Consider the following 57,671-nt stretch of genomic DNA (forward strand, 5'->3'; position numbering starts at 1 on the left):
GGGAGTCGATTTCTTACTGACCTGTGGTGAAAACCTGATGGCTATTCCACGAACCACCTATGTGGAGGTGTGCTGATGTACGTTGCAGTCAAAGGTGGTGAGAAAGCTATTGCGGCAGCCCATCAATTGCTGGAACACCAGCGGCGGGGTAACACACAGATCCCGGCTGTCGATTGCGAACAGATCGAGCAGCAATTAGGTCTGGCGGTGGATCGCGTGATGACCGAAGGCGGTATTTATGATCGCGAACTGGCGGCATTGGCGATCAAACAGGCCAGTGGCGATCTGGTGGAAGCCATTTTCCTGCTGCGCGCTTATCGCACGACCCTACCTCGTCTGGCAATCAGCCAGCCGCTGGCAAGTGAAAATATGCGGCTAGAACGACGTATTTCAGCCATTTACAAAGATTTGCCGGGTGGACAAGTGCTCGGCCCAACCTACGATTACACCCATCGTCTGTTGGATTTCACCCTGTTGGCCTCCGGCGATACCCCCCATATCCGTAAAGGCAGAGAAACAGCACCGGACGTATTTTCACAAAATCCTTGCACTCATGTGTTTGATTTATTAGCACAAGAACAGTTAGCGAAAGTCGAGTGTGATAACGGTGCCCAGCCGGAAGATATCACCCGCAACCCGCCAGTTTACCCCTGCAACCGCTCGGCTCGGCTGCAACAACTGGTGCGCGGCGATGAGGGCTTTCTGCTAGCACTCGGTTATTCCACTCAGCGCGGTTATGGCCGCACACATCCCTTCGCCGCCGAAATCCGTACCGGCTACCTGACCATTTCCATCCAGCCCGAAGAGCTGGGTTTTGCTATCGATATTGGCGAGATCTTGCTCACTGAGTGCGAAATGGTGAATGGATTTGTTAGCCCGGAATCCGAGCCACCACATTTTACTCGCGGCTACGGGCTGGTCTTTGGGCGCGGTGAGCGCAAGGCAATGTCGATGGCATTGATGGATCGCGCACTGCAAAGTCGCGAATATGACGAAAACGTCACTAGCCCAGCGCAGGATGAAGAATTTGTTTTGGCGCATGCCGATAACGTCGAAGCCGCCGGTTTTGTTTCTCACCTTAAATTGCCCCATTACGTCGATTTTCAAGCTGAACTGGAGCTACTGAAACGTCTGCGCCGTGAACATTTGTCATCCCCCCTACAGTCATCCTCTCAAGCACAGGAGCCACATCATGACTGACGTTCTCACCGGCTACAATCTGGGTTACCTAGATGAGCAGACCAAACGAACGTTACGCCGCGCGCTACTTAAAGCTGTGGCGATCCCCGGTTATCAAGTCCCGTTTGGTGGACGTGAAATGCCGATGCCTTACGGTTGGGGCACTGGAGGCATTCAGCTAACGGCCTGTCTAATTGGCCGCTTTGATGTCTTGAAAGTGATTGACCAAGGGGCTGATGACACCACCAACGCGGTATCGATCCGCCGCTTTTTCCAGCGCGTCAGTGGAGTTGCTACCACGGAAAAAACCACCGATGCCACGTTGATCCAAACCCGGCATCGCATCCCTGAGACACCGTTAACTGAGGATCAGATCCTTATCTATCAAGTGCCGATCCCCGAACCACTGCGGTTTATTGAACCACGCGAAACCGAGACGCGAAAAATGCATGCGCTGGAAGAGTATGGCGTGATGCAGGTGAAACTGTATGAGGATATCGCGCGCTACGGCCATATCGCCACCACCTATGCCTATCCGGTAAAAGTGAATGATCGCTACGTAATGGACCCGTCGCCGATCCCAAAATTTGATAACCCCAAAATGCATATGATGCCCGCTCTACAACTGTTTGGCGCTGGCCGTGAAAAACGCCTTTATGCTCTGCCGCCCTTTACCAAAGTGGAAAGTCTGGATTTTGACGATCACCCATTTACCGTGCAGGAATGGAATGAACCCTGCACCCTGTGCGGCTCGCGTCACAGTTATCTTGATGAAGTGGTCATGGATGATAGGGGCAGCCGGATGTTTGTCTGCTCGGATACGGATTTTTGTCAGCAGCAATTAGCGCAGGGTGCCGCGCAAAATAACCTGACTCAGGAGGGAGCAATCCAATGATTACCGCACAAAAACAGGCCACTGCTCATCCACTGTTGTCTGTGGAAAGTCTCACCCACTTATACGCGCCGGGTAAAGGGTTCAGCGATGTCTCTTTCCAACTGTACCCCGGTGAAGTGTTGGGGGTTGTGGGTGAATCCGGTTCAGGGAAAACCACGCTACTGAAATCCATTTCGGCCCGTCTGGCCCCCCAGCAGGGGCAGATTATTTATCGCCCTGACACGCAGTCATCTGTTGATTTATATCAGATGGCCGAAAGCCAGCGCCGCCGCTTGCTCCGCACCGAGTGGGGAGTGGTTCATCAGCATCCACTCGATGGTCTGCGCCCACAGGTTTCGGCGGGTGGCAATATTGGTGAGCGCTTGATGGCTATCGGCCAGCGTCACTATGGCGAAATACGCCAACAAGCAGGCCGCTGGCTAGAAGACGTCGAAATTCCACTCTCCCGATTGGATGACCTGCCCACCACTTTCTCTGGCGGTATGCAACAGCGGCTGCAAATTGCCCGCAATCTGGTGACGCATCCCAAACTGGTATTTATGGATGAACCCACAGGTGGACTGGATGTCTCCGTGCAAGCTCGGCTATTGGATTTGCTGCGCAATCTGGTGGTGGAAATGCAGCTAGCCGTGGTGATTGTCACCCATGACTTAGGGGTTGCTCGCCTACTGGCAAACCGCCTGTTGGTGATGAAAGAAGGCCGGGTCATTGAAAGTGGCCTGACCGACCGGGTACTCGATGATCCGCATCATCCTTATACCCAGTTGTTGGTGTCATCGGTGCTGCAAAACTGATTTTCAGCTTTCGGCCCTAATCCGTAAGTCAGCTAACGAGAACTCACTATGAACCCCCTGCAACTCAAAGTTGAAAATCTCAGTAAAACCTTCGTGCTGCACCATCAGCACGGTATTCACCTACCGGTGCTACACCAAACCTCTCTGGAGGTCAGCAAAGGTGAATGTGTGGTGTTGCACGGTCATTCCGGCAGCGGTAAATCCACTCTGCTACGCTCTTTATATGCCAATTATTTACCCGACAGTGGCCATATCTGGGTCAACCATCAGGGAGAGTGGCTGGATATCGTCACCGCCGAAGCCCGACAAATTATGGCAGTGCGCCGTCATACTGTGGGCTGGGTCAGTCAGTTCTTGCGGGTGATCCCTCGGATCAGTGCGTTGAATGTGGTGATGCAGCCCTTGCTGGAACTGGGGATAGAACGAAGTTGGTGTCAGCAGCGCGCTCAGGATTTGTTGACGCGCCTTAATGTGCCGCCACGGTTGTGGGATCTGGCTCCGTCAACCTTCTCCGGCGGCGAACAACAGCGGGTGAATATCGCCCGCGGTTTCATCGTGGACTACCCCATTTTACTGCTTGATGAGCCAACCGCATCACTTGATAGCACCAATAGCGCGGCGGTGGTTGATCTGATTAATGAAGCCAAGCAGCGCGGAGCTGCTATCGTCGGGATTTTCCATGATGAAAATATACGCAACCTTGTCAGTGACCGCCTGCTGGTGATGACCCCACCACCTTCTCATGTCGGCACGGAGATCCCCGCATGATCCTCAATAACGTTAATCTTATTCTTGAAGAAAGCGTGGTCAACGGATCACTGGAAATCCAAAATGGCGTGATCCGTAGCTATAGCGATCGTCCCACTCAACTTTCTGCCGCGATTGATGGGCAAAATAGCTGGTTATTGCCAGGGCTTATCGAGCTGCATACCGACAATCTGGACAAATTTTTTACACCGCGCCCCAAGGTTGATTGGCCAGCCCACTCAGCAATGAGCAGTCACGATGCCTTGATGGTTGCCAGCGGGATCACGACGGTTTTGGATGCTGTCGCCGTCGGTGATGTGCGCGATGGTGGCCATCGGCTGGATAATCTGCAAAAAATGATTAATGCAGTGGTGGATAGCCAACGGGCGGGATTGAATCGGGCTGAGCATCGGATTCATCTGCGCTGTGAGTTACCTCATGACAGTACCCTTCCCTTATTTGAAAAACTAATGATGCAGCCGGAACTGTCATTGGTATCACTAATGGATCACTCACCGGGTCAGCGCCAATTCGCCTCACGGGAGAAATACCGCGAGTATTATCAGGGCAAATATCACCTTAATGATCAACAGATGGTGGAATTTGAAGAGGAACAAATCACTCTTTCCGCTCGCTGGTCAGGGCCAAATAGAGAAGCGATTGCCAGCCACTGTCGCCAGCAGGGAATCGCACTCGCTAGCCACGATGATGCCACCGCCGAACATGTGGCGGAGTCCCAAGCTCTGGGCAGTGTGATTGCGGAGTTCCCCACCACCGAAGTGGCGGCCAGAGCCTCACATCAACATGGATTACAGGTCTTGATGGGCGCGCCCAATATTGTTCGGGGCGGTTCTCATTCTGGTAATGTCGCCGCCCACCAGCTCGCATCACTGGGAGTATTGGATATTCTATCTTCTGATTATTACCCAGCCAGCCTGTTGGATGCGGTATTTCGTATCGCACACGATGAAACCAACAGCTTCACGTTGCCGCAGGCGGTCAATTTAGTCACGCGCAACCCTGCCAAGGCTTTGGGGCTAAGAGATCGCGGGGTCATTGCAGAAGGCAAACGAGCGGATTTGATATTGGCACGCGCTCATGCGGGTTTGCAGAGCCAACATGTTTACGTGCAAAACGTCTGGCGTCAGGGAATACAGGTGTTCTGATGGCGCGCTTAATCTATCTAATGGGGGCTTCCGGTGCAGGCAAGGATTGTCTGCTGTCCGCTCTGCGGGCAGCCATGCCCACCAATATGACGGTGGCGCACCGCTATATCACTCGCGAGGCCCATGCAGGCGCAGAAAACCATATCGCCTTGAGTGAGCAGGAATTTCTATTGCGGGCCAAACAGGGATTATTTGCCCTGTTTTGGCAGGCACATCAGCACCATTATGGGATAGGTATTGAGATAGATATCTGGCTGCAACACGGATTGGATGTGGTAGTGAATGGCTCCAGAGCTTATTTACCCGAAGCCGAACAGCGCTATCACCACCAATTATTGCCACTGTGCCTGACGGTTTCACCCACGATTTTGAGGCAACGGTTACAACAACGTGGGCGTGAAAATAGTGAGCAAATAAGTGAACGCTTACTGCGAGCGCAATATTATCAGCAACAACTGCCAGATAACTGTCTGCAACTTTGTAATGATGGTGAATTGCACCATACGCTAAAGCAGTTTCAGCAATTATTGGCAGAGACTATCCCTTTAAACAATGAAATAGGGAATCAAACATGGAACTCACATTGTTAGGTACTGGCTGCGCCCAACAAGTACCGGTGTTTGGTTGTGACTGTGTGGTTTGCGCAAAAGCCAGAGTACAACCGACTTTACGCCGTAAACCTTGTAGTGCCATGTTGCGTTATCAGGGGGAAACAACGTTGATTGATGCGGGGCTGCCAACACTGGAGAGCCAATTTACGGCGGGGGAAATTCAGCGTTTTTTGCTTACACATTACCACATGGATCATGTTCAGGGGTTATTTCCGTTGCGTTGGGGGTGTGGAAATGCGATCCCGGTTTATGGTCCGCCGGATCCAGACGGCTGCGATGATCTGTTTAAGCACCCGGGAATACTGGCTTTTCAGCCGCCCTTAAGCCCATTTAAATCGCACCAATTTGGCGATTTACGGGTGACGCCGATCCCCTTGAATCACTCCAAAATCACCTTTGGTTACTTGCTGCAAAGCCCAAACCGGACCATTGCTTATTTAACTGACACCCTCGGGCTGCCTGCTGACAGTGCGCTATTTTTGGCCAGTAAAGAGATTGATTTACTGGTCGTCGATTGTAGCCACCCGCCACAAACACCACCGCCACGCAATCATAATGACGTGATAATGGCACTCGCCATCAGTGAATTATTGAGGCCGAAAGTGACATGGCTGACACATATCAGCCACCAGTTGGATGCTTGGGCGCTCGACAACACACTCCCCGCAGAGGTGGTGATTGCCCAAGATAACCAGACAATATCCTTATTATGATGCGCGCTGCATCTGGGCGGAGGTCAAAATTTTAACCCCTTCTTGTGGTGGGGCAAAAGCCTCATCCAGCAGTGCCTGCGCCACATCTTTGGCCTTAATTAAACGCCATTTGTCTGGCAATAAAGCAAATAGGGGAGCACTGAGACTTTCCATTAAGCGTGGTGTTGTGCGCTTACCTGCCAACATGGAGGGGCGAGCAATAGTGAGTTGCGGCCAACCTTGGTTTTGTAAATCTCGCTCGGCTTCGCCTTTGGTGCGATTATAAAACATCCACGAGTGGGGATTGGCTCCCATCGCACTCACCAGTAAGAAATGCCGAGCGCCCAACCGTAAACCGGTTTCGCCCGCGACCAGCACCAGCCGATAATCGACCTGACGAAACGCCGCCTGACTACCCGCTTGCTTGCGCGTCGTCCCCAGACAGCAGAAGACCAAATCCACCGGTTCAACCAAGGTTTTCAGCAACTCGGCGATATTCTCACCTTGTGGATTCATCAGTTTGTTCATATTGGGCAATGGCTTACGCGTTGGTGCAATGATCGATGTCACTCTGGCATCCAAACGTAGCAAGCGCAGTAATTCGCCGCCCACCAAACCACTTGCTCCCAGCAATAATACCTTCGCCATCTGACCCCCTGATAAAAACACCTGCGCCACCACGGTATGGAGGCAATGATTAAATCAATTGCGATTGATAATACATACAAGAAACACTATGACATAACACCGAAAAACAGCCAGTTATAATCAGAGCCAAGAGACTATGCCCCAAAGTCATTGGCGTTATAGCTAGGCGGTAAGCGAGCTTATCCCGATGAGCCTATTCAAATAAGGTCAACAACAAGGTCAGTGATTCGGGTAAGTGAACGCGCCCAACACCCCTCCAGCTTCAAGGTCGAGGGGCATTCCAATGCAATTTTTTGCCAAAACCGAGGGTATTATTGGTCATCTTGATTTCCAGCAACGTCAACTGCCAGAGAGGGGCACAAGCCACTTTTGCAACGGGGAAGCGGCGGCAGTAACGTTGGCGGGCGGCATCTTCGGCTTCGCCCTGTAATGGGGCTATTTCACCGCGATATTGAATACCTTTGATCAAAGCCACGGTGCGTGGTGCCGTGGCAATAGTGCCGACAACCTGCGGATTAATCTGCATCAGTTCACCGTGGCGGGTATGTTTTTCTGTCATCAGATAAAGCGCCATTTGTGCTTCATCAAACACATAAAAACAGTTGGCGCACCACATATCCATACCGCTGCCAGCGCACAGCGTCAGTACATGTTGCCGGCGCAGGAAGCGGGTAATGAAGGCTAAGTCATCAGGGTTATTCAGGTCACGCATTATTCATATCACTCACTGGCTGAAAAGCAGCCTTGAGTGTACCTCAACTTCGTCTTTCTACTAGCTTTGCCACAATAGACGATCACGGGATGTCAGTGTTTCTGCCGGTAAAGTAGCGAGTGCCGCCTGATAGCGCTGGGCATCTTTTGGGTAACCTCTGGCGGCTTGCAATAACAGCCGCAGCGCACTGTCATAATCGATACCACGCAAATCACGGTAAGGCCATAATTCAGGTTCGGCAATAAAGGGCAGCAAATAGTCGATACCTTGTTGCACATTACGGCCATCCTGCACCCACTCCCAGCGATCAATTTCGACATGCTCACCATAGCGGCAAAGCAGCAAATGCGCCTCCAGATTAAACAGGGAATAATGGAACGGCACTGTTCGTTCCAGCTCCATCCACTGTTTACCGTCTTGAGCAATTTGCGCTGCCAGCCGCTGGGTTATTCCTTGCCGAATGATGGTGGAAACCAGCCCACGATCACCATAGAACATAGCGTTGGCTGCGCGCTGTACGTCATACCAAGTGCCGTGATTGTTGTGCCAGACATATTCAGAGTGGCCCACTTCACTGTGGAACATCCAGTGGTTAAAGTCGCGGAACCATTGCTGCAAAACCGCAGTATCCTCGGTATCCAGCAGTTTAGCCGGCAATATCAAACCGACGGTATCAATCACCATCCACATCAGGCGGGTATCAATTAACCCCGTGCCGCGACCAGAGACAATCCCGGGAATGGCCTGACCATAATTCAGGTGTGGATTCATGCGCGTTTTCGCATCTAAAAACCAGCAACGAATCTGTTCCGCCGCCACCTGCGCATACCGGCTGTTGCCGGTAAAATAGTAGGCTAACCCCAGTGTCAAACAGCGGTCACACATGCGCACAATACGCTGGGTGTCAGTATCGTCATTTTGACTCTGCGGATTAGTATGACCATCACGCCGAACATAAGGCAATCCGTTGGGTTTACGCGGATTTGGCCACCAGTAAGTACCAAAACTGTAATAATCATGAATGTCACCGCTGACGGGCAGCAGCGTCTTGTGTGTCACACTCTCCGGTGGCTGATCCCGTAGGGCATCTGCTTCACTTAATAACCGACGTAACGCCGGTTGCAAAGGTGAAAAAGGCTGCTGTAATACCGCCTTAGCTTTGATTAAGCAGTCAGTATCCAGCGTGTACAATTTCATCGGTGCCGCAGATGTTTTTATTGGTGTCATGGGCATGGCTTCCTTTATACAGCTTGGCAAGCAACCCGCTCGCCAGTTGCGGCATCGAAAATGTGGATACCAGCAAGTTTCGGTTGCAGATAGACCGTCTCGCCCTCGTTTACCGCCAGACGCTGCTTAAACACCGAGGTAAAACGTCCGCCGCCCGTGCTGCAAAATAGCTGCATATCCGAGCCCGTATTTTCAATGGCAGTAATGGTCGCTTTCAGCGCACTGGCGCTGTGAGTCTCGTCCACCACATTGACCTGCTCCGGGCGAATGGCGTACACCACACTTTGCCCTTGCGTCACTTGTAAACCAGCAGGCAGTGTCAGTAAGGAGCCATCTTCCAGCCGCAGTAGGAATTCCCCGCTCTGCTCCACAACGGTGCCTTTCAACTGATTGATCTCTGGTGATCCGATAAAACCGGCAACAAACAGATTGGCTGGGCGATCATAAAGATCTAATGGCGACCCCACTTGCTCAATTCGCCCTTCGCGTAGCACCACGATCATCTGCCCCATGGTCATTGCTTCTATCTGATCATGCGTCACATAAACTGAAGTGGTTTTCAGCCGCTGGTGCAATTCGCGGATCTCACCACGCACTTGAGTACGCAATTTGGCATCCAGATTTGACAATGGCTCATCGAATAAAAAGACCTGCGGATTACGCACAATGGCTCGCCCCATGGCAACACGTTGGCGCTGACCGCCGGAGAGATCTTTAGGTAGCCGCTCCAGCAGTGCCTGTAAGCCCAATAACTCGGCCGTGGTTTCCACTTTTTTACTGATGTCAGCTTTAGACATTTTGGCCATTTTCAGCGCAAAACCCATGTTCTCGCGCACGGTCATCTGCGGATAAAGAGCGTAGCTTTGGAACACCATGGCAATATCGCGCATCTTAGGTTCGACGTCGGTGACATCTTTATCATTAATTCCTACCGTGCCACCGGAGATCTCCTCCAGCCCTGCTATCATCCGCAATAAGGTGGATTTTCCGCAGCCACTAGGACCCACCAACACGCAAAACTCACCATCAGGAATTTCCAGTGATACGTCGCGGATCACATGGGTGTCACCGTAAGATTTACAGACATTTTTAAGTACAACCGATCCCATTTTGTTTCTCCCTAGCCTTTAACCGCGCCAGACATGATCCCGCGATTGAAATGTTTTTGCAGACCCAGATACACGATGATGCTTGGCAACATCGCCAGCAGAGTGATGGCAATAAAGATGTTTGGTGTGATGCTCTCGTCGGTACGTAAAGTGCCGAGGATCACCGGAATGGTATTCAGGCTGTCCTGATTCACCACGATCAATGGCAGCAGGTATTGGTCCCAAATCATAATGAAGCCGAAGGTCACGACCGTACCCAATGCCGGTTTAACCAGTGGCAGGATGACGTGGAAGAAAATTTGCCATTCACTGGCCCCATCAATACGTGCCGCCTCTTCCAGCTCTTTCGGGATAGCCGCCATAAATTCGGTCAGAACAAAGATTGAGAAAGCCCAGCCGACTATCGGCAAGATCATGCCCAAATAGCTGTTGTACAGCGAAGCATCGATCACTGGCAGTTGCCAGTTGATTATCATATAGAGAGGGATGGCGATCACTTCTTCCGGCAACATCATGGTCGAAAGAATGATCAAGCTTGTCAGAGAGACCCCAACAAACTTTTTACGGGCCAGCGCATAAGCGGCTAACGCACTGACTGACACCTGTAAAATCGTACCGAAGAACACCACGATGATGGAGTTCAGCAGGTATTGCCAGACGCCGATATCCATCCAGGCAAAGATAAAGTTCTCCCATGAGAACTGATTTGGCCAGGCCAGTAGCTCACCAGGTTTGACCGGCGCGCCGCTAAATGCGGTGGCGATGATGCCCCAATACGGACCAACAAAGACCACCAGCAGCAGGCCATAAATTATCCAGCGGCCGATACTGTTCCACGTTTTACTTTTCATTACCAGTCTCCGGCTCAGGTTAGTAACGGGCGATACGCTTTTTCAATGTGAGGTGACAAATCGTCAATACCACAGTGAAAGCGAATAACAGGAAGGAGACCGCTGACGCATAACCATAGTCAAACTGCTCAAAGCCCAGCTTGTAGATATGAGTCATGATCATCTCTGTTGCATTTGACGGACCGCCGCCTGTGGTGGCATAGACTTCAGCGAATACACGAAAACCACGGATAAACGACAACATCAGTACCACAGAAAGTGCAGGGATCATGCCCGGCAACGTGACGTAACGCAGGCGGTTCCACCAGTTGGCTCCATCCACATTCGAGGCGTCATATAAATCGCGGTTAATACCCGCTAACCCGGCAATAAAGATAACCATGTTGTAGGGTACGGCTTTCCAGATATGCAGCATCATCACCGTCCACAGCGCCTGATCGGTATCTGCCAGAAAACCCTGCGCTTCAATGCTGAACCACGACAGAATATGGTTCACAACACCGTTACTGGTTGGATTAAACAGAATCCGCCACATTTCAGCGACGATCGCCGCACTGGTTACCGCTGGTAGGAAGATCGCGGTACGGATAAAACGCAGATGCCGAGCTGGCCCTTCTAATAGCATGGCTAAAAAGAAGGAGATGAAAGCGGCCACCACCATGGTGACCACCACATATAACAGGGTGTTGAAAACGGCTGAATGCAGTGCTTCATCACCCATCGCGCGGGAAAAGTTATCAAACCCGACCCACTCATTTGGCTGGTTAAAGTTAACCTTGTAAAAACTCATCACCAACCCTTGTAACATCGGGATGAATTTAAACCAGGTGAAGATGACCAGTGCCGGGGCCAGAAACAGCCACGGGACCAGATTACGTTTTAGTCGGGGGGTTAGCGTTATCATGATTTACTCACTGCCCTAAGACATTCTGTTTAGCCAACTCATCATTCACTTTCTGATTCACTGCTTTTAATTCAGCAGGGATATCACTGTCACAGCTAGCTAAGATGCGGTTGAAGCCTTCAGCCGTCACTTGACGAATTGGCGTCCAGTTAGGTACTTGTGGAATATAGCGGCCATGTTCGGCATACAAATCAGCAAACATTGCCCAGCGAGGGTCGTTATAGACGGCTTTGGTATCAACTTGTTTATTAATCGATAACCGCACGACTGGCATATTGTTGCTGCCCATGCCCATGCCGATTTGCTGGCCTTCCGGAGAGATCATAAATTCAATGAATTTCTGAGCAGCTTCTTTCTGTTTGCTGCTTTTCATCATAAACACCGTCGTACCCTCAGCCAGTGTTGCCTGCCCTTTTGGCCCCGTCGGTGGTGGGATCACTTCGAAAGCGTCTTTACCGGGATCTTTATCAAATAAGGCGATGTGATAAGGGCCAGAGAAGAACATGCCACTTTGACCAGAGCGGAATGAAGGGATGGCATCAGCAGTGGTGGCGTTAATTGCCCCCGGCTGGACAGTTTTATCGCACACCATGCCACGCATGAAGCTCAGGGTTTCAGTGGCGGCTGGCTCTTCCAGTGAACCTTTAAACTTGCCCTCACCTGCCGGGCGAATGAAGTCGCCCCCAGCCTGCCAAAGATAGGAACTGATAAACCAACTGGCGTAACCACGGGTAGTTGAACCCGGCAGAATAAAGCCGTAGGTGTCATTCTTACCATTACCATCTGGATCATTAAAGGTAATAGCTTTCGCCATTTCACTGATATCTTGCCAGTTTTTAGGTTGCTCTAACCCCAGCTTCTCCCGCCAGTCTTTACGTATAAACAAGGCAAAAGTTTGTGCTGAGGTCGGTACACCATAATATTTGCCATCAATATATTGCGCACTCTTCCAGGCGGTTTCGAAGATATCTTCCCCACCAATAATGTTTTTCGGCTCAATCGGCTCAACAATACCCAGTTGAACGAACTGTCCAATAGCCACGGCATCGTTGAAAATCAAGTCCGGTAGTGCGTTACCCGCAGCAGCCCGCGCTAGACGCTGTTCAAAATCGGTTGTTGCATTGAAATATTCAATTTTGATACCGGTTTTTTTCTCAAAAGTGTCAGCTTCTTTTTTATAAATATTTTTAGAATCATTACTGGCGCGGATCCACACTTGCAAGGTTTCCGCCGCGTGAAGGGAAGGAATCCCCATGGCTAAATAAGTTAATAACAGCAAAGATTTTATTTTTACTTTTGACATTATCATTTTTGTCTTCATCTCAGCGTCCTCGTTGATATCTAATTTTTTTGAATTTACCCAGAGGTTTAAATAACAGAATAAAATCACGAAACACTCGATAACATTAGAACTCAGAGGAAAACAAAAAACTACACCATAAAAAATAAAACTTAATTCCATTTATAAATTTCTGCTTGAGATCACACTTGAAAAATAATACAAAAATCACAAAAAACAAAAATATTCATATAAAACAATAAGATTAAATATTCATTTTAAAAATTAAAAAAATGGTGTAATTATTTTAATTGGCTAAAAAACGTCTAAAATAGAGATTTAACTTGATGACAATCACAATTTAAATCATTTATTTACAGATAATTTATAAGATCGACTTGGATCACAAAAGTCCAAAAACTTTGCCCTAGAATTCAAATCCTCGTGAAATGGAACAGTGTTCTTTTTTATAAAAAGAGTACGAGAATAGTCAATAACCTTGTTTTTATTAGGTGAAAAATCTATTTGATAAAAAATGATAAATTAATTAAATGAATCAATTTACTTTATTTTTAATCATGTAAAACATAAAGAATAAGGAAAGTAATGATGAAAACTCTGGGTAAAAAAAACCTATTACTGGCTATTCTTCTAGGATCGTCGCCATTTATTTATGCGGCAGAAAGTCACCCATTGCTATTAAAAGTGGACGACATAAACTATAGCATTGATCAAGTTAAGCAAAATAATCCACTATATGAAAAATCCTATAAAAATCTGATAACTAAGGCTGATAAGGCACTAAAAAAACCACTCTATTCTGTAATGGATAAAAGCCTGTTGGCCGCCAGTGGTGATAAACATGACTATTACAGCTTCCCGCCTTATTGGTGGCCAGACCCAAGCAAGAAAGACGGTATGCCTTATTTGCGCAAAGATGGGGAAACAAATCCAGACGCCAATAGTGACGCCACTGATAAAAAACGCATGAACAGTTTCAGTGAGGATGTCTATTATCTGGCATTGGCTTACCGCTTTACTGGCAAGCCGGAGTATGCCGAAAAAGCACGAGACCAATTGGTCAACTGGTTCGTCAATCCCAATACCCGAATGAATCCGAATCTACAATATGCGCAAGCTATACCAGGAATCAATGAAGGCCGCGGTATTGGTTTGATTGATAGCCGGGCGCTTGTCGATGTTATTGACGCAGTTGAATTGATAAGACCGGCCAATGTGCTCACTGAAAATGACTATCAGGCAATCAAACTTTGGTACAAAGATTTTTATCAATGGATGACGACCAGCCAGAACGGCTTTGAAGAAGATAACTGGCACAATAATCATGGCACCTATTTTGATATGCAGGCCGCCTCTTTTGCGCTGTTCAGCGACCAAAAAGCTGCCGCGCAGAAACGTTTGGAAATCACTCAACTGCGCCGCATCCCATCGCATTTTGATATCCAAGGCCGCCAAAATGCAGAACTGGAACGCACTCGCCCGTGGCATTACAGCAATTTTCATCTGGAAGCCTACAACAAGCTGGGCCGTCTGGGAGAAGTAGCCGATAAAGATATCTGGAACTTTAGTCTGGACGAACACAGTCTGAAAAAAGGCTATCAATATGTAGCTGGTTTTATCAATACCGACCAAGCCTGGCCATATAAAGACTTAGATGGCGTGCAAGATAAAAAAGCGCTGGTCAATATGATGGCAGCCGCACGAGCCTACCCGGCAGACCCTGATTTCGAGCAGAAAGCACAATATCTGATAGCCAAATACCCTGATGCTGTTGAAATCCTGCTCTACCCAATAAAACAAAAATAAGCCAATACCCACAACTATTGGAGTTGCAGGCAGGCGGCTAGCGAACTCATCCCGATAAACTAACCCAACGAGTTGATTCGGATGATAAATCTGTTGAGAGCTGGTTTGAACGTGGCCTAGCGCAGCCTCGAAGAGGCAAGGCCCAAGGATGGGCCGAGTAATAGAACGCAGCTAACAATCCTGCGACTTCAAATATCAAGGGTATAGCCGAGGAAGCACCAGATATGAAGCAGTTTACAGACAGGCAGATGGTTGAAATCCGCCAGAGAGTTGTACAACATCCGGAGATTATTGCCACACTGATTGCGGATAATCAGGTGGTTTTGGGCTCGGAAACACGGGTCCCCGCGACCGGAATCGCCACTTGGAACCACTACTATTATTGCCCAGACCACGGTGTGCGGTTGGAGTGGGATCTTAATTCCCCTACCCAACACCGTTGCCCGGTGGACTCACAATTGTTTAGTGGCGAACCTTATGACGGTGCTTGGTGGCGGGCACTCAATGGCCTGAATGCCAAAGCCTGTAATCAGTTGGGCTTACTGTGGCAATTAACCGGTGAAATAACCTACTTCAATAAAGTACGGGATATTCTCATCAACTACGCCCACTACTACCCTGACTATCAGGTGCACGGCGGCATCCCATACAATGGGCCGGGTAAAGCCAATGCACAAACGTTGTGTGAAGCCAATTGCCTGCTCGATTTTGCACTGGGTTATGATTTTATCGCCGATGCACTCAGTCAGGAGCAGCGTGACTGCATTGCCGGGCGCTTATTACGTGAAGGCGCTGATTTTCTGATGCAGCACCGCACTCGTCAGTTACATAATCATGAAGTCAAAATCAGTAGCGCGATTGCCGTGATAGGTCTGATTCTGGCGGAAGAACACTATATTGAGTTTGCCGTTAATGACGATTACGGCCTGCGCTATCAGTTGGAGCATGGGCTATTCAATGAAGGATTGTGGTTTGAAGGCTCAGTGCATTATCACTTTTATGCGCTGCAAGGCTTTTGGTCATTTGAAAAACTGGCCGCGGGGAGCCGATATAGCCTACTGACCCTGCCATACTACCGCGATATGCTTAGTTTTCCGCTTAAGCTGTTGATGCCAGATGGCACCTTCCCACGCATTAATGACTGTACTGCCGGACAGGAACAGCTCAATCATGCTCACTTATATGAATTTGCCTTTAAAACTTATGGCAATGATGAATATGCTGCCGCCCTGCACCATATTTATCGTCAACAACCCCGCCTCAATCTGGATGCTTTGCTGTACGGTGTCGAGACATTACCGCCACAAATAATTGATGTCATTCCAACGGATACCTTGCATGCCCCAGACTGCGGTTTAACCATTTTACGTCAACCACAGTCTGGCCGAGCTTTACTGGTCAAACACAGTCCTTATGGGGGTGAGCACGACCATTATGATCGACTGAATTTAATCCTGTTTGAGCAACAGCACGAGATCCTGCCGGATTTAGGCACCACTGGCTATGGCGCGCAATTGCATTATGGCTACTACAAAAACAGTGCAACTCACAACACGCTGAGTATAAATCAGGCGAACCAACCGCCGGCAGTTCCGGTGATTCATAACTGGCATCAATCTGCAAACTACAGTTGGTTGGATACTGAGGTGGATTGGGGCCAAAAAGCGCCGGAGTTGGATAGCCATACCCGCGTACAATGGGATTGCGAAGCCTATCGTGACGTTAAATTCCGCCGCCGTATTCTCTGGCTGGAAGATACCATCATCGATATCAGCAGCATTATCAATCCACATCAACAACAGTGGGATTGGACACTACATATTGACGGGAACGCCATACTGAAGGAGGGGGAAAACATCACGTTAAGTGGTAGCGGGCCATTGCAATATCTGCATCAGGTCACTGCCCGGCAGCTTCAAACGATCACCCAGTGCAACTATCAAACCGCAGCGCGCCCACTCTCATTGTGGCTAGCCGCAGATGCCACCTTATTGCAAGGCTTAGCACCAGCCAACCCATCAGTGCGTGATATAAGCTATTTAATTTTACGTAACCGCCAGCCTGAAGCTCAGATAACCTGCGTGTTTGATATGAACAATCACGACCCGCTTTCACAGGTGCAGGTGGAGAATGATGGCGAGATACTCTCTATCGAATTGACTCGCCAACAGAAGATAATACACGTCAAAGTCCCTTTAACTCGCAGCAGCCTGCCGCTATTCAGTTAAGTTTATTCATGTAGGGGTAGCCCTTGCCCCTCTTTCCCCACACTTATCGCTGCTCAAGGGATCAATCCCAGCATATCCTCCCTGATAATGGGGAATATGGCGAAAAAGTGCCTTATAATGTGATTTAGTTAGCATTTACCGCATAAGATAAATATGCATTTCTATGCAAAAAATTTGTATAAATGGGGATGTAACAAATCATTCTGGATTAACAATTAAAATACAATATTTATTAAGAACCCGCTCTCATTGCGTATATTGAATAATAATAGACCTACCAATGTATCTGCCGTGTTAAATATAACCCTACTGTTTTGCATAATACTCAGTACAGTTTTGAATAAACAACGTTTAAAATGAATAAATAGAGGGTTTTATTCATCTTCTAGTCAAAAAGCATTTTTAAATCGGTGAAAAACATGATGTTTGTCACAGAATGAATAAGTGTTATGACTAAAATAGCCGCCATCAGTACGTTTTTATAAATGACTGTTTAAAACGAAAAGCTTGTTTAAAACCAATATTTGTTTTAAAAAACAGAGACCTTACACAAATGGAAAATAATAACAAGAAAATGGCGCATATAAGGCGGACAACGCATTTAATGATGCCGGCGCACCGTAGTTATTTTAACTTTTCCTATTTCCATTTCAGATAAAATCCTTCCTGCGATGGCATCCATTTTTATTGGATAGTCATTGTCTATGCACAATTTTTAACAGAAGCGAAAAGTGCTCACTGCCTTTGCGTGATGTTAATTATTGTCTGCGTTCTCCGAAGATTCAAACACTCAGTTTTATTTTCACGCCTATTAGATTGTTGCTATTAATCAATCAATATCGGCAAAGTGTTTTTGAACCTTCCAGCAGAAACATAGCTATCCCGTAAAAAGCAATGTCTCCTTTGTCGTTCATGTTAAATGACATAGGGAATACTATGCCTAAAATTCAGCCATAGTATTTCGCAGACTAGCAAATCATATATTAATGAATTCAATTTCATTGATACGGACTGCTATACATAAAATTTAATAAAAATTAACGTCAACAAACTAACAAATAATGTGGGCGTAATAGCCTCTTAAAATAAACGAGAATTTATAATGAAAAAATTAAATATCGCGGCGAGTACATCAGCTATCGCTTGCTTTGAATCACAGCGAGAAATCGTGGATGTTTTACATACGGACTTTACAGATGTTGCCGCCGTTGTACTTTCTGTTCATGACATTAATAATGGTGTGATTGATAGTATCCATTCATTAGGCCTTGAGATTCCAATTTTTGCAGCGGTTTGCTGTGAAGAAGAATTAAATACCGATGTATTACCGTCTTTAAACGGGGTATTTGAACTGTGCGGCGACAATACTGATTTTTACGGTAAACAACTAGAATCAGCCGCTGAAAAATATGAAAAAGAGTTACTGCCTCCCTTCTTTAGTACATTAAAAAAATATGTCGAAATGGGGAATTCAACCTTTGCTTGTCCAGGGCATCAAGGCGGTCAATTCTTCCGTAAACACCCGGCTGGTCGTCAGTTCTTTGACTTCTACGGTGAAACTATTTTCCGCTCTGATATGTGTAATGCTGACGTCAAATTAGGTGATTTGCTCATTCATGAAGGTGCTCCTTGTGATGCTCAAAAACATGCAGCGAAAGTATTTAATGCTGATAAAACCTATTTCGTACTGAACGGAACATCTGCTTCAAATAAAGTGGCAACTAATGCCCTATTAGCCCGTGGCGATCTGGTACTGTTTGACCGTAATAATCACAAATCCAATCACCATGGCGCATTGATTCAGGCTGGGGCAACGCCAGTTTATCTGGAAACGGCCCGCAACCCGTTTGGCTTTATTGGTGGGATTGATGCGCACTGCTTTGAAGAAAAATACCTGCGTGAACAAATACGTAGCGTCGCGCCTGACCGTGCTCAGGAAGCGCGTCCATTCCGTTTGGCGATTATCCAACTGGGTACTTACGACGGTACAATTTATAACGCACGCCAGGTCGTGGATAAAATCGGCCACCTTTGTGACTATATTCTGTTTGACTCAGCATGGGTGGGTTACGAGCAATTTATTCCAATGATGAAAGATTGTTCTCCCCTATTGCTTGAACTAAATGAGAACGATCCGGGCATTATCGTGACGCAATCAGTACATAAGCAACAAGCGGGTTTTTCACAAACATCACAAATTCATAAAAAAGATAAACATATTAAAGGTCAGGATCGTTACTGTAATCACAAACGCTTTAATAACGCCTTTATGCTGCATGCATCCACCAGCCCATTCTATCCATTATTTGCAGCATTAGATGTTAATGCGAAAATGCATGAAGGAAAAAGTGGCCAACGCATGTGGCTCGATTGTGTTAAGACCGGTATTGAAGCCCGTAAAATGCTCCTAAATACCTGTAATATGATTAAGCCATTTGTTCCGGTAGAGGTTGATGGTAAACCATGGCAAGAATATGACACTGAAGCCATGGCCCAAGACCTACGCTTCTTTAATTTTATTCCTGGTGAAAAATGGCATGCTTTCGAGGGCTATGAAGAGTCACAATATTTTGTTGACCCATGTAAACTGTTATTAACCACACCAGGTATTGATACCAACACAGGTGAATATACAGCATCTGGGATTCCAGCAACCATTCTGGCTAATTTCCTACGTGAGAATGGAATTGTACCAGAGAAGTGCGATCTTAATTCCATTCTGTTCTTATTAACGCCAGCAGAAGACTTGGCGAAAATGCAACATTTAGTGGCGCAAATTGCTCGCTTTGAACGTTTCATTGAAGAAGATGCTTTGTTAAGCGATGTATTACCGACAGTTTATCGTAATAACGAAACTCGTTATAAAGGTTATACCATCGGTAAACTATGTCAGGAAATGCATGACCTTTATGTCAGTTATGACGTTAAGCAATTACAAAAAGAAATGTTCCGTAAACAGTATTTCCCTAAAGTCATGATGAATCCTCAGGATGCCAATATTGAATTCGTCCGTGGTCATGCTGAATTAGTGCCACTGTGTAAAGCCGAGGGGAGAATTGCCGCTGAGGGTGCACTTCCTTACCCACCAGGAGTTTTGTGTGTTGTCCCTGGTGAAGTATGGGGAGGTGCCGCTCAACGTTATTTCCTGGCACTCGAAGAGAGTATTAATTTATTGCCAGGCTTTGCACCTGAATTACAAGGTGTTTATTTACAAGTCGATGAAGACGGATGGAACCGTGCATACGGCTATATGATGAAATAATCAATAGAACAAAATAACTTCCTCCCTGTTATTTAGAAAAACAGTTGGGCAACAAACCACGCTGTAATTTAAATAATCGCGGGAATTGACAACACCAACCTTAGCTCAAACCTGCGGGGATAAATTATTCCCGCAGTCTCTGAAATTAAAAAAGAGATAATAAAAATGAGTAAAACAAATAATAAGATGGGAGTAGTACAGTTAACTATTCTGACTGCCGTCAATATGATGGGGTCAGGCATAATTATGCTGCCGACCAAACTCGCCGAAGTCGGGACGATTTCTATCGTTTCTTGGTTAGTCACCGCAGTGGGTTCCATGGCACTGGCTTATGCTTTCGCCCAATGCGGTATGTTCAGCCGTAAATCAGGCGGGATGGGAGGTTATGCTGAGTATGCTTTCGGCAAATCTGGCAATTTTATGGCTAACTATACCTATGGTGCATCACTGTTAATCGCCAACATCGCCATTGCCATTTCGGCTGTTGGCTACGGAACAGAATTACTGGGGGCAACCTTAACACCTCTGGGAATTTGTATTGCCACCATCGGCGTACTGTGGCTAGCAACAGTAGCTAACTTCGGCGGTGCACGTATCACCGGGCAAATCAGTAGTGTCACTATCTGGGGGGTTATCATCCCGGTAGTGGGCATCTCCATTATTGGCTGGTTCTGGTTTAGCGGCTCCGCGTATGCCGCAGCATGGAACCCGCACGGTGTGCCAACCTTTGAAGCTATTGGCTCTTCCATTTCCATGACACTGTGGGCTTTCTTGGGTCTGGAATCTGCTTGTGCTAACACCGACGCCGTAGAAAACCCTGAACGTAATGTTCCGATAGCTGTGTTGGGCGGGACTTTAGGTGCAGCCGTTATCTATATTATTTCAACCAATGTGATTGCCGGTATCGTGCCAAATATGGATTTGGCTAACTCTACAGCACCATTTGGTCTGGCATTTGCTTATATGTTCACCCCCGCCGTCGGTAAAATCATCATGGCTTTGATGATCATGTCTTGCGTGGGTTCATTACTTGGCTGGCAGTTCACTATTGCTCAAGTCTTTAAATCTTCTGCTGACGAAGGCTTCTTCCCGAAAATTTTCTCCAAAGTCAGCAAGGCCGATGCACCGATTAAAGGGATGCTGACCATTGTTATCATCCAGAGCGTGCTATCTCTCATGACTATTAGCCCATCACTGAATAAGCAGTTCAACGTACTGGTTAATTTGGCGGTAGTCACCAATATCATCCCTTACATTCTGTCGATGGCCGCACTGGTCATTATCCAGAAAACAGCCAATGTTGCGCCAGCCAAAGCCCGGAAAGCCAATATCATTGCCTTTATCGGTGCGATGTACAGCTTCTATGCTCTGTACAGCTCAGGTCAGGAAGCCATGACTTGGGGCGCGATTGTGACCTTCCTTGGTTGGACACTGTATGGTCTGGTTTCACCACGCTTTGAATTTGCAGCAAAAGTGAAGTAAGTAAAATAGTCATAATTTAATCAGAACAGGTGCCAGCAGATAAAAAAGACAGGATGCAATATGGAATTCCGGTAATAATGTTCCGAACCGCTACCCCCGGACTGGAATAAGATTATGTCGGACAGCCTTTGGCACCTCTATCTGCTGCGCACCACCACTGGCATGCTGTACACCGGTATTACGACAGATGTCACTCGCCGGTTAACGCAGCATCAGACCGGGAAAGGCGCAAAAGCACTGCGAGGCAAAGGTGAGCTAGCGCTGGTATATCATTGTGAGGCAGGGGATCGTTCGACTGCGTTGAAACTGGAATATCGGGTAAAGCAGCTCACTAAGCAGCAAAAAGAAAAGCTGGTGGTGAGCCAGCCTTCGTCGTTGAAAACATTACTTCTAGATAAAGAATGAGCGATTAAAACCGGTTAAACGGCTCAGAAAATACCACTTCACCATGAGCATCGGTCAATGCATCTTCTGCCAGCGCGTAAACCTGAAAAGCCTCTTCAGTACCAGGCCAGCGGCAAGTCAATTGATGACGAGCGGCAGGAACAAAGCCAAAGCGCTGATAATAGGAAGGTTCACCTAGCACCACAACGGCGGCATAGCCAAATTCGTTGAGAGAATCTAACCCTTCATACACCAGTTTCTCAGCCAAGCCTTGCCGACGCAGACTCTCTTCCACGGCCAGCGGAGCTAGGGCGACCCATTGACGATCTTCCCCCCCGACATCAACCGGGCTGAATGCCGCATAGCCCACAACGCCGCCTTCATCATCGGTTGCCACAATGCCCAGTGTCAGTAAGCCATCCTCGCGCAATTGCTGCACCAAATCAGCTTCATCATCTCGCTGGAATGCCTGGCGCAATAGTGCGTCGATCCCCGGTGCATCCACCGGAATTTCGACCCGGATCAGCACGATGCTAATGTACGGGAAGCACTGGCCGTACCCTCTTGCTGACCCGCTTCGACAAATTCAGCTAACTGCTGCAAACCCACTCTTAATAGAGTCGGCATAGATTCCAATTCAATGGCATCCATCAGGTTTTTCACATACAGGCCCAATTCGGTATCCCCCTCAATTCGTAACCGGCGCTGGAAAAATAGCGTATCCGGATCTTCTTTACGGGCAGCGATCAAAATCAGATCGTTAGCATCACCACTAAAGCTAACATCAGCTTCAGCCTGTTGGCTTACCACCAGCCTACCGTTTTCTACTGTCATAAACCATTGCAATGCGAGGTCACGCACTTCAATTTTTAACCAGCGAGACTCCAGAAACTCCAGATCGCCATCCAGCAATGCTTGCCGGAATTGCCAACCCAGAACTTGTTCCAGTACCTGACGTTGCAAGGCAAATGGGGTCAGTTTTAATGGACCCCGCAGCAGCGCCGGTCCTTGACGCACGAGGCGTGCACGTAGTTGTTCCAACACAGGCGATGTCTCCTTTTAATAAAAAGTGATGCCGAATAGAAGTATTTTGCCACATTGGTGAAATAGGAAAGCGGGTTATATCAATAAATTTTGCATCAGCTCTTTGCTAAATAGCGGAAGAAAGCCATCAATGCGAAAGAAACTGCCTTAAATCAAGGTCAGTTTCTGGCTGGTTGACTAAAATCGCCACTCGATAAAATACGAATATCATCTTCGGATGGGGAAAATTCTATGGAGCTGCTTTGCCCTGCCGGCAATTTACCCGCATTAAAGGCTGCAATCGATAATGGTGCTGACGCGGTTTATATCGGCTTGAAAGATGATACTAATGCCCGCCATTTTGCCGGACTTAACTTCACCGATAAAAAGCTACAGGAAGCGGTCAATTATGTTCACAACCGCAAACGTAAATTACATATCGCCATTAATACTTTCGCCCACCCGGACGGCTATTCCCGCTGGCAGCGAGCTGTAGATATGGCGGCACAACTGGGAGCCGATGCTCTAATTCTGGCAGATTTGGCGATGCTGGAATATGCCGCCGAGCGTTACCCAGAAGTCGAACGCCATGTCTCGGTGCAAGCATCCGCCACCAATGATGAAGCCATCCGCTTCTATCAGCGCCACTTTGATGTGGCACGAGTGGTTTTACCGCGAGTGCTCTCCATGCATCAGGTAAAACAACTGTCACGCACCAGCCCAGTTCCATTGGAGGTTTTTGCCTTCGGTAGTTTATGTATTATGGCTGAAGGCCGTTGTTATCTTTCATCTTATTTAACCGGCGAATCCCCCAATACGGTCGGCGCTTGTTCACCCGCACGCTTTGTGCGCTGGCAACAAACCCCGCAAGGGATGGAGTCACGCCTCAATGAGGTGCTGATAGACCGCTATGAAGATAACGAAAATGCGGGTTATCCGACACTATGCAAAGGGCGCTATCTGGTAGATGGCCAGCGCTATCATGCACTGGAGGAGCCAACCAGTTTGAACACATTAGCGCTGTTACCTGAATTATTTGCTGCCAATATCGCCTCGGTAAAAATTGAAGGCCGTCAGCGCAGCCCTGCTTATGTCAGTCAGGTGGCTAAAGTCTGGCGACAGGCGATTGACCGCTATCAGGCCAACCCAGCGCAATTTTCCGCCAAAGCGGAATGGATGGAACAACTGGGCGCAATGTCCGAAGGTACCCAAACAACCCTGGGTGCTTATCATCGTAAGTGGCAGTAGCCGGAGGAAACATGAAGTACGCCTTAGGCGCAGTTCTCTATTACTGGCCAAAAACCGATATTGAAGCTTTTTATCAGGCCGCAGCCTCCAGCAGCGCCGACATCATTTATCTGGGTGAGAATGTGTGTACCAAGCGCCGCGAGATGAAGGTCGGCGACTGGTTAGCCCTTGCCAAAGAAGTTGCCGCTAGCGGTAAACAAGTGGTGATTTCCACTCTGGCACTGCTACAAGCGCCATCAGAACTAAATGAACTCAAGCGCTATGTAGAAAATGGGGAATTCTTGCTGGAAGCGAACGACTTGGGCGCAGTGAATATGGCAGCTGAACGCAGTTTGCCATTTGTTGCGGGCCATGCATTGAATTGCTACAACGCCTATACCCTGCGGATTTTACATCGTCAGGGCATGATGCGTTGGTGTATGCCGGTTGAACTCTCCCGTGACTGGCTGGCGAATGTGCTGCAACAGTGTGAAGAGCTGGGGTTCCGCAACCAGTTTGAAGTCGAAGTGATGAGCTACGGTCATTTACCGCTGGCGTATTCTGCTCGCTGTTTCACTGCACGTTCAGAAGATCGGGCCAAAGATGAATGCGAAACCTGCTGCATTAAGTACCCGCAAGGGCGTCCAGTGCTATCACAGGAAGACCAACAAGTGTTCATCCTCAACGGCATTCAGACCCAAAGTGGCTACTGTTATAATCTCGGTAACGACCTGATTTCTATGCAAGGATTGGTGGATATCGTCCGTCTTTCGCCACAAAGTATCGAGACGTTAGACATGATTGATCAATTCCGCGCAAATGAGTTGGGAATGAACCCGCTGACGTTGGCGGATAAAACCGATTGCAATGGTTACTGGCGGCGGCTTGCCGGATTAGAGTTAGTTTCCTAGCATGTCACCGGGCGCAGTATCTCGCCCGGTATTTAATTATTTAACCGCCGATTTCCGCCGGATCAGTGCGCGCAATTTCACGCGATTGCGTAATATTCCAACGCTAATGCCAATCAGAGTATAAATCCCACCTAATAACAGCAACATCAGCACATCACCAACCACATCGCGCAGGGGGAGTCCCATCTGATTGACTCCGGCGATAGCCTTGGTCGCCCAAGTTGAGGGCAGCATTGAAGAGATGGCTCGCACCCACCCCGGCATGGCTTGGAGCGGCCAAATGGTGCCAGAAATATAAAAAATTGGCATGGTGACAAACGAAAGCGTCAAATAGATCATTTCGACACTGCGCAGACACTCGGTCACCAGCTTACCCAGCCCCAACACCGCCAGCAAGAATGGAAAAGTCAGTAGCAACACTTCAGGAATCGATGCCGTTTGGCGGTAACCCAGTACCCACGGCCACAGCACAAACAACACAATCGACAAAAATAACCAAATAGGCAGCAGAGCAGAAAGCCCCCCCAAATAAACCGGAATGGAAGGTTTCCCTGAAGGTGCGCTCTTCATGGCAATACTGACGCGCACACAGGCAATCAATAATGAGTGCTGTAGCAGCATGACTAACAAACCAGGGAAAATAATGGCGGCGAAACTGATACCGGGATTGAACACATCTAGTGTCTGTCCACGAATCGGGGTCAACAACACCTCAGCCTGACGCGGAGTAAAACCACTGCGTAATAATAAGCCGCTATTATATTCATTCAGCAGTTGTTGATAAGCCGTCACCACATCTTGCTGGATTTGCCCATTTGCCAAACGGTTAGTGGCATCACCGTAGACCGGGATCACAATGCTTTCGCCATTGAGGATCTTTTTCTCCAGATCCGTCGGCATTATGATCACCGCAAATAATTTACGCCACGCGAGATCTCGCTGGGCATCCGGCAAATTGTCATAAATTTTGATAGAAATTTTTGAGGTGGCATCCAACTGACGAATCAATTGGCGGCTGGCGGTACTGTGGTCTTGATCAACCACAGCAACCGGAAGATCCCACACCGTGTGATTGGCATAGACCATGCTCATCACGCAAAGTGAAACCAACAGCATCAACCACATGGGCTTTTCCAGCATCCCCATCAGCACCCGACTGAATGTCTGCCAATAGCTCTTTAGGCTGCTATTCATCAGACAGTCTCCTGCTTTTGTAGCCGAATCAGTAAGCGATTACGCACCAACAGGGAGGTCACTAGCGGATAAATCAACAAAATAGCGCAGACACTGAAAATAGCACTGGCCGGTACTTGGCGCAGGAACACATCGAACATGGCGTAAAGCGCATGGGTCAGTGGTTCGATATTGGAAATAATGCGCGCAGGCAGAGGCATCGATAGTTCCGGCACCGCCATGCCAGAAAAGGTTAACGCGATACTCACGATGATCCCAATCAGGCTGTAGGCCGTGATGGCGCTGCTGGTGAAGGTGAAAAGCAATACACCAATACTTTGGGCTGCCATAACGTAAAAGAACCCAATCAGCGGCATAAAGAGTGGATTGCCACTGACTCTGGCCCCAAAGAACCCCACCAACATGGCAATTTCTACCATCAGTAACGTGGTAAAAAACAGGGTATAAGGTGCCAACTTGCCTAACAGGGCCAAACTAAAAGGCTTGGCGGTCAGCAGTGCCTTACTGCGCGCCAAAACATAGATCATCCACGTGATAACGAATAACTGCAATAAATGGATTGTAGCGGCAAACTGCTGATAATAAATATAACTGCCGCTGGCGTTAAACAAGCTGCCATAAGAGAGCGTCACATTGGCCAGTGGCGGCAAAGTCTTCCCCATTTCACCGGCAATAATCGTACGGAAAGTACTATTGGCCTCCGTCATCAACCCACTGAAATCTTGTGTCGCGTATAAACCAGCCCCATAAAACAGCGCATTGTAATACAGCACAATGCTGGGTTGGCGGCCTGCCAAAGCATCCGCTTCGAAGTCTGTTGGAATATAAAGTAAAGCATAATCCTGCGCACTACGCAGACGGCGCAATGCTTCATCTAACCCGCCTTCATAGGCCACGACTTGTGCATGAGAGCCCGCATCCAGTTTGCGAATTAATGACTTTGAGAGTGGTGAATGATCGTTATCAACCACTGAAACCGGCAAATCCAACAAAGTCCCTTCGGAAAAATTACTACTGATTAAGATAAACAGCAGTAATGGGAAGCACCAACTGAGCCAGTGAAACACCGGACTGCGAAATGCTGAACGCGTTTCCTGGCCAAAATAGCGACTAAAACAGCGCCAACCAGCCCGCATTCTGTCGATAGTTTTACCTCTGACCTTTTCCACTTACTCTTTCCACTGCCAGAGTGCACTCATCCCTGGGCGTAGCCCTTCAACAGGTTGAGCAGGATAAAGACGAACCTCAAAGGTTTTCAGGTCAAAATCGCCAGTAGCGCGTGTCGCACGTTTGGTAGCATAGTCACCTAAGGGGGCGATATAGCGCACTTCAGCTGTGATGTCTTTCTCTTTCAGTGCCGGAACCCGCACAGTCACTTTATCGCCTTTACGCACATCTGCCAGAATATCTTCGCGCAGGTTAAAGACAAAATAAGCCTGCGGCAGGCGAATTAATGTGAGTAAGGGGCTGGAAGCATTAAGCAATTCTCCCACTTCTGCCGGAATAGGGCCAACTTCACCGGCGACCGGAGCACGCACCTGCAAATCATCAGTTTGCGCTTTCAATTGCACTAAATCTTGCTCGGCCTGACGAACAGCCGCGGCATATTTATCACGTAACTCCGAACGATCGCCATGCAGGCCTTCATCCAAATTGGCCTGAGCAGCTTGAACTTGCTGATAGGCAGTCTCTTTAGCACGGCGTGAATCTTCCAACTCGGAGGCTGAAATAAACCCTTTTGCTGCTACACTGTTGTTGCGGTTATAGGTATGAAGTGCGTTTTCATATTCGGCCTGCGCCTGTGCCAAATTGGCCCTTAAATTACGAATACTCTCTTCCCGCGTCCCATGTAGCGACTCATCTAGCTGCGCCTGCGCCTGATCACGAGCTGCTTCTAAGCCTGCTAATTGCGCCATCAGCTCTGGGCTTTCTAGCGTAATCAACAATTGCCCTGCTTTGACGTCATCACCCCGTTCCACATGGCGTTCGATTACCCGCCCTTTCGCTTTAGACGACACAATCACTTCCGGTGCATCCACTTCACCTTGTAAGAGTAAATCTTGATTATGAGCACGGAACAGTACCGCCATGGCAATGACCACCACGACTAACAACAGGGTAAATAACGTTTTCTTCTTCATGGGTTCAGTAGTCCTTTAATCGCCGCATTTATTACCTCTTCAGCATGGATCATTTAGATTATGCTGCAACAGGTAATAGCCTCGCATTTTATGCCATTTTTTGTGAGTGCATAAATGCGGTTATTACTGAATATAGCGTTAAAAATATGTTTGTAAATTAATGCGTTCGCCCTTCAAGCGACTCGACATGAGGTAAAGATGGACGATTCAATGACCGATAATAAGCCAGTGCCACTTTCTGTTCTCGATTTATCCCCAATCGCTCAGGGAAAAACTCCGCGAGATGCGTTTCATGCTTCGCTGGATCTGGCTCAACATGCTGAAAAATGGGGATATCACCGCTACTGGCTGGCTGAACACCACAATATGACAGGGATTGCCAGCGCCGCGACCTCTGTATTGATTGGGTATATTGCTGGTGGTACCCGCAGTATTCGCGTTGGCTCCGGTGGGGTGATGCTGCCTAACCATTCACCACTGGTGATTGCCGAGCAGTTTGGCACCCTCGCCTCACTCTATCCTGATCGTATCGATCTGGGGCTTGGTCGGGCACCCGGCAGTGATCAACGCACCATGATGGCACTTCGCCGTCATCTATCAGGAGAGATCGATAATTTCCCAGCCGATGTCCGGGAGTTACAAAGCTATTTTGCAGAAACTCAACCTGGACAAGCGGTGCAAGCTGTTCCCGGCCAAGGCTTACATGTCCCCCTGTGGCTTTTGGGTTCCAGCCTGTATAGCGCGCAACTGGCTGCTGCTATGGGGCTGCCTTTTGCTTTTGCCTCGCATTTTGCGCCGGATATGTTATTGCAGGCACTCAAGTTATACCGGGAAAACTTTAAGCCCTCCGCCCAGTGGCCTAAACCTTATGCTATCGTCTGCGTAAATGTCGTGGCGGCAGACAGCGAACGTGATGCTCGCTTCCTGTTTACCTCTATGCAGCAACAATTTGTTAGTTTGCGTCGCGGTACACCGGGCCAACTTCCGCCACCGGTCGAAAATATGGAACATATTTGCTCCCCTGCCGAGCAGTTTGGTGTTGATCAGGCGTTGCGCTTATCCATCATTGGAGACAAAAGCAAAGTCCGACACGGACTTCAATCATTATTACGGGAAACTCAAGCGGATGAACTCATGGTGAACGGCCAAATTTTTGACCATCAAGCACGTTTGTATTCATTTGAGATAATTGCCAGTTTGCAGCAAGACCTGCAACCGATTGAGCGTCTGTAACCTAATTAATAAGCTCACTACCACCGGCATAAAAAACCAGCCCTCGGGCTGGTTTTTTTTTCAGTGACCATAATAACTACACATACGTTTTTCATATGCTTTGTTTAATTTAAGAACCCATTGAATTTCTTTGAAAAAAATGAGTAACAATATAAACACCATTACTTTATAAAAAATAAAACGTGTTAAATACCATAAACTCCATTTTGAGTTTCAATATCATTTTCAATTTTAGCGAACCTTATTATAAATAATAAAGTCGATAACAGGAATGAATCATAGTAAAACTGATAATGGCTATTAAGGTTTATATTTGATACTCACTTGGGGTACTCTGCTGTGTGCGATAACACCTCATCACTTACTAAGAAAATACCTCTCTACAAGGAAAGCCTTATGGGTGCTGACTTAGTTAGTCAGACTCAACTTCCGCTTCAGCATCCTTTTGGGTAAAGATAGCGATATTCTTTGCCCTTATCGTATCGCATTGATCTACAGAGATAGTCCCTTTATCTTTTCTCTGCTGATATTCTTTATACGTAGGATCCCAAATCCAGTTATTTTTAAAATACTCACCTTCCGCTAACTTTGCACAAAGGTCTTCATTACTGAGTGATGTTGCCGGTGTTGAACATGCAGTGAGAATAAAAGAGAAAAGAGGGATGACTATATAAGCTTTCATTTTAGTGTTCCTTGTGACAAATAACTATTTTTCTATTTCAAAACAATTCTAGCACAATCGAATAAAATATCTTTATTTCAATGAAAATATATGTAAATTAATTGGTAATTGTGGAGAAATTATGATGCTCCATAATATGCAAATATTATATTTGATTAAATTTAAAAGATATAAGCTGCATTTTTTTTATCGTTATTATTAATTAAGAATTAACATCATAAATTCTATCCTAATTAATTGAGTCACTAATACATAGGCTTACTCTATTGTTGGACGATCTGCGTTATGTTTCACCCCCATAAAAAAACCAGCCCGAAGGCTGGTTTTTCTGTTTAATCACCAGAGATGATTAAGACTTATGCATCACCAAAACGACGACGTGCTGGCGCAGCAGGTGTTGCTGCATCATCACGACGTGGTGCTGATGAACGCTGAGCATCACGTGGTGGGCGACGTTCGCCACCACCGGCTGGGGCACGATCGCTACCGAATGAACGACGAGGAGGAGCACCAGCACCATCACGACGTTCGCCGCCGAATGAACGGCCACCGCCACGACGCTCACCACCGTTACCGCCAGCTGGACGCTCACGGCGTTCATGTGGCTGTGCATCACCCAACAGCTGCATGTTCAGCGGCTTATTCAGGATACGGGTGCGGGTGAAGTGAGATAACATTTCGCCCGGCATGCCTTTTGGCAGTTCGATAGTTGAGTGGGAAGCAAACAGCTTGATGTTACCGATGTAACGGCTGCTGATATCACCTTCGTTAGCAATAGCACCAACGATATGACGAACTTCAACACCATCATCACGGCCCACTTCAATGCGGTACAGTTCCATCTCGCCGACATCACGACGCTCGCGACGCGCTGGACGATCGCCACCATCACGACTGTCAGAACGGTTGTCACGGCGGCTATCACCACGATCACGGCCACGGTCGTTACCACGGTCATCGCGAGAATTGAATTCACGCTGTGGACGACGTGGCGCTTCTGGTGGCAGGATCAAAGGACGTTCGCCCTGTGCCATTTTCAGCAATGCCGCAGCCAGAGTTTCAATATCAAACTCTTCTTCTGGTTGCAGTTTAGTCAGCAACGCACGGTACATATCCAAATCACTGCTTTCCAGTTGTTGGCTAACTTTAGCAGCAAACTTAGCTAAACGACGTTCGCTCAACAGCTGTGCATTTGGCAGCTCAACTTCAGGAATGGTCAGCTTCATAGTACGTTCAATGTTCTGCAACAGACGGCGTTCACGGTTCTCAACGAACAGTAACGCACGGCCAGCACGACCTGCACGACCAGTACGGCCAATACGGTGAACGTAAGACTCTGAATCCATAGGGATATCATAGTTTACCACTAGGCTGATACGTTCAACGTCCAAACCACGTGCGGCAACGTCAGTTGCAATCAGGATATCCAAACGGCCATCTTTCAGACGTTCCAGAGTCTGCTCACGCAGCGCTTGGTTCATGTCGCCGTTCAGTGCAGCGCTGCTATAACCGCTACGCTCCAAGGTTTCAGCAACTTCCAGAGTGGCGTTTTTAGTCCGCACGAAGATGATAGCGGCATCAAAATCTTCCGCTTCCAGGAAACGTACCAGCGCTTCGTTTTTACGATAGCCACCGCCCACTTTCCAATAGACTTGGCTAATATCAGGACGAGTTGTCACGCTAGACTGAATACGTACTTCCTGTGGCTCTTTCATAAAGCGACGGGTAATACGGCGAATAGCTTCTGGCATAGTTGCAGAGAACAAGGCGGTCTGATGTTCAGCCGGGATCTGCGCCAGAATGTTTTCAACGTCTTCGATAAAGCCCATGCGCAGCATTTCATCTGCTTCGTCCAATACTAAACCTTTCAGGTTGGACAAATTAAGAGTACCGCGTTTCAGGTGGTCTAACAGACGACCTGGGGTGCCAACAACAACTTGTGGCCCCTGGCGCAAAGCGCGTAATTGAACGTCATAACGCTGGCCACCGTAAAGGGCCACAACGTTAACGCCTTTAATATCTTTAGAGAAGCTCGTTAATGCTTCAGCAACCTGAATCGCCAACTCACGGGTTGGAGCCAGTACCAGCACCTGCGGTGCTTTCAGTTCTGGGTCGATGTTGTGCAACAGCGGAAGCCCGAATGCAGCAGTTTTGCCGCTACCGGTTTGCGCCATACCAAGAACATCGCGACCGTTCAACAGGTGTGGAATACATTCCAATTGAATTGGAGATGGTTTTTCATAACCCAAAGTAGTCAGGGCAGAAAGAATAGGAGCAGACAGCCCCAAATCAGCGAAAGAGGTTTCAAGCTCAGTAGTCATGTACACGTGCCTCATTAATAATGGCAGCCAGTCTACATAACTCGTCGAGAAAATTTTCAGTCATTTTCATTGAAAAGTGTGAACCGGCTCAAATTAGATTATAAAACGAACAAAAAGGCCATCACCCGTTAAGGTGATAAACTTTGGTAAAAACCAAGGTATATCAGGCTGATAGTTGTTCGTCAGCTATTGCTGGTCCGATTCCGATAGGTCGTCTTGTTCTTGGCCCAAAAGCGCCAATTCCAACAATGCATAGCGGTGCTCAACAAAGTTATGAACGTTGTTAGCTACCGTCAGTTTGAACAGCGCCGAAGCGGTGTCCTTGTCCCCCAGACTTAGGTAATGCTTACCTAAATAGAAGTCAGTTTCACTGAGATGCTCAGCGAGCGAAGTGTTATCCGTTGCATCTGCCTTGAGCCTTTCCATCAGCGTTTTTTCGCTGATCGTGCCCAGGTAGAATTCGACAATATTCCATCCCCATTGCCCTCTGTCCGATTTTTCATAGCGCTGTTGTAGCGCTACTGCAGCTGTCTTAGGATCGATTTCTCTTTCCACCAGATACAGCCATAACGAACGGAAGGGATCATTTGGATCGTCTTGATAAAACGCCTGCAGATCATCCTGCGCCAACGGGAGTCGACCGCCATAATACAGAGCGATACCCCGGTTTAAACGCGCGTAATTGTAAGTTGGATCAAGCTCTAGTACAGAATCAAACGCTTCATAGGCAGCATCAAAATTGCCTGCCTGCGTTAAATAAATGCCCAGATAGTTGAAAACTTCTGGCATATCAGGACGAATAGCTAACGCTTGCGAAAAATCATTTCGCGCTAGTGCCCGTAGCCCGAGGCTATCATACAGCACTCCGCGCTCATATAAAAGCTGTGCGCGCTCATCATCCGTAAGTGCCCGACTTGCAAGGATTTGTTCCATGCGCGCCAGAATCACTTCCTGCTGCAACGTAGGTTGCAACGGGATTGCCAATACCTCGTCTTTACGCCAATCATGGTTGCTGCATCCTGCCAGCATGAGTGCTGTCACAACGTAACACCAGCGCAAGAAAGGCTTCATTTCCTACTCCCGAAGACAAACATTGGATAAATATCCTTTCATCCATTTGTTTAATACAAGAGCATCCTGCCCTCGAGATAACACTGCTCCTCACGAGTGAGTAAGGAGCAGTGAAATACTAAATTACTCTGCTGCTTCTGGTGCCGGTGCTTCTGCGTCAGGAGTAGTAGCTTCTTTGATGCTCAGGCGGATACGGCCCTGACGATCAACTTCCATTACTTTCACTGGCACTTCTTGGCCCATTTGCAGATAGTCAGTCACTTTCTCTACGCGCTTGTCAGCGATTTGAGAAATATGAACCAGACCTTCTTTACCACCGCCGATAGCAACAAATGCACCGAAATCAACGATACGAGTCACTTTACCCGCATAGATACGGCCCACTTCGATTTCAGCAGTAATTTCTTCGATACGACGGATAGCATGTTTTGCTTTGTCACCGTCAGTTGCTGCAATCTTAATGGTGCCATCATCTTCGATTTCAATAGTGGTGCCCGTTTCATCAGTCAGCGCACGAATCACAGAACCACCTTTACCGATCACATCCTTGATTTTCTCAGGATTGATTTTCATGGTGTAGATACGTGGAGCAAACTCAGAGATATCGCCACGAGGTGTGCTGATAGCCTGTTCCATAACACCCAGAATGTGCAGACGCGCACCCTTAGCTTGGTTCAGAGCCACCTGCATGATTTCGCGGGTGATACCTTCAATTTTAATGTCCATTTGCAGTGCGGTGATACCGTCACGGCTACCGGCCACTTTAAAGTCCATGTCGCCCAAGTGATCTTCGTCACCCAGAATGTCAGACAGAACAACAAAGTTTTCTTCGTCTTTAACCAGACCCATTGCGATACCCGCAACAGCGGCTTTAATTGGCACACCTGCGTCCATCAGGGCCAAAGAAGCACCACAAACAGAAGCCATTGAGGAAGAACCGTTAGACTCGGTGATTTCAGAAACCACACGTACAGTATAAGGGAACTCGCTCGGGCTTGGCATCACTGCCATCACACCGCGTTTCGCCAGACGACCATGGCCAATCTCACGACGCTTCGGTGAGCCAACCATACCTGTTTCACCAACAGAATATGGAGGGAAATTATAGTGTAGCAGGAATGAGTCAGTACGCTCACCCATCAGCTCATCAATATTTTGCGCATCACGTGCAGTACCCAATGTTGCGGTAACCAATGCCTGAGTTTCACCACGGGTGAACAACGCAGAACCATGGGTACGTGGCAAGACACCAGTACGCACGTCCAGACCACGGATCATGTCTTTTTCGCGGCCATCGATACGTGGTTCGCCACGTAATACACGGCTACGAACTACATCTTTCTCAACGTTGCCCAGGATATCCTGAATTTCCGCAGCATCTAACGTATCGTCTTGCGCTAAAAGTGTGTCAGTAACGTCAGCTTTGATAGCGTCAATTTGTTCGTAACGTTCTTGTTTCTCAGTGATGCGATATGCGTCACCCAGACGATCCGCAGCCAATACAGCAACACGCGCATGCAGCTCTTCGTTAACAACTTCTGGCTGCCAATCCCACTTAGGTTTGCCTGCTTGCGCAACCAGTGCATTGATATTTTCAATCACAACTTGCTGTTGTTCGTGGCCGAAGACAACCGCGCCCAACATTTGATCTTCAGACAAGATGTCTGCTTCAGATTCAACCATCAATACCGCAGCAGCAGTACCGGCAACAACCAAGTCCAGACGGCTTTCTTTCAGCTCGTCAGTAGTTGGGTTCAGTACATACTGGTCGTTGATGAAACCAACGCGAGCAGCACCAATTGGGCCATTGAATGGAATACCTGACAGGCTCAGTGCCGCAGATGCACCAATCAGAGCCACGATGTCTGGGTTAACTTGTGGGTTAACGGAAACAACGGTTGCGATAACCTGAACTTCATTCAGGAAACTGTCTGGGAACAGTGGGCGAATTGGACGGTCAATCAGACGAGAAGTCAGTGTTTCGCCTTCACTTGGGCGGCCTTCACGACGGAAGAAGCTGCCTGGAATACGACCAGCAGCATAAGTACGCTCCTGATAGTTAACAGTCAGAGGGAAAAAGCTCTGGCCTGGTTTCGCTTTCTTTTGGCCAACAACAGTAACGAATACTGCGGTGTCATCCATGCTTACCATTACAGCAGCAGTTGCCTGGCGAGCCATCATGCCGGTTTCAATAGTGACGGTATGTTGGCCGTACTGGAATTTACGAATAATCGGAGTCAGCAAAGTAGTATCCTTATACTATGTGCGGTGCCGGATCGTATTGACGATCTCATCCACCTATTACTATTACCTTCACACTGCATCCTCGCGACTAATGACAATCCTTAACTCTGATTGAGTTAAAGTCTCTCATTAGCCGCGCGAACCTCTGCACCGGAAGATCCTATTTTATAAAAATGTAAAACAACAACAATAATATACTAGCGTATTTTATCATTGCTTCTTAGAAAAAAGGGGCCAATTTGGCCCCTTTCTCCCGAAACTCGCAGACTTAGCGACGCAGACCCAGACGTTCGATCAGGGAAGTATAACGTGCTACATCTTCACGCTTCAGGTAGTCCAGCAGCTTACGACGCGTGGATACCATACGCAGCAGACCACGACGACTGTGGTGATCTTTTTTGTGCTCGGAGAAGTGACCTTGCAAATGGTTAATTTGAGCAGTCAACAGAGCAACCTGAACTTCGCTTGAACCGGTGTCATTGGCACCGCGACCGAAGTCAGCAACGATTTTAGCTTTCGCTTCAACACTTAGAGACATGATACAACTCCAAATATATAGATAAATTAAGACAGGCGCCGATCTCTAATTCAGCAACCCAATATGTAAGCCGCACTATTCTACTCTTTGAGCCGTGGGATCGCAAGATAGGCCGCTTGGACTTACTCCGCGTATTCCACCACCAAACGCTTCGGCGCGACTCGACCATCTTCTGCAATCGTGCCAATACCAATGAAATTACGCTCTTCGCCTTCAGTGATACGGACCATGCCTTCACTTGGTGCACCGGAAACATGTACTGGCTGCCCTTGTTTTACATAGGCAGCAACCGCCGGTAACAAGTTGACTTCAGGGAAGTTTAAGACGGCACTGTCCATCGGCAGTAGCAATAAATCCAGTTCAGGATTAGGTGAGCGCTCTTCTGCCTGCGCTTTTTCCACGATCGCCGCCAACTGCTCTAAAGTCACCATCCGGTCACTTGGATAAGTGGCAACTTGCAACCGACGCAGATAACTCACATGGGCACCACAACCTAACAATTCACCCAAATCGTCGATGATTGTGCGAATGTAAGTCCCTTTAGAGCAATGGATTTCCAGCTCAAGATCATTGCCTTCCCAGCGGATAAACAGCAGTTCGTAAACGGTAATATTGCGGGCTTCACGTTCTACTTCAATCCCCTGACGAGCGTACTCATACAGTGGCTTGCCCTGATGCTTCAGTGCAGAATACATCGACGGCACTTGTTGAGTGTCGCCACGGAAACTGTCTAGAGCAGCATCCATCTGAGCCTGAGTCACGTTGACTTCCCGCTCGCTGATTAACGCACCTTCGGCATCCGAAGTATCAGTACGTTGCCCTAAACGCGCCACAACCCGATAACGTTTATCTGAATCGAGCAAAAATTGGGAAAATTTGGTCGCTTCACCCAGACAGATAGGCAACATACCGGTCGCCAATGGATCGAGTGCACCGGTATGGCCTGCACGGTTAGCGCTAAAGAGACGTTTCACTTTCTGTAAAACATCATTAGAGGAGAGGCCCAGCGGCTTATCCAATAACAGAACGCCGTTAATGTCACGGCCGCGACGACGTGGACGCCCCATTACTTCTCCTCGTCGCTACCTGGATTAACCTGACGCTCTACATCATTTTTGATGACGTTAGTCACCAAGTTAGACATCCGCATCCCTTCAATCAAAGAGTTGTCATAAGCGAAAGTCAGTTCTGGCACGATACGCAGACGCATCGCTTTACCCAGCAGAGTGCGGATATAGCCGGAGGCATCTTGCAGTGCTTTAATGCCGTTTTTGACTGTATCCGGATCAGCTTTATCCGTTAACACGTTCAAGAAGGTCACAAAGACTTTAGCGTAAGCCAAATCACGAGATAACTCGATGCCGGACACAGTAGCCATGCCAACACGAGGGTCTTTGATTTCACGCTGTAGGATAAGTGCGATCTCTTTCTGCATTTCCTGTGAAACACGCTGAGAACGGCTGAATTCTTTTGCCATTTGGATTCTCCAGACAATTTGGGGGGCCAAGGCCCCCCAAATTGATATAAGCAAATCAGAGGTGGTTAAGCGATGGTACGTTTGATTTCGATAATTTCGAAGACTTCGATCACATCACCAGCACGGACGTCATTGTAGTTCTTAACGCCGATACCACATTCCATACCATTACGGACTTCGTTAACGTCATCTTTGAAGCGGCGCAGAGATTCCAGCTCGCCTTCATAGATAACCACGTTGTCACGCAGAACACGGATTGGATTGTTACGCTTAATCACACCTTCAGTAACCATACAACCAGCAATGGCACCAAATTTCGGTGATTTAAACACATCACGAACTTCAGCCAGACCAATGATTTGTTGTTTGTACTCAGGTGCCAGCATACCACTCATTGCCTGTTTAACTTCGTCGATCAGGCTATAAATCACTGAGTAGTAACGCAGATCCAAGCCTTCGGTTTCAACGACGCGACGCGCTGAAGCGTCAGCACGAACGTTAAAGCCAAGGATGATTGCACCAGAAGCCGCAGCCAGCGTTGCGTCAGTTTCGGTGATACCACCGACGCCTGAACCCACAATACGGACTTTCACTTCATCGGTAGACAGTTTTTCCAGTGAATCACAGATGGCTTCACAAGAACCTTGAACGTCTGACTTGATAACGATGTTCAGTTCAGAAACTTCACCTTCGGTCATGTTAGCAAACATGTTTTCCAGTTTAGATTTCTGCTGACGAGCCAGCTTAACTTCACGGAATTTACCCTGACGATACAGTGCAACTTCACGCGCTTTTTTCTCGTCACGAACAACGGTAACTTCATCACCCGCAGCCGGAACACTGGACAGGCCCAGAATTTCAACTGGAATAGACGGACCCGCAGACGTGATATCACGACCCAGCTCGTCACGCATCGCACGCACACGGCCATACTCAAAGCCACACAGTACGATATCGCCTTTGTTCAGTGTACCTTGTTGAACCAGCACTGTAGCAACAGGGCCACGGCCTTTATCCAAGAAGGATTCGATAACTACACCGCTTGCCATGCCAGTACGAACAGCTTTCAGCTCCAGTACTTCAGCTTGCAGCAAGATGGCGTTCAGCAATTCATCAATACCGATACCGGCTTTCGCTGATACGTTGATGAACTGAGACTCACCGCCCCACTCTTCTGGCTGGATACCGTACTGAGACAGTTCGGTTTTAACGCGGTCTGGATCAGCTTCTGGCTTATCGATTTTGTTCACAGCAACCACAACCGGCACATTCGCGGCTTTAGCATGCTGAATAGCTTCGATAGTCTGTGGCATCACGCCATCGTCGGCTGCAACAACCAGCACCACGATATCAGTCGCTTGAGCACCGCGAGCACGCATTGAAGTAAATGCGGCGTGTCCTGGGGTATCCAGGAAGGTGATCATGCCGTTTTCAGTTTCAACGTGATAAGCACCGATATGCTGAGTAATACCACCGGCTTCACCTGACGCCACTTTCGTGGAGCGGATGTAATCGAGCAGAGAGGTTTTACCGTGGTCAACGTGGCCCATGATGGTCACAACTGGAGCGCGATGCTCTGCTGCGGCTTCAGCGCCAGTATCACGGTCACTCATCAGTGCTTCTTCCAGTTCGTTTTCACGACGTAGAATCACTTTGTGGCCCATCTCTTCAGCAACCAGCTGCGCTGTTTCCTGATCGATAACCTGGTTAATGGTTGCCATTGCGCCCAGTTTCATCATCGCTTTGATGACCTGAGAGCCTTTAACAGCCATTTTGTTTGCCAATTCAGCCACAGTTACCGTTTCGCCAATAACAACATCACGGTTAACGGCTACAACAGGCTTGTTGAAGCTCTGTTGCAAGGTGCTTGGTTTACGTTTGCCTTTACGGCCAACTGCACGTGCTTCTTCGCGATCAGCTTTAGACTCAGAAAGTTTATTACCTTTCTTCTGCTTAGTTGCTTTACCACCACGAGTACGGCTACGGCGATCACCTTCAACTTTGGCGTCGTTTTCATCTTCCGCGGCGCGCGCATGTTGTGAAGTGGTTACATGGTAATCAGCTGATTCAGTCTGCTCAGTCACAGGCTCTGGCCATTTACCTTCGTTTTCGGCTGCCATTTTACGGGCTTCCTCAGCAACGCGTTTCGCGTCTTCCTCGACCTTACGGCGCGTTTCTTCTTCTACTGAGCGTTTCAGCTCGGCAGCTTCCGCTTCACGGCGTGCTTTATCGGTCTGAGCTGGCTTGGTTTTTTCGTCGGTTTGTTGATTCGTCACTTTTTCTTTTTCCGCTGCTTGGCGTTTAGCTTTTTCAGCGGCCTCACGTTTGGCTTGTTCTTCGGCCGCACGTTTAGCTTTTTCTTCAGCGATTTTCTGCGCTGCTGCTTCCGCTTCACGTTGTGCCTGCTCTTCCGCTTCACGCTGTGCCTGCTCTTCCGCTTTCGCTTGTTCAGCTTCCGGCGTATTTACATAAGTGCGTTTCTTGCGGACCTCTATTTGCACCGATTTACTTTTTCCGCCGGTGCTCGGAATATTCAAGGTGCTACGCGTTTTGCGTTGCAGCGTGAGTTTATTAGGCGCACTACCGTGTTCACGGTTTAAGTGTGCCAGCAATGTTTCTTTTTCTTGCTGGGTAACTGAGTCTACGTCAGACTTCTTGATCCCTGCATCAGCAAATTGCTGTACCAGGCGATCAACTGGGGTCTGAATCTCAGCTGCCAGCGATTTTACGGTTACATCTGTCATGCTGTTCCTTCCTGCTACAGTTTATTACGCGTTATCGCCAAACCAACAGATATTACGTGCGGCCATAATCAGCTCGCCGGCTTGCTCATCACTAAGCCCTTCAATATCTGCCAGATCGTCGATACCCTGCTCGGCAAGATCTTCCAGCGTACACACACCGCGCGCAGCTAATTTGAATGCCATGCTACGTTCCAGACCCGCTAAATTCAGCAGATCATCAGCGGGTTTTTGGTCGCCAAGACTTTCTTCTTGTGCCAGGGCCAGCGTGGTCAATGCAGCTTTGGCGCGATCACGCAGCGCTTCAACCGTATCTTCGTCAAGACCATCGATTTCCAGAAGTTCTTTCATTGGCACATAAGCCAATTCTTCTAGAGAAGAGAAACCTTCCTCTACCAGAACGGTGGCAAAGTCCTCATCGATATCAAGATATTTGGTGAAGGTATCAATAGCGGCATGAGCCTCGGCCTGATGCTTCGCCTGAAGATCGTCCGCCGTCATTACGTTCAGTTCCCAGCCACTTAGCTGTGCAGCTAAACGCACGTTCTGGCCATTACGGCCGATTGCCTGTGCCAGGTTACTGGCTTCAACGGCAACATCCATCGTGTGTTTGTCTTCATCAACCACAATTGACGCAACATCAGCTGGCGCCATGGCATTAATAACAAACTGGGCTGGATTATCATCCCACAATACAATATCAATGCGCTCACCGCCAAGTTCGCTGGAGACAGCTTGAACACGGGCACCACGCATACCAACACAAGCACCGACTGGGTCAATACGTTTGTCGTTGGTTTTAACCGCAATTTTAGCACGCGAACCCGGGTCACGAGCAGCTGCTTTAATTTCGATCAATTCTTCGCCAATTTCTGGCACTTCAATGCGGAACAGTTCAACCAGCATTTCAGGGCGCGAACGGCTGACGAACAACTGAGCGCCGCGAGCTTCTGGGCGCACGTCATACAGAACACCACGGATACGGTCGCCTGGACGGAAGTTTTCACGCGGCAGCATGTCTTCACGACCAATAACGGCTTCAGCATTATTCCCCAGATCCAGTGCAATACTGTCACGGTTAACTTTTTTCACTGTCCCGGTCACAATCTCGCCCAAGTATTGGCGGAACTGTTCAACAACCATAGCGCGTTCAGCTTCACGTACTTTTTGTACGATAACTTGCTTGGCCGTTTGAGTTGTTATGCGGTCAAAAGTGACAGATTCAATTTGGTCTTCAACATAATCGCCTAACTGAAGCGAAGGGTCTTCAAACTGAGCTGCTTCTAATGTGATTTCACGTGTTGGCATCGTGACTTCGTCAACAGCGACCCAGCGACGGAAAGTGTCGAAATCACCTGTTTTACGGTCAATGCTGACGCGAACTTCAATTTCTTGTTCGTATTTTTTCTTGGTCGCTGTCGCTAGAGCGGTTTCCAACGCCTCAAAAATCTTCTCGCGCGGAAGGGATTTCTCATTGGAAACTGCTTCTACAACAGCCAGAATCTCTTTGTTCATCCTAGTTGCCTCATCCAAACTTTAAAAGTGGGGTACCAGGTTCGCTTTCTGGATGTTGCTCAGCGCGAACACTTCATCTTTTCCATCCACAGTAACCGTGATCATTTCACCATCAACGGCTTTGATAATGCCCTGCCATTTACGGCGGTTCTGCATCGCCATACGCAAAACCAAAGTGACTTCTTCACCAAGGTAACGAGTATAGTGTTCAGCAGTGAACATTGGGCGATCAAGGCCCGGAGAGGAAACTTCTAAGTTGTAAGCGACCGTAATCGGATCTTCTACGTCCAATACAGCGCTGACCTGGTGGCTGACATCAGCACAAGCATCAACAGTGATTCCGTCGTCACTATCAATATAGATTCGTAGCGTCGATTGGCGCCCCCGGATGAATTCGATGCCGACTAATTCATAGCCTAAGGCCTCAACCGGTGCTGAAATTATCTCTGTTAACTTTTGTTCTAATGTGGACAAGCCCACCCCCAAGACATAAAAAAAGGGCCTAATAGCCCAGTGATTCTGCTGTCAAATAACAAAAAACCCCGAAATTCGGGGCTTTATGCAACTGGACCCTGTTTGCCGCAAAGCGGCTTCGGTACAACTTTCTGACAAGTATTTTTTTCAAATTGAAATCGAAAGTATCTGAGGTCTACCGAATACAACATTTGAAAAAAAACACTTTAGGAAAGTGGTTGCGGGGGCCGGATTTGAACCGACGACCTTCGGGTTATGAGCCCGACGAGCTACCAGGCTGCTCCACCCCGCGTCCGAAAACGTGGCAAATATTACGTTGATAACGACAAAAAAGCAAGTTATCTATCTGACTTGGTACCGAGGACGGGACTTGAACCCGTAAGCCCAATCGGGCACTACCACCTCAAGGTAGCGTGTCTACCAATTCCACCACCCCGGCACTGATTTAACTGGTTGTATTTACTATTTAAGTCACTACAACCACTTTAAAACTTTCTTTCTATTTCTTACAACTTCTTTTGAAACATTACTGCGGGATATCACTACTCGGCGTAGTCGGAGCAACAGGTGCTGTAGTCTGCTCAGTTTTTGCAGGCTGACCCAGATTTTCCCATTCACTACCTTTATTGCCCTGGTTGGTGCTCATGTTGCCCAGAATCAAGCTAATGACGAAAAACAGCGTCGCCAATACAGCCGTCATGCGAGTCATGAAGTTACCGGAACCATTCGAACCGAACAGAGTTGCAGAAGCACCTGCTCCGAATGAGGCTCCCATATCCGCGCCTTTGCCTTGCTGTAACATGATCAGAGCAACCAGCCCAATCGAAATCAGCAAGAAAATCACCAGAAGAGCTTCGTACATAGTTGTACCTGTATCCTTGCGGGTTCACCGCATGCCAAATGCTTCTCACCCATCAAGCGGGGACTTATTCACCCACTTAAGCGGGTGTGAATACTAACCAAAGCGTCTAGTACACGCAAGGGCAATTTCACAACAGAGGTTTATTTGCGGAAAAAAGCGTCAAGTTATTCAACTTCAGCATAATTTACAGGGGAAGAGCGATGCCCTTCCCCTTAAAAAATAATTAACCCGCCGCTTTCACTGCATCGGCAATTCGATTCGCCATTTCAGTAATCAGTGTTTCTTCCGCATCACCTTCTACCATGACTCGGATTAATGGCTCTGTACCTGATTTACGCAGCAGAACCCTGCCACGATCGCCCAGCTCTTTTTCAACCTGACGGGTCACTTCTTCCACGGTGTCTGATTTCAATGGATTATGTTCACCAGAGAAGCGCACATTCACTAAAATTTGTGGCAATAACTTCATACCGCTACACAGATCATGCAGGCTCATATGGTTACGTACCATAGCAGTGAGTACCTGCAAACCAGCCACGATACCGTCACCGGTCGTTGTTTTATCCAACAAGATCACATGGCCCGAGTTTTCAGCCCCAATACGCCAGCCTTTTTCCTGCATGGCTTCCAGCACGTAGCGGTCACCGACTTTAGCTCGCACAAAAGGAATACCCAACTCTTTCAGCGCCAATTGCAGCCCCATATTGCTCATCAGTGTGCCAACGGCACCACCTTTTAGCTGCCCCTGACGAAGCCCCTCACGCGCGATAATATAAAGAATCTGGTCACCATCAACTTTATTACCCAAGTGATCAACCATCATCAGCCGATCGCCGTCACCGTCAAATGCCAAACCGACATCGGCCTTTTCAGCTAATACGCGCTCTTGCAGCAGACGAACGTCTGTTGCACCACATTTCTCGTTAATGTTCATCCCATCAGGTTCACACCCGATGGTAATCACTGTTGCACCTAATTCGCGTAATACACTTGGCGCAATGTGGTAGGTTGCTCCATTGGCACAATCCACCACAATTTTCATGTCGTTCAGGTTGAGTTCACTTGGGAATGTTCCTTTGCAAAACTCAATGTAACGCCCCGCGGCATCAACGATACGGTTTGCTTTACCCAATTCTGCAGATTCTACGCAGGTTAAGGGTTTTTCCATCTCGGCTTCAATCGCCTCTTCCACATCATCTGGCAGTTTAGTGCCGTCTATTGAGAAGAATTTAATGCCGTTGTCGTAGAAAGGGTTATGAGATGCCGAAATAACGATACCGGCTTCCGCGCGAAAAGTTCGGGTCAGATAAGCCACTGCAGGTGTTGGCATGGGGCCAGTAAATGAAGCAGATAGCCCAGCAGCAGCCAAACCAGCCTCAAGTGCGGATTCCAGCATGTAGCCAGAAATACGCGTATCTTTCCCAATAATAATTTTACGAGAACCATGTCTGGCCAGAACCTTACCGGCGGCCCAGCCGAGCTTTAATACAAAATCTGGCGTAATCGGGCTGTCACCCACTTTGCCGCGAATGCCATCTGTACCAAAGTATTTACGGTTGCTCATAATTTATGTTTATCCCTTCGCTGAAAGTGTTGCCTCGACGATACGCATCGCCTCGACAGTTTCTTTGACATCATGCACTCTGACAATTTGCGCGCCTTGCATTGCAGCAATAACAGCGCAAGCGACACTCCCGATGACCCGCTGTTTCGGCGGGACATTCAATAGCTGGCCTACCATCGATTTTCGCGACATCCCCACCAAGAGTGGCAACCCAAAGTGGTGAAGTTCAGCCAGACGCGCCAATAATTGATAATTATGCGCCAGATTTTTACCGAAACCGAAGCCTGGGTCGAGTAACAATTTACTTTTTGCGATGCCAGCCGCAACACAACGTTCGATATGATGCTCAAAGAACTGATTTACATCGGCCATTAAGTCATCGTAATGAGGAGACTGCTGCATACTTTGTGGTTGCCCTTGCATGTGCATCAGGCATACCGGCAGCCCAGCTTTTACTGCGGCGTCAAGCGCACCGGGTTCTTGCAAGGAGCGGATATCATTGATTAAGTGAGCGCCAGCACGGGCCGATTCGGTGATAACAGCAGCTTTTGACGTATCAACCGATAACCAAACATCAAAACGTTTTGCCAATGCCTCTACCACAGGCACTACTCGGTCAAGCTCTTCTTGCTCACTGACTTCAGCAGCCCCGGGGCGTGTGGATTCACCGCCAATATCAATCAGAGTAGCACCTTCAGATAACATCAGTTGAGCATGTTGCAGCGCTTTATCAAGATTATTGTGATGTCCGCCATCCGAAAACGAGTCTGGAGTGACATTCAAAATACCCATTACCTGTGGATGAGTGAGATCCAAAACACGATCTCTGGCCATTAATTTCATGCAATAGCGCCTTAATGTGGTTATTTACTTTGAATCTATACAACAGAAAAAGAAAAACCCCGAGCAAGCCCGGGGTTTATATTAATCACAACGCTTTTAGATGCCAACAGCAGACTTACTTATCGCCCAACTGTTCTGACATTGTATTGCCTGGCGTTGGGGTACGCGGTTCATCAACCGGCGTAGGCGCTTTTGGCGTACTGTCGTTGTCAGATGATTTATTTTTGTTCGCATCATCCCAACCCGCTGGCGGGCGGACTTCTTTACGATTCATCAAATCATCAATCTGTGGTGCATCAATCGTTTCATACTTCATCAGCGCATCTTTCATGGAGTGCAATACATCCATGTTTTCCAACAGCAACTTACGTGCACGTTGGTAGTTACGCTCAATAAGTAATTTAACTTCCTGATCGATAATACGCGCGGTTTCATCGGACATATGCTTCGCTTTCGCGACAGAACGGCCAAGGAATACCTCACCCTCTTCTTCAGCATACAGCAACGGCCCCAATTTCTCGGAGAAGCCCCACTGTGTCACCATGTTACGCGCAATAGACGTAGCTACTTTGATATCATTTGATGCGCCGGTAGAGACTTTTTCCGGGCCGTAAATGATTTCTTCAGCAAGACGACCACCATACAAAGTGGAGATCTGGCTTTCCAGTTTCTGACGACTAGCACTGATAGCATCACCTTCCGGAAGGAAGAATGTCACACCCAATGCACGACCACGTGGAATAATGGTCACTTTATGTACTGGATCATGTTCAGGAACCAAACGACCGATAATCGCATGCCCTGCTTCATGGTATGCCGTAGATTCTTTCTGTGCTTCTGTCATTACCATGGAGCGACGTTCCGCACCCATCATAATTTTGTCTTTCGCTTTCTCAAACTCGACCATTGAAACGACGCGCTTGTTACCGCGAGCAGCAAACAGTGCCGCTTCGTTTACCAGGTTAGCCAAGTCAGCACCAGAGAACCCTGGTGTACCACGAGCGATGACTGAAGCATCAATATCGATATCTAGTGGCACGCGGCGCATGTGAACTTTCAGAATCTGTTCACGGCCACGGACATCCGGTAAACCAACGACAACCTGACGGTCGAAACGGCCTGGACGTAATAACGCTGGGTCAAGAACGTCTGGACGGTTGGTTGCTGCGATGACGATGATGCCTTCATTGCCTTCAAAGCCATCCATCTCAACCAACATTTGGTTCAGAGTCTGTTCGCGTTCATCGTGACCACCACCCAGACCAGCGCCACGCTGACGGCCTACCGCATCAATTTCATCAATAAAGATGATACAAGGTGCAGCTTTCTTCGCCTGTTCAAACATGTCACGGACACGGGATGCACCCACACCAACGAACATTTCTACGAAGTCAGAACCGGAAATAGTGAAGAATGGCACTTTAGCTTCACCTGCGATGGCTTTCGCCAGCAAGGTTTTACCGGTCCCCGGAGGACCAACCATCAACACGCCTTTCGGAATCTTACCGCCCAGTTTCTGGAAACGGCTTGGCTCGCGCAGGTATTCAACCAATTCACTGACTTCTTCTTTTGCTTCGTCGCAACCAGCAACATCAGCAAAAGAGGTTTTTATCTGATCTTCTGTCAGCATGCGAGCTTTGCTCTTGCCAAAGGACATAGCCCCTTTGCCGCCACCGCCCTGCATTTGACGCATAAAGAAGATCCAGACCCCAATCAGCAACAGCATTGGGAACCAGGAAATAAAGATAGAAGCCAGCAAGCTCGGCTCTTCCGGTGGCTCGCCAACAACTTTCACATTTTTAGTCAATAAGGTATCTAACAGCTTTGGATCGTTGACCGGAATGAAAGTCGTATATTTGCTGTTATCTTTCTTACTAACGTTAATTTCACGTCCATTGATACGTGCTTCACGAACCTGTTCTTGGGTTACATCGGACATGAAAGTAGAGTAATCCACTCTACGGCCATTCGATTCGCTGGGTCCAAAGCTCTGGAATACAGACATCAGTACGACTGCAATAACTAACCAGAGAATTAGGTTTTTCGCCATGTCACTCAAGGGATTAACCTCATATTACAACTGTGTTAACAAACAGCGTTAGGGTACTACAGTTTCCGCCCTGTCGCTACAATGTACACTTCACGCGATCGCGCACGAGAAGCGTCTGGCTTACGAATCTTAACTTTCGTAAACAGGGAGCGAATTTCCCGTAGGTATTCATCAAAGCCATCTCCCTGGAACACCTTCACCAGGAAACTTCCGCCTGGTGCAAGTACATCACGACACATATCTAAAGCTAATTCAACCAGATACATTGATTTAGGTATATCGACTGCCGGAGTACCACTCATATTCGGGGCCATATCAGACATGACCACCTGAACTTTTTTATCCCCAACACGCTCAAGTAAAGCTTTCAGGACCAGTTCATCACGAAAATCGCCCTGAAGGAAATCGACACCAACAATAGGATCCATTGGTAGAAGATCACATGCGATGATCCGCCCTTTACCGCCGATTTGGGTTACAACATATTGAGACCAACCACCAGGTGCGGCACCTAAATCCACCACGGTCATACCCGGTTTAAAAATTTTATCGCTCTGTTGTATTTCATCAAGTTTAAACCAGGCGCGAGAGCGTAGCCCCTTTTTCTGCGCCTGAATGACATATTTATCGCTAAAGTGTTCTTGTAACCAGCGACTGGAGCTAGCCGAACGCTTTTTATTAGACATCTCTTTTTCCAACTATCTTAATTAAGAGCCCGCGCATCTATTACTTAGCTCGCGTAAACTCCCTCTCGGCGTAGACCGATTTGGTGATACACATGAGATGGCGGTAGAATGAACCGTTTTCAATCCCAACTTAAGCAAAAAAGACGATGAATCTGAATAACAAACAAAAACAGCACCTGAAAAGCTTGGCCCATCCGTTAAAACCAGTAGTCATGCTGGGCAATAACGGGTTAACCGAAGGGGTGCTGGCTGAAATCGAACAAACGCTGGAACATCATGAACTTATTAAGGTGAAGATCACTGCTGAAGAGCGTGAAACCAAAGCCCTAATTGCTGATGCCATCGTGCGTGAAACCGGTGCCGTTAACGTCCAAATTATCGGTAATATTTTAGTGCTCTATCGCCCAGCAAAAGAGCGCAAAATTATTTTACCGCGTTAATGACGCTTGTTTTAGAGAAAAGGTGCCATGCACTTTGTTCTGATAAAAGGCCGCAAGCGGCCTTTTACTTTTCTTTACAACTTCATTTCTTATAAAAAATGTGTACTTAATCTTCAATTGAGCAAGTATTACACATAATCTACATTAAGAATTTCATATTCTACTTCGCCGCCTGGAGTACGAATAACAACCACGTCATCGACTTCTTTACCAATCAAGCCACGCGCAATTGGTGAATTAACCGAAATAAGATTTTGTTTAAAATCAGCTTCGTCATCACCCACAATCCGGTATTGCTGTTCTTCTTCAGTATCCACATTTAATACACGCACTGTGGCACCAAAAATAACGCGGCCATTATTTGGCATTTTGGTGATATCAATCACCTGTGCATTAGAAAGCTTGGCTTCTATTTCTTGAATACGACCTTCACAAAACCCTTGTTGCTCGCGGGCTGCATGATATTCAGCATTTTCTTTTAAATCGCCATGTTCACGGGCATCAGCGATATCAGAAATAATTTTAGGCCGACGAACGCCCTTTAAATAATCCAATTCTTCACGCAGTTTATCTGCGCCACGTACCGTCATCGGAATCTGTTTCATCTTTTAAATACCTCTAAATCTATCCTGTTCAAAAAACCGTCATCCTAACGTCTTCGAATGAAAATGCGGTTAGCCTGCTACCCTACCCGCCTCCAGGCGATAAACAAAAAAAATTCCCCCGGAGCCAAAACCCCAAGTCAGGATCAATTTTGCATTTTGATATGCATTTTAACGTAGAGTTCCTTTAGGGTCATCGTTTACTTTCGCCCTCGTTGCACCGTAGTATGGCAACACGTTATTCAGCAGTTATACCGAAATTATGCATTTTTCACGAATTGTCAGTGGATTGGCCTGTGCTTTTGCTCTCAATATCAGCATATCTAACGCCAATGCGGCTCAGGTTGAGAATTACACACAATATCTGCCTGATGGGGCAAATCTTGCGTTAGTTGTACAAAAAATCGGGGCTACAACCCCCGTAATAGACTATCACGCCCAGCAAATGGCCTTACCTGCCAGTACGCAAAAAGTCCTGACTGCGCTGGCCGCATTGCTACAGCTTGGTCCTGATTTTCGTTTCAATACCACATTGGAAAGCCACGGTACGATCACCGATGGCGTATTGCGTGGCAATTTAATTGCACGTTTTGATGGCGACCCCACTTTAACACGCCAGCAGTTGCGTAATATGGTAGCGACACTAAGAAAAGCAGGTATAAAGCAAATAGCGGGCGATTTGATCATTGATACGTCAGTTTTTGCCAGTCATGACAAAGCCCCTGGTTGGCCATGGAACGATATGACACAGTGCTTCAGCGCGCCACCGGCGGCAGCTATTGTCGATCGTAACTGCTTTTCCGTCTCTCTCTACAGCGCGCCGAATCCTGGTGACATGGCATTTATCCGAGTTGCCTCCTATTATCCAGTGCAGATGTTCAGTGAAGTTCGCACCTTAGCCAAAGGTTCACCTGACGCGCAATATTGCGAATTAGATGTCGTTCCCGGTGAATTAAATCGGTTTACATTGACCGGTTGCTTAACACAGCGTAGCGAACCTCTACCATTGGCTTTTGCTATACAAAATGGTGCCAGCTATGCCGGGGCTATTTTGAAAGATGAGTTGAAGAAAGCAGAGATCCAAATTGATGGAAGTTTACGCCGTCAAACGACACCAAATGCCGCAGGAAATGTATTAGCGCAAGCTCAATCGGCACCGCTGCATGACTTACTGAAAATCATGCTGAAAAAGTCTGACAATATGATTGCCGATACTGTGTTCAGGACTATTGGTCATCAACGTTTTGGGGTGCCAGGAACATGGCGTGCAGGTGCGGATGCTGTGCGTCAGGTTCTACGTCAGAAAGCCGGGGTTGATCTGGGGAACAGCATTGTTGTCGATGGCTCAGGTTTATCACGTCATAACCTAATTTCCCCGGCCACTATGATGCAGGCATTGCAGTATATTGCGCAGCATGATCAAGAGCTTAACTTTATCTCAATGCTGCCGTTATCAGGCTACGATGGTACATTACGTTATCGTGGTGGACTACATGAAGCGGGGGTTAATGGCAAAGTGTCAGCTAAAACCGGGGCACTACAAGGCGTGTATAATCTGGCTGGGTTCATTACCACCGCCAGTGGGCAACGCATGGCATTTGTCCAATTCTTATCAGGCTACGCTGTACCGCCTGAGGATCAAAAAAATCGCCGGGCGCCTTTAGTACGTTTCGAAAGCCGCCTGTATAAAGACATTTATCAGAATAACTGAGAACGATGAAACTACTGATTGTTGAAGACGATGAACTGTTGCAACAAGGAATAGCTATGGCGCTGACCAGCGGGGGCTATGCCTGTGATTGTGCAAGCACTGCGGCGCAAGCGCACAGTTTATTGCTGACCAGTCAGTACAGCATGGTTATCCTCGATCTCGGTTTACCTGATCAAGATGGTGCCGTATTGCTGCGCCAATGGCGCCGCCAAAATGTCACGCTACCGGTATTGATCCTTACCGCCCGTGATGCACTTGAAGACCGGGTTGATGGGCTAGATGCCGGTGCTGATGATTATCTGATAAAGCCTTTTGCACTTGCTGAGTTGCTAGCCCGTGTACGAGCATTAATTCGCCGCTATCAAGGCCAGAGTGACAATCTGGTGCGGCAAGATGACCTGAGTCTTAATCTATCAACACAGCAAGTGTGTTTGCAGGATCAACCGCTGGAAGTGACCCCTAAAGAATTTGCCATTCTCTCGCGGCTAATTATGCGGGCGGGTCAAACAGTCAATCGTGAAACACTGCAACAAGATCTCTACACTTGGAACGATGATCTCGGATCCAATACGCTGGAAGTGCATATCCATAATCTTCGGCGCAAATTGGGCAAAGATCGTATCCGAACAGTACGTGGTATAGGCTATCGACTGGAAACCCTATGATGATCAGTATGAGGCGGCGTCTCATTTTAATGCTGGCATTAATATTGTTGGCCACCCAATTGATCAGCGCATTTTGGCTATGGCATGAAAGCCAAGAGCAAATCAGTTTTTTGGTCGATGAAACACTCAGTGCAAAAGTGCGTAATGAGCGCGTGGATACCGAAATAGCAGAAGCCATTGCCTCATTGCTTGCACCATCACTTATCATGATGACCATCAGCCTATTGCTCTCTTTCTGGGCGATCAGCTGGATTATCCGGCCGCTAGACCAGCTACAACAAAAATTGGCAGAGCGTTCGGCTGATAACCTCACTCCCGTCGTTGTTAACAGCGATATGCAAGAAATTGTCTCCGTCACCTCAACACTCAATCAGCTGTTATCTCGGCTGGCCAACACTATCCAACAAGAACGCCTGTTTACCGCCGATGCAGCACATGAACTGCGAACGCCACTTGCCGGTATCCGGCTCCATCTTGAGCTAATGGAACAGCAAGGCATTGTCGAAAGTAAGCCACTGATTAGCCGCATTGATTTGTTGATACATACCATTGAACAATTGCTGATGTTGTCCAGAGCTGGGCAGAATTTTGCCAGCGGCCTTTATCAAACACTGGACTGGATTGAAAATGTAGTGCAGCCGTTACAAGAAGAACTTGAAGAAATGTGCGCCCTTCGCCAGCAAACTCTGCAGTGGGTACTTCCTCCCCATGCATCAACTCAGGGTGATGCCACATTACTACGTTTGATGCTGCGCAATTTGGTCGAAAATGCCCACCGCTATAGCCCTGTAGGTAGCCAAATTTCAGTCAACCTCTCCACACAAATGCAAGGTACTGTGCTGCAAGTTATTGATGAAGGGCCAGGAATAAAGCAGGAACAGGCGGGAGAACTAACCCAAGCATTTCGCCGTATGGACCAGCGTTATGGAGGCAGTGGCTTAGGACTGAACATTGTTATCCGTATTGTCCAGTTACATCAGGGTAGGCTAACACTGGAGAACCGCCCCGAACGTGCAGGATTAATAGCACAATGTTGGATACCGGCGACAACGCATACCTAACAGCCTCTTATTCAAAAGAGTGGCTCATCAAACAAAAGGGCCACCACGAATGGCAGCCCTTATTCAAATCAGATTTTACTAACAACGGGTGACTTAACGCTCGTAGATGAACTCTACACCGTCATCGTCTTCTTCATCCCAATCGTCATCATCTTCCGCTTCTGCCTCGGCTTCTACTTCAGCCAGTTGTTCACGATGGTAATCGTCCCACATGAACTCAACTTTTTCTGGCGTGCTTTCAGCAATAGCCATCGCTTTCGGTTGTGAGTTAAGGAAGTTCATGACATCCCAACATAGCGCATTCACGTTCTCACGATTTGCTGCCGAGATCATATAATACTTATCTTCCCATCCCAGAGCTTCTACGATGGCTTTAGCGCGGGTTTCAGCTTCCTCTGGGTCTACTAGGTCAATCTTGTTGAAAACAAGCCAGCGTGGCTTCTCAGCAAGATTTTCGCTGTATTGCTGCAATTCATTAATGATGATTTTGGCATTTTCAACTGGATCAGATTCATCAATTGGCGCCAAATCCACTAAATGCAACAATACGCGGCAACGTTCCAAATGTTTCAGGAAGCGAATACCCAAGCCAGCGCCTTCTGAAGCACCTTCAATCAGGCCGGGAATATCGGCAACCACAAAGCTCTGTTCGTGATCCATACGTACCACACCCAAGCTTGGGATCAGGGTCGTAAATGGATAATCAGCCACTTTGGGTTTCGCCGCAGACACTGCGCGGATAAAGGTTGATTTGCCGGCATTAGGCAGCCCCAGCATTCCGACATCAGCCAACAGCAGCAACTCTAAGGTCAGATCACGAGTCTCGCCTTCAGTCCCCATGGTCTTCTGACGTGGAGCACGGTTGACGGAAGATTTGAAACGGGTGTTACCTAAACCGTGGAACCCCCCTTTCGCAACCATCAAACGCTGGCCGTGGCGAGTCATATCACCCAGAATCTCGCCAGTACCTTGGTCTAGCACACGAGTGCCGACAGGCACTTTAATCGTGATATCCTGACCACGTCTCCCGGTACAGTCACGGCTCTGGCCGTTCTGCCCACGTTCGGCACGGAAAGATTTCACAAAACGATAGTCGATCAATGTGTTGAGGTTTTCATCAGCCAGCAGATAAATATCGCCGCCGTCGCCACCATCACCACCGTCAGGACCACCATTAGGGATATATTTTTCACGACGGAAACTGACACAACCATTACCACCGTCACCGGCTACAACCAGAATCGTAGCTTCATCTACAAACTTCATTTACTTTCTCCGTAAATCATTCACCAGGCTGCTGCTTTTGCAGAGCAACCTGGTTTATTTCTGTCCGACGTGGCCACCAACGGTGCCCAATTGCGGAAAACATTGCACCTGCCACTACCACGAATGCGCCGATGTATCCCACAACGTTGAGGGAAGGAGCGGCAAACATATCTGGCCAGGCCAGCGCCAATAAAATTGAAAAAAACAAGGTAAACAGCGGCGTCAATGTGACGAGTGCGCTAACCTGCGCTGCCTGCCAACGTGCCATAGCTTCCGCCAAAGCACCGTAGCCAACCAAGGTGTTAACCCCACAGAACAGTAAACAAGCGAGCTGCCATCCATTTAGCTGAAAAATAACGGCCGGCTTCGCTAGTGGGAACAATGCTATTGCACATAAAGTGTACAACAATAATAAGATTTGTTGCGATGCCATACGCCTTAATAGCACCTTCTGGGCGACGCCATAACTGACCCAGACAACCGCTGCGCAGACGCCCAATGCCACACCAAGAGTGTAATCAGTCAGACGGGTAAAGATTTCATGCAAACTGGTGTTAAAAAATAACAGCAGCCCACAAATCAGCATACCCGCGCCAATAACTTGGGTGCTGCGCATCCGCTCCTTTAAAATCAGTACACTGGCAACCATCATCCCAACCGGCGAGAGTTGCCCGATAACCTGAGATGTCGTCGGACTAAGATATTGTAATGATGAGCTGAAGAAGATGAAATTCCCCAGCAAGCCACAGGTCGCAATAATCAGTAAGATTAACCAGCGACGTTGGCGAAAAAGTTTAAGTGAGGGCAACTGACGACGCGAAGCCAGAATAATCCCCAAGCCGATAGCCGCCATCGTGAAGCGATACCAAACAATGGTATAAGGCTCCATGACCTCGAGCACTTGCTTCATTGCAATCGGCAAGGCACCCCAGAATACGGCAGTGGTTAGTGCCAAGAAAATACCTAAACCAGCCTGCTGCTTCGTATCCATTTTTTACCAGGGGGGTTAACCCAGAAATGTAAAAAGCCCCGCAACGAAATTGCAGGGCTTACATCTATTTACAGGACGCGAAAAACTTATTCAGCTTCGATGCTGATAAATTTACGGTTTTTCGGGCCTTTAACTTCGAACTTGACTTTACCGTCAGCCAAAGCAAACAGAGTATGGTCTTTGCCGCAACCTACGTTGATGCCTGCATGGAACTTAGTGCCACGCTGACGAACGATGATGCTGCCTGCCAATACTGCTTCGCCGCCAAAACGTTTTACGCCAAGACGTTTACTTTCGGAGTCACGACCGTTACGAGTCGAGCCACCAGCCTTTTTATGTGCCATTTATCCGCTCTCCTAAATCTTAAGCGCTGATGCCGGTGATTTTAACATCAGTGAACCACTGACGATGACCTTGCTGCTTACGGTAATGCTTACGACGGCGGAATTTAACAATCTTAATCTTCTCGCCACGACCGTGAGCAATAACTTCAGCCTTGATCTTGCCACCATCGACTAAAGGAGCGCCGATATTGATTTCTTCACCGTTAGCAATCATCAGAACTTGGTCAAACTCAACAGTTTCACCAGTTGCGATGTCCAGCTTTTCCAGGCGAATGGTTTGACCTTCGCTTACTCGGTGTTGTTTACCACCACTTTGGAAAACCGCGTACATATAAAACTCCGCTTTCCGCGCACTCCACTTTTGTAGTCCAGAGCGCACTATAAATATTCACAATAGGGCGCGAATTCTACGCAAAAATGTTGTGAATGACAAGTATATAATCAGCACAAGAGAAGAAAAAAAGCACAGTTTCTTACATCTCGTTTATTTGCTGGATTTTTCAAGTACAATCATAGTCTCAGGGAACGTCATGTAATAATGTGGGCGGTAATCTCATCGCAGTTAAAGAGAAAAACAGCTGAATATAACAATGAACCTAGAAAAGATTATCGAGTTAACCGCGCCAGATATGGCGGCAGTAAACACAACTATCCTCGACCAGTTGAACTCTGATGTTGTCCTTATCAATCAGCTGGGCCATTACATTATCAGTGGCGGTGGAAAACGAATCCGTCCAATGATTGCTGTTTTGGTGGCCCGAGCGCTGAATTATCAGGGCGACAAGCATATCACGGTCGCAGCATTGATTGAATTCATTCATACCGCAACTCTGCTACATGATGATGTTGTCGATGAGTCAGATATGCGTCGGGGTAAAGCGACAGCCAATGCGGCATTTGGCAATGCGGCCAGCGTGTTGGTGGGTGACTACATCTATACCCGCTCATTCCAGATGATGACCAGCCTTGAATCACTGCGTGTTCTGACCTTGATGTCCGCAGCCACCAACGTGATTGCTGAAGGGGAAGTTTTGCAGCTCATGAACTGCAATAATCCGGATATCACTGAAGAAAATTACATGCAGGTCATTTACAGCAAAACGGCGCGCTTATTTGAAGCCGCGTCGCAATCAGCAGCTGTATTAGCAGATGCCAGTGAAGAGCAGGAACTGGCATTACAGAATTATGGTCGTTATCTGGGTACGGCTTTCCAGCTAATTGATGACTTGCTGGATTACAGCTCTGATGGCACAACTTTGGGTAAAAATACCGGTGATGACCTGAACGAAGGCAAACCGACGCTTCCATTACTGCACGCAATGCATAATGGAACTCCAGAGCAAGCCGCCATGATTCGTCAGGCTATTGAGCAAGGCAATGGCCGCCATTTACTTGAGCCTGTATTACTAACAATGCAACAGTGTGGTTCACTGGACTATACCCGTCAGCGTGCCGAGGAAGAGGCGGATAAGGCGATTGCTTCACTACAGATTCTACCTGAAAGTGATTATCGCCAAGCCTTGGAAGGATTAGCTCATATTGCAGTACAGCGCTCATTTTAAGAAACTATATGGAAACTCTGGCATCACTGCCGGAGTTTTCTTTTTGAGTCTCAGCAAAGCATATTGTGCGCCGATTCCTCGCTTTTACTCACTTGATTCCGTCGTCAGTCGCTCTATCAGACTTTTGGCTCCCTCGCGAAAAATAAAAGCAATTACCTGCTCCCGTTCAGCCTCTGTAAAACGATAATACGCCTCCACCCACAGCGATAGCGGGTCTTGTCGTGTTGGTGTGTAC

56 protein-coding genes and 2 tRNA genes (2 of these 58 only partly in view) are annotated in these 57,671 nt (G+C 47.8%); 22 read left to right on the top strand and 36 right to left on the bottom strand.

The features are described 5' to 3' along the window. The 8 genes in view from phnH to phnP are tightly spaced (at most 48 nt apart) and all read left to right on the top strand, a layout consistent with a single transcriptional unit that may run on beyond the window. A protein-coding gene (gene phnH, locus ACIOG0_RS19140) for a phosphonate C-P lyase system protein PhnH (protein ID WP_050099901.1) crosses the window boundary here: on the top strand, positions 1 to 76 show its end. 506 nt of this gene lie to the left of the window's left edge; 76 of the gene's 582 nt are visible here — the last part of the coding sequence; the start codon falls outside the window, past its left edge; the stop codon is at positions 74 to 76. Continuing rightward, positions 76 to 1,200 carry a carbon-phosphorus lyase complex subunit PhnI gene (locus ACIOG0_RS19145; protein ID WP_128451319.1) on the top strand — a complete coding sequence of 375 codons (1,125 nt, stop codon included), beginning with the start codon at positions 76 to 78 and terminating at the stop codon, positions 1,198 to 1,200. The genes phnH and ACIOG0_RS19145 overlap by 1 nt, the downstream gene beginning before the upstream one ends. Next, the gene (locus tag ACIOG0_RS19150; RefSeq protein ID WP_050140966.1) at positions 1,193 to 2,074 is read left to right on the top strand and encodes an alpha-D-ribose 1-methylphosphonate 5-phosphate C-P-lyase PhnJ; all 882 of its coding nucleotides are present in this window, start codon (positions 1,193 to 1,195) and stop codon (positions 2,072 to 2,074) included. The genes ACIOG0_RS19145 and ACIOG0_RS19150 overlap by 8 nt, the downstream gene beginning before the upstream one ends. After that, entirely contained in the window at positions 2,071 to 2,868 is a 798-nt protein-coding gene (gene phnK / locus ACIOG0_RS19155; RefSeq protein WP_050099896.1) for a phosphonate C-P lyase system protein PhnK, read from the top strand. The genes ACIOG0_RS19150 and phnK overlap by 4 nt, the downstream gene beginning before the upstream one ends. A 48-nt stretch (positions 2,869 to 2,916) precedes the next feature. Then, a complete protein-coding gene (gene phnL, locus ACIOG0_RS19160) occupies positions 2,917 to 3,636 on the top strand; it encodes a phosphonate C-P lyase system protein PhnL (RefSeq protein ID WP_050099895.1) in 720 nt (239 codons plus the stop codon). Further along, positions 3,633 to 4,781 carry an alpha-D-ribose 1-methylphosphonate 5-triphosphate diphosphatase gene (gene phnM, locus ACIOG0_RS19165; RefSeq protein WP_050099893.1) on the top strand — a complete coding sequence of 383 codons (1,149 nt, stop codon included), beginning with the start codon at positions 3,633 to 3,635 and terminating at the stop codon, positions 4,779 to 4,781. The genes phnL and phnM overlap by 4 nt, the downstream gene beginning before the upstream one ends. Next, positions 4,781 to 5,371, top strand: coding sequence for a ribose 1,5-bisphosphokinase (gene phnN / locus ACIOG0_RS19170; protein WP_050140965.1), 591 nt, complete (start codon positions 4,781 to 4,783; stop codon positions 5,369 to 5,371). Before phnM ends, phnN begins: the two co-directional genes overlap by 1 nt. After that, positions 5,353 to 6,105 (top strand): phosphonate metabolism protein PhnP, encoded by a 753-nt coding sequence (phnP, locus tag ACIOG0_RS19175; RefSeq protein WP_050099889.1) that lies wholly within the window; start codon positions 5,353 to 5,355, stop codon positions 6,103 to 6,105. Before phnN ends, phnP begins: the two co-directional genes overlap by 19 nt. Here the strand turns inward: phnP and ACIOG0_RS19180 are convergent. The 7 genes from ACIOG0_RS19180 to ACIOG0_RS19210 form a co-directional block, all read right to left on the bottom strand. Next, the gene (locus tag ACIOG0_RS19180; RefSeq protein WP_050099888.1) at positions 6,100 to 6,732 is read right to left on the bottom strand and encodes an NAD(P)H-binding protein; all 633 of its coding nucleotides are present in this window, start codon (positions 6,730 to 6,732) and stop codon (positions 6,100 to 6,102) included. The two genes, phnP and ACIOG0_RS19180, sit on opposite strands and share 6 nt — an antisense overlap. Positions 6,733 to 6,994: 262 nt before the next feature. Further along, entirely contained in the window at positions 6,995 to 7,444 is a 450-nt protein-coding gene (locus ACIOG0_RS19185) for a YhbP family protein (protein ID WP_050099886.1), read from the bottom strand. 60 nt (positions 7,445 to 7,504) lie between these two features. After that, on the bottom strand, positions 7,505 to 8,671 hold the full coding sequence (locus tag ACIOG0_RS19190) for an alginate lyase family protein (RefSeq protein WP_050099884.1): 1,167 nt from the start codon (positions 8,669 to 8,671) through the stop codon (positions 7,505 to 7,507). A 14-nt stretch (positions 8,672 to 8,685) separates the two neighbouring features. Continuing rightward, positions 8,686 to 9,780: an ABC transporter ATP-binding protein gene (locus ACIOG0_RS19195; RefSeq protein ID WP_050099883.1), complete on the bottom strand. Its 1,095-nt coding sequence runs from the start codon at positions 9,778 to 9,780 to the stop codon at positions 8,686 to 8,688. An 11-nt stretch (positions 9,781 to 9,791) separates the two neighbouring features. After that, entirely contained in the window at positions 9,792 to 10,631 is an 840-nt protein-coding gene (locus ACIOG0_RS19200; protein WP_050099881.1) for a carbohydrate ABC transporter permease, read from the bottom strand. A 19-nt stretch (positions 10,632 to 10,650) separates the two neighbouring features. Then, positions 10,651 to 11,535: a carbohydrate ABC transporter permease gene (locus ACIOG0_RS19205; protein WP_050110295.1), complete on the bottom strand. Its 885-nt coding sequence runs from the start codon at positions 11,533 to 11,535 to the stop codon at positions 10,651 to 10,653. Between the two features lie 7 nt (positions 11,536 to 11,542). Continuing rightward, positions 11,543 to 12,856: a sugar ABC transporter substrate-binding protein gene (locus tag ACIOG0_RS19210; RefSeq protein ID WP_050100138.1), complete on the bottom strand. Its 1,314-nt coding sequence runs from the start codon at positions 12,854 to 12,856 to the stop codon at positions 11,543 to 11,545. Positions 12,857 to 13,420: 564 nt separating this feature from the next. Between ACIOG0_RS19210 and ACIOG0_RS19215 the strand changes: the two genes are divergently transcribed. The 6 genes from ACIOG0_RS19215 (at position 13,421) to ACIOG0_RS19240 (ending at position 22,018) form a co-directional block, all read left to right on the top strand. Next, positions 13,421 to 14,641: an alginate lyase family protein gene (locus ACIOG0_RS19215; protein ID WP_072086639.1), complete on the top strand. Its 1,221-nt coding sequence runs from the start codon at positions 13,421 to 13,423 to the stop codon at positions 14,639 to 14,641. Positions 14,642 to 14,865: 224 nt separating this feature from the next. Next, entirely contained in the window at positions 14,866 to 16,869 is a 2,004-nt protein-coding gene (locus tag ACIOG0_RS19220) for a heparinase II/III family protein (RefSeq protein ID WP_128451317.1), read from the top strand. Positions 16,870 to 17,476: 607 nt separating this feature from the next. Beyond that, entirely contained in the window at positions 17,477 to 17,527 is a 51-nt protein-coding gene (locus tag ACIOG0_RS19225) for a hypothetical protein (protein ID WP_404705060.1), read from the top strand. A 444-nt stretch (positions 17,528 to 17,971) separates the two neighbouring features. Beyond that, entirely contained in the window at positions 17,972 to 20,131 is a 2,160-nt protein-coding gene (gene speF / locus ACIOG0_RS19230) for an ornithine decarboxylase SpeF (RefSeq protein ID WP_128451316.1), read from the top strand. Between the two features lie 165 nt (positions 20,132 to 20,296). Next, complete coding sequence (gene potE, locus ACIOG0_RS19235) at positions 20,297 to 21,613, top strand: putrescine-ornithine antiporter (RefSeq protein WP_050099873.1); 1,317 nt, start codon at positions 20,297 to 20,299, stop codon at positions 21,611 to 21,613. A 114-nt stretch (positions 21,614 to 21,727) separates the two neighbouring features. Further along, positions 21,728 to 22,018, top strand: a complete 291-nt coding sequence (locus tag ACIOG0_RS19240) for a GIY-YIG nuclease family protein (protein ID WP_050099871.1) — start codon at positions 21,728 to 21,730, stop codon at positions 22,016 to 22,018. Between the two features lie 4 nt (positions 22,019 to 22,022). Here ACIOG0_RS19240 and ACIOG0_RS19245 read toward each other — a convergent pair whose 3' ends face one another. Next, entirely contained in the window at positions 22,023 to 22,526 is a 504-nt protein-coding gene (locus ACIOG0_RS19245; protein ID WP_050099869.1) for a GNAT family N-acetyltransferase, read from the bottom strand. Further along, complete coding sequence (locus ACIOG0_RS19250) at positions 22,520 to 23,041, bottom strand: SCP2 domain-containing protein (protein ID WP_050099867.1); 522 nt, start codon at positions 23,039 to 23,041, stop codon at positions 22,520 to 22,522. Before ACIOG0_RS19250 ends, ACIOG0_RS19245 begins: the two co-directional genes overlap by 7 nt. A gap of 231 nt (positions 23,042 to 23,272) precedes the next feature. On the opposite strand from ACIOG0_RS19250, the gene ACIOG0_RS19255 reads away from it, so the two are divergent. Continuing rightward, entirely contained in the window at positions 23,273 to 24,268 is a 996-nt protein-coding gene (locus ACIOG0_RS19255) for a peptidase U32 family protein (protein WP_050099865.1), read from the top strand. Positions 24,269 to 24,279: 11 nt separating this feature from the next. Further along, complete coding sequence (locus tag ACIOG0_RS19260) at positions 24,280 to 25,158, top strand: U32 family peptidase (protein WP_128451314.1); 879 nt, start codon at positions 24,280 to 24,282, stop codon at positions 25,156 to 25,158. Positions 25,159 to 25,194: 36 nt separating this feature from the next. On the opposite strand, the gene ACIOG0_RS19265 is transcribed toward ACIOG0_RS19260, so the two are convergent. The 3 genes from ACIOG0_RS19265 to ACIOG0_RS19275 are packed head-to-tail and all read right to left on the bottom strand — an operon-like array spanning position 25,195 to position 28,493. Next, positions 25,195 to 26,352, bottom strand: coding sequence for an ABC transporter permease (locus tag ACIOG0_RS19265; protein WP_050140961.1), 1,158 nt, complete (start codon positions 26,350 to 26,352; stop codon positions 25,195 to 25,197). After that, positions 26,352 to 27,488 (bottom strand): ABC transporter permease, encoded by a 1,137-nt coding sequence (locus ACIOG0_RS19270; protein ID WP_050295960.1) that lies wholly within the window; start codon positions 27,486 to 27,488, stop codon positions 26,352 to 26,354. The genes ACIOG0_RS19265 and ACIOG0_RS19270 overlap by 1 nt, the downstream gene beginning before the upstream one ends. A gap of 33 nt (positions 27,489 to 27,521) precedes the next feature. Continuing rightward, positions 27,522 to 28,493: an HlyD family secretion protein gene (locus tag ACIOG0_RS19275; protein ID WP_050099862.1), complete on the bottom strand. Its 972-nt coding sequence runs from the start codon at positions 28,491 to 28,493 to the stop codon at positions 27,522 to 27,524. 198 nt (positions 28,494 to 28,691) lie between these two features. Between ACIOG0_RS19275 and ACIOG0_RS19280 the strand changes: the two genes are divergently transcribed. Beyond that, positions 28,692 to 29,726, top strand: a complete 1,035-nt coding sequence (locus ACIOG0_RS19280) for a luciferase-like monooxygenase (protein WP_128451313.1) — start codon at positions 28,692 to 28,694, stop codon at positions 29,724 to 29,726. Between the two features lie 412 nt (positions 29,727 to 30,138). Here ACIOG0_RS19280 and ACIOG0_RS19285 read toward each other — a convergent pair whose 3' ends face one another. From ACIOG0_RS19285 to rlmE, 18 genes are all read right to left on the bottom strand, one after another. Beyond that, positions 30,139 to 30,408: a hypothetical protein gene (locus ACIOG0_RS19285; protein ID WP_050099861.1), complete on the bottom strand. Its 270-nt coding sequence runs from the start codon at positions 30,406 to 30,408 to the stop codon at positions 30,139 to 30,141. A gap of 356 nt (positions 30,409 to 30,764) precedes the next feature. Beyond that, positions 30,765 to 32,729, bottom strand: a complete 1,965-nt coding sequence (locus tag ACIOG0_RS19290; protein WP_050295927.1) for a DEAD/DEAH family ATP-dependent RNA helicase — start codon at positions 32,727 to 32,729, stop codon at positions 30,765 to 30,767. Next, entirely contained in the window at positions 32,719 to 32,799 is an 81-nt protein-coding gene (gene yrbN / locus ACIOG0_RS19295; RefSeq protein ID WP_096335046.1) for a protein YrbN, read from the bottom strand. The genes ACIOG0_RS19290 and yrbN overlap by 11 nt, the downstream gene beginning before the upstream one ends. 116 nt (positions 32,800 to 32,915) lie before the next feature. Continuing rightward, on the bottom strand, positions 32,916 to 33,800 hold the full coding sequence (gene nlpI, locus ACIOG0_RS19300; RefSeq protein ID WP_005156264.1) for a lipoprotein NlpI: 885 nt from the start codon (positions 33,798 to 33,800) through the stop codon (positions 32,916 to 32,918). Between the two features lie 123 nt (positions 33,801 to 33,923). Then, positions 33,924 to 36,044 carry a polyribonucleotide nucleotidyltransferase gene (pnp, locus tag ACIOG0_RS19305; RefSeq protein WP_050099858.1) on the bottom strand — a complete coding sequence of 707 codons (2,121 nt, stop codon included), beginning with the start codon at positions 36,042 to 36,044 and terminating at the stop codon, positions 33,924 to 33,926. A 268-nt stretch (positions 36,045 to 36,312) separates the two neighbouring features. After that, on the bottom strand, positions 36,313 to 36,582 hold the full coding sequence (rpsO, locus tag ACIOG0_RS19310; RefSeq protein WP_050099857.1) for a 30S ribosomal protein S15: 270 nt from the start codon (positions 36,580 to 36,582) through the stop codon (positions 36,313 to 36,315). 122 nt (positions 36,583 to 36,704) lie between these two features. Then, on the bottom strand, positions 36,705 to 37,649 hold the full coding sequence (gene truB, locus ACIOG0_RS19315) for a tRNA pseudouridine(55) synthase TruB (RefSeq protein ID WP_050295928.1): 945 nt from the start codon (positions 37,647 to 37,649) through the stop codon (positions 36,705 to 36,707). Continuing rightward, complete coding sequence (rbfA, locus tag ACIOG0_RS19320; RefSeq protein ID WP_050099854.1) at positions 37,649 to 38,059, bottom strand: 30S ribosome-binding factor RbfA; 411 nt, start codon at positions 38,057 to 38,059, stop codon at positions 37,649 to 37,651. Before rbfA ends, truB begins: the two co-directional genes overlap by 1 nt. A 65-nt stretch (positions 38,060 to 38,124) precedes the next feature. Beyond that, positions 38,125 to 40,803 carry a translation initiation factor IF-2 gene (gene infB / locus ACIOG0_RS19325; RefSeq protein WP_050099853.1) on the bottom strand — a complete coding sequence of 893 codons (2,679 nt, stop codon included), beginning with the start codon at positions 40,801 to 40,803 and terminating at the stop codon, positions 38,125 to 38,127. A gap of 24 nt (positions 40,804 to 40,827) precedes the next feature. Continuing rightward, on the bottom strand, positions 40,828 to 42,315 hold the full coding sequence (gene nusA / locus ACIOG0_RS19330; RefSeq protein ID WP_050099851.1) for a transcription termination factor NusA: 1,488 nt from the start codon (positions 42,313 to 42,315) through the stop codon (positions 40,828 to 40,830). Between the two features lie 21 nt (positions 42,316 to 42,336). Next, complete coding sequence (rimP, locus tag ACIOG0_RS19335; protein ID WP_002222054.1) at positions 42,337 to 42,789, bottom strand: ribosome maturation factor RimP; 453 nt, start codon at positions 42,787 to 42,789, stop codon at positions 42,337 to 42,339. A gap of 215 nt (positions 42,790 to 43,004) precedes the next feature. Next, positions 43,005 to 43,081: transfer RNA gene (locus ACIOG0_RS19340), tRNA-Met, on the bottom strand. Between the two features lie 60 nt (positions 43,082 to 43,141). Next, positions 43,142 to 43,228, bottom strand: a tRNA-Leu gene (locus tag ACIOG0_RS19345). Positions 43,229 to 43,315: 87 nt separating this feature from the next. Beyond that, the gene (gene secG, locus ACIOG0_RS19350) at positions 43,316 to 43,651 is read right to left on the bottom strand and encodes a preprotein translocase subunit SecG (RefSeq protein WP_050099849.1); all 336 of its coding nucleotides are present in this window, start codon (positions 43,649 to 43,651) and stop codon (positions 43,316 to 43,318) included. A 223-nt stretch (positions 43,652 to 43,874) separates the two neighbouring features. Continuing rightward, complete coding sequence (gene glmM / locus ACIOG0_RS19355; RefSeq protein WP_050099847.1) at positions 43,875 to 45,215, bottom strand: phosphoglucosamine mutase; 1,341 nt, start codon at positions 45,213 to 45,215, stop codon at positions 43,875 to 43,877. Between the two features lie 9 nt (positions 45,216 to 45,224). Then, the gene (folP, locus tag ACIOG0_RS19360) at positions 45,225 to 46,058 is read right to left on the bottom strand and encodes a dihydropteroate synthase (RefSeq protein ID WP_128451311.1); all 834 of its coding nucleotides are present in this window, start codon (positions 46,056 to 46,058) and stop codon (positions 45,225 to 45,227) included. Between the two features lie 115 nt (positions 46,059 to 46,173). Beyond that, the gene (gene ftsH / locus ACIOG0_RS19365) at positions 46,174 to 48,108 is read right to left on the bottom strand and encodes an ATP-dependent zinc metalloprotease FtsH (protein ID WP_050099844.1); all 1,935 of its coding nucleotides are present in this window, start codon (positions 48,106 to 48,108) and stop codon (positions 46,174 to 46,176) included. Between the two features lie 56 nt (positions 48,109 to 48,164). Then, complete coding sequence (gene rlmE / locus ACIOG0_RS19370; RefSeq protein ID WP_050075677.1) at positions 48,165 to 48,794, bottom strand: 23S rRNA (uridine(2552)-2'-O)-methyltransferase RlmE; 630 nt, start codon at positions 48,792 to 48,794, stop codon at positions 48,165 to 48,167. Positions 48,795 to 48,940: 146 nt separating this feature from the next. On the opposite strand from rlmE, the gene yhbY reads away from it, so the two are divergent. Further along, positions 48,941 to 49,234, top strand: coding sequence for a ribosome assembly RNA-binding protein YhbY (gene yhbY, locus ACIOG0_RS19375; RefSeq protein WP_004389225.1), 294 nt, complete (start codon positions 48,941 to 48,943; stop codon positions 49,232 to 49,234). Positions 49,235 to 49,362: 128 nt separating this feature from the next. Here yhbY and greA read toward each other — a convergent pair whose 3' ends face one another. Next, entirely contained in the window at positions 49,363 to 49,839 is a 477-nt protein-coding gene (gene greA / locus ACIOG0_RS19380) for a transcription elongation factor GreA (RefSeq protein WP_050099842.1), read from the bottom strand. 259 nt (positions 49,840 to 50,098) lie between these two features. On the opposite strand from greA, the gene dacB reads away from it, so the two are divergent. From dacB to pmrB, 3 genes are read left to right on the top strand one after another with little or no spacing between them, the layout of a single operon-like run. Further along, positions 50,099 to 51,547, top strand: coding sequence for a serine-type D-Ala-D-Ala carboxypeptidase (dacB, locus tag ACIOG0_RS19385; RefSeq protein WP_050099840.1), 1,449 nt, complete (start codon positions 50,099 to 50,101; stop codon positions 51,545 to 51,547). A gap of 5 nt (positions 51,548 to 51,552) precedes the next feature. Further along, on the top strand, positions 51,553 to 52,212 hold the full coding sequence (gene pmrA / locus ACIOG0_RS19390) for a two-component system response regulator PmrA (RefSeq protein WP_050099838.1): 660 nt from the start codon (positions 51,553 to 51,555) through the stop codon (positions 52,210 to 52,212). Then, positions 52,212 to 53,273 (top strand): two-component system sensor histidine kinase PmrB, encoded by a 1,062-nt coding sequence (gene pmrB, locus ACIOG0_RS19395; protein ID WP_050295961.1) that lies wholly within the window; start codon positions 52,212 to 52,214, stop codon positions 53,271 to 53,273. The genes pmrA and pmrB overlap by 1 nt, the downstream gene beginning before the upstream one ends. 93 nt (positions 53,274 to 53,366) lie before the next feature. On the opposite strand, the gene cgtA is transcribed toward pmrB, so the two are convergent. The 4 genes from cgtA to rplU form a co-directional block, all read right to left on the bottom strand. Beyond that, positions 53,367 to 54,539 (bottom strand): Obg family GTPase CgtA, encoded by a 1,173-nt coding sequence (cgtA, locus tag ACIOG0_RS19400; protein ID WP_050099836.1) that lies wholly within the window; start codon positions 54,537 to 54,539, stop codon positions 53,367 to 53,369. Positions 54,540 to 54,555: 16 nt separating this feature from the next. Then, the gene (locus tag ACIOG0_RS19405; protein ID WP_128451310.1) at positions 54,556 to 55,530 is read right to left on the bottom strand and encodes a DMT family transporter; all 975 of its coding nucleotides are present in this window, start codon (positions 55,528 to 55,530) and stop codon (positions 54,556 to 54,558) included. A gap of 86 nt (positions 55,531 to 55,616) precedes the next feature. After that, the gene (gene rpmA, locus ACIOG0_RS19410; protein ID WP_002210179.1) at positions 55,617 to 55,874 is read right to left on the bottom strand and encodes a 50S ribosomal protein L27; all 258 of its coding nucleotides are present in this window, start codon (positions 55,872 to 55,874) and stop codon (positions 55,617 to 55,619) included. A 19-nt stretch (positions 55,875 to 55,893) separates the two neighbouring features. After that, positions 55,894 to 56,205, bottom strand: coding sequence for a 50S ribosomal protein L21 (rplU, locus tag ACIOG0_RS19415; RefSeq protein WP_005186422.1), 312 nt, complete (start codon positions 56,203 to 56,205; stop codon positions 55,894 to 55,896). Between the two features lie 259 nt (positions 56,206 to 56,464). On the opposite strand from rplU, the gene ispB reads away from it, so the two are divergent. Further along, a complete protein-coding gene (ispB, locus tag ACIOG0_RS19420; protein WP_050099832.1) occupies positions 56,465 to 57,436 on the top strand; it encodes an octaprenyl diphosphate synthase in 972 nt (323 codons plus the stop codon). Between the two features lie 84 nt (positions 57,437 to 57,520). Here ispB and ACIOG0_RS19425 read toward each other — a convergent pair whose 3' ends face one another. Beyond that, positions 57,521 to 57,671, bottom strand: partial view of a DNA-binding protein gene (locus ACIOG0_RS19425; protein ID WP_050099830.1) — the 3' end only. It continues 206 nt past the right edge of the window; the window shows 151 of its 357 coding nt (coding positions 207–357); its start codon lies off the right edge, out of view; its stop codon occupies positions 57,521 to 57,523.

Source organism: Yersinia vastinensis (assembly GCF_044905075.1).
Lineage (GTDB): Bacteria > Pseudomonadota > Gammaproteobacteria > Enterobacterales > Enterobacteriaceae > Yersinia > Yersinia vastinensis.

Excerpts from the sequence above, each read along its gene's own strand:
- ACIOG0_RS19145 (WP_128451319.1), top strand. The coding sequence starts at position 76 with ATGTACGTTGCAGTCAAAGGTGGTGAGAAAGCTATTGCGGCAGCCCAT.
- ACIOG0_RS19150 (WP_050140966.1), top strand. The coding sequence starts at position 1,193 with ATGACTGACGTTCTCACCGGCTACAATCTGGGTTACCTAGATGAGCAG.
- phnK (WP_050099896.1), top strand. The coding sequence starts at position 2,071 with ATGATTACCGCACAAAAACAGGCCACTGCTCATCCACTGTTGTCTGTG.
- phnL (WP_050099895.1), top strand. The coding sequence starts at position 2,917 with ATGAACCCCCTGCAACTCAAAGTTGAAAATCTCAGTAAAACCTTCGTG.
- phnM (WP_050099893.1), top strand. The coding sequence starts at position 3,633 with ATGATCCTCAATAACGTTAATCTTATTCTTGAAGAAAGCGTGGTCAAC.
- phnN (WP_050140965.1), top strand. The coding sequence starts at position 4,781 with ATGGCGCGCTTAATCTATCTAATGGGGGCTTCCGGTGCAGGCAAGGAT.
- phnP (WP_050099889.1), top strand. The coding sequence starts at position 5,353 with ATGGAACTCACATTGTTAGGTACTGGCTGCGCCCAACAAGTACCGGTG.
- ACIOG0_RS19180 (WP_050099888.1), bottom strand. The coding sequence starts at position 6,732 with ATGGCGAAGGTATTATTGCTGGGAGCAAGTGGTTTGGTGGGCGGCGAA.
- ACIOG0_RS19185 (WP_050099886.1), bottom strand. The coding sequence starts at position 7,444 with ATGCGTGACCTGAATAACCCTGATGACTTAGCCTTCATTACCCGCTTC.
- ACIOG0_RS19190 (WP_050099884.1), bottom strand. The coding sequence starts at position 8,671 with ATGACACCAATAAAAACATCTGCGGCACCGATGAAATTGTACACGCTG.
- ACIOG0_RS19195 (WP_050099883.1), bottom strand. The coding sequence starts at position 9,780 with ATGGGATCGGTTGTACTTAAAAATGTCTGTAAATCTTACGGTGACACC.
- ACIOG0_RS19200 (WP_050099881.1), bottom strand. The coding sequence starts at position 10,631 with ATGAAAAGTAAAACGTGGAACAGTATCGGCCGCTGGATAATTTATGGC.
- ACIOG0_RS19205 (WP_050110295.1), bottom strand. The coding sequence starts at position 11,535 with ATGATAACGCTAACCCCCCGACTAAAACGTAATCTGGTCCCGTGGCTG.
- ACIOG0_RS19210 (WP_050100138.1), bottom strand. The coding sequence starts at position 12,856 with ATGAAGACAAAAATGATAATGTCAAAAGTAAAAATAAAATCTTTGCTG.
- ACIOG0_RS19215 (WP_072086639.1), top strand. The coding sequence starts at position 13,421 with ATGATGAAAACTCTGGGTAAAAAAAACCTATTACTGGCTATTCTTCTA.
- ACIOG0_RS19220 (WP_128451317.1), top strand. The coding sequence starts at position 14,866 with ATGAAGCAGTTTACAGACAGGCAGATGGTTGAAATCCGCCAGAGAGTT.
- speF (WP_128451316.1), top strand. The coding sequence starts at position 17,972 with ATGAAAAAATTAAATATCGCGGCGAGTACATCAGCTATCGCTTGCTTT.
- potE (WP_050099873.1), top strand. The coding sequence starts at position 20,297 with ATGAGTAAAACAAATAATAAGATGGGAGTAGTACAGTTAACTATTCTG.
- ACIOG0_RS19240 (WP_050099871.1), top strand. The coding sequence starts at position 21,728 with ATGTCGGACAGCCTTTGGCACCTCTATCTGCTGCGCACCACCACTGGC.
- ACIOG0_RS19255 (WP_050099865.1), top strand. The coding sequence starts at position 23,273 with ATGGAGCTGCTTTGCCCTGCCGGCAATTTACCCGCATTAAAGGCTGCA.
- ACIOG0_RS19260 (WP_128451314.1), top strand. The coding sequence starts at position 24,280 with ATGAAGTACGCCTTAGGCGCAGTTCTCTATTACTGGCCAAAAACCGAT.
- ACIOG0_RS19265 (WP_050140961.1), bottom strand. The coding sequence starts at position 26,352 with ATGAATAGCAGCCTAAAGAGCTATTGGCAGACATTCAGTCGGGTGCTG.
- ACIOG0_RS19270 (WP_050295960.1), bottom strand. The coding sequence starts at position 27,488 with ATGCGGGCTGGTTGGCGCTGTTTTAGTCGCTATTTTGGCCAGGAAACG.
- ACIOG0_RS19275 (WP_050099862.1), bottom strand. The coding sequence starts at position 28,493 with ATGAAGAAGAAAACGTTATTTACCCTGTTGTTAGTCGTGGTGGTCATT.
- ACIOG0_RS19280 (WP_128451313.1), top strand. The coding sequence starts at position 28,692 with ATGGACGATTCAATGACCGATAATAAGCCAGTGCCACTTTCTGTTCTC.
- ACIOG0_RS19285 (WP_050099861.1), bottom strand. The coding sequence starts at position 30,408 with ATGAAAGCTTATATAGTCATCCCTCTTTTCTCTTTTATTCTCACTGCA.
- ACIOG0_RS19290 (WP_050295927.1), bottom strand. The coding sequence starts at position 32,729 with ATGACTACTGAGCTTGAAACCTCTTTCGCTGATTTGGGGCTGTCTGCT.
- yrbN (WP_096335046.1), bottom strand. The coding sequence starts at position 32,799 with ATGAAAATGACTGAAAATTTTCTCGACGAGTTATGTAGACTGGCTGCC.
- nlpI (WP_005156264.1), bottom strand. The coding sequence starts at position 33,800 with ATGAAGCCTTTCTTGCGCTGGTGTTACGTTGTGACAGCACTCATGCTG.
- rpsO (WP_050099857.1), bottom strand. The coding sequence starts at position 36,582 with ATGTCTCTAAGTGTTGAAGCGAAAGCTAAAATCGTTGCTGACTTCGGT.
- truB (WP_050295928.1), bottom strand. The coding sequence starts at position 37,649 with ATGGGGCGTCCACGTCGTCGCGGCCGTGACATTAACGGCGTTCTGTTA.
- rbfA (WP_050099854.1), bottom strand. The coding sequence starts at position 38,059 with ATGGCAAAAGAATTCAGCCGTTCTCAGCGTGTTTCACAGGAAATGCAG.
- infB (WP_050099853.1), bottom strand. The coding sequence starts at position 40,803 with ATGACAGATGTAACCGTAAAATCGCTGGCAGCTGAGATTCAGACCCCA.
- nusA (WP_050099851.1), bottom strand. The coding sequence starts at position 42,315 with ATGAACAAAGAGATTCTGGCTGTTGTAGAAGCAGTTTCCAATGAGAAA.
- secG (WP_050099849.1), bottom strand. The coding sequence starts at position 43,651 with ATGTACGAAGCTCTTCTGGTGATTTTCTTGCTGATTTCGATTGGGCTG.
- glmM (WP_050099847.1), bottom strand. The coding sequence starts at position 45,215 with ATGAGCAACCGTAAATACTTTGGTACAGATGGCATTCGCGGCAAAGTG.
- folP (WP_128451311.1), bottom strand. The coding sequence starts at position 46,058 with ATGAAATTAATGGCCAGAGATCGTGTTTTGGATCTCACTCATCCACAG.
- ftsH (WP_050099844.1), bottom strand. The coding sequence starts at position 48,108 with ATGGCGAAAAACCTAATTCTCTGGTTAGTTATTGCAGTCGTACTGATG.
- rlmE (WP_050075677.1), bottom strand. The coding sequence starts at position 48,794 with ATGTCTAATAAAAAGCGTTCGGCTAGCTCCAGTCGCTGGTTACAAGAA.
- yhbY (WP_004389225.1), top strand. The coding sequence starts at position 48,941 with ATGAATCTGAATAACAAACAAAAACAGCACCTGAAAAGCTTGGCCCAT.
- greA (WP_050099842.1), bottom strand. The coding sequence starts at position 49,839 with ATGAAACAGATTCCGATGACGGTACGTGGCGCAGATAAACTGCGTGAA.
- dacB (WP_050099840.1), top strand. The coding sequence starts at position 50,099 with ATGCATTTTTCACGAATTGTCAGTGGATTGGCCTGTGCTTTTGCTCTC.
- pmrA (WP_050099838.1), top strand. The coding sequence starts at position 51,553 with ATGAAACTACTGATTGTTGAAGACGATGAACTGTTGCAACAAGGAATA.
- pmrB (WP_050295961.1), top strand. The coding sequence starts at position 52,212 with ATGATCAGTATGAGGCGGCGTCTCATTTTAATGCTGGCATTAATATTG.
- cgtA (WP_050099836.1), bottom strand. The coding sequence starts at position 54,539 with ATGAAGTTTGTAGATGAAGCTACGATTCTGGTTGTAGCCGGTGACGGT.
- ACIOG0_RS19405 (WP_128451310.1), bottom strand. The coding sequence starts at position 55,530 with ATGGATACGAAGCAGCAGGCTGGTTTAGGTATTTTCTTGGCACTAACC.
- rpmA (WP_002210179.1), bottom strand. The coding sequence starts at position 55,874 with ATGGCACATAAAAAGGCTGGTGGCTCGACTCGTAACGGTCGTGACTCC.
- rplU (WP_005186422.1), bottom strand. The coding sequence starts at position 56,205 with ATGTACGCGGTTTTCCAAAGTGGTGGTAAACAACACCGAGTAAGCGAA.
- ispB (WP_050099832.1), top strand. The coding sequence starts at position 56,465 with ATGAACCTAGAAAAGATTATCGAGTTAACCGCGCCAGATATGGCGGCA.